The sequence below is a fragment of the Thioclava sp. IC9 genome, from assembly GCF_002213225.1.
Taxonomy (GTDB): domain Bacteria; phylum Pseudomonadota; class Alphaproteobacteria; order Rhodobacterales; family Rhodobacteraceae; genus Thioclava; species Thioclava nitratireducens.
The window spans coordinates 1-55,052 of record NZ_NBNX01000005.1 but is presented as its reverse complement, the minus strand read 5'-3'; the positions used below and the strand labels follow the sequence as shown (position 1 = coordinate 55,052).

Genomic DNA, 55,052 nt, shown 5'->3' with positions numbered 1-55,052 from the left:
ATACTGGGAGCAGCAGGCCGATTTCCTCCGTCGCAACCCGGCGGGCAAGGTGCCGGTGCTGAAGATGGACGGCATGATGATGGCCGAGAGTCAGGCGATCTGCGAATATATCGACGAGACGCATGCTGACGCGCCGCTGATGCCGCGCGATCCCGCCGCACGCTACGAGGTGCGCCGCCTGTGCTCGTGGTTCGACGACAAGTTCAACACCGAAGTCACGCAGCGGATCATGGGCGAGCGGGTCTGGAAGAAGGTCCGCAAGGAAGGATATCCGGATAGCAAGACGGTCAAGGCGGGCCTGTCCGCGATCAAGTATCACCTCGATTACATGGGCTGGCTGCTGGAGCAGCGGCGCTGGCTTGCTGGCGACGTGATGACGCTTGCGGATTTCTCTGCGGCCGCGCATCTGAGCTGCCTCGATTATATCTCCGACGTGGACTGGAACCGACAAGAGGCCGTGAAGGACTGGTATGCGAAGATCAAGTCGCGCCCGGCCTTCCGCTCGCTTCTCGCCGATCAGCTGCCCGGCATGCCGCCCGCACCGCAATATGCGGAGTTGGATTTCTGAGGGCTTCGCGCGCGCCGAGGGGGCTCTGCCCCCGCCGGCCTGCGGCGCGGCCCCCCGGGATATTTGCACCAAGGCGAAGCCATGAATGCGGAGTTGAAAGCGCGGTTGATCGAGACGGCCCTTGCCGAGGGTTTCTCGAAGGCGCGCATCACCACGCCGGACGCGATCCCGCAGGCGGCCGAGCGGCTCGCCGCCTTCGTGGGTGCGGGCATGCATGGCCAGATGGGCTGGATGGAAGAGCGGATGGGCTGGCGCGGCGATCCGGCGGCGCTGTGGTCCGAGGCACGCTCGGTCGTGATGCTGGCCGAGACCTACACGCCCGATTACGACCCGCTGGACCTGCTGGAGGCGCGCGATCGCGGGGTGATCTCTGCCTATGCGCAAGGCAAGGATTACCATGATCTGGTGAAGAAGAGGCTCAAGCGCGTCGGGCGCTGGTTGCTCGATCAGGCACCAGAGGGCGCGGAGATCAAGGTCTTCGTCGACACCGCCCCGGTGATGGAAAAGCCCTTGGGCGAGGCGTCGGGTCTCGGCTGGCAGGGCAAGCACACCAATCTTCTTGCGCGCGATCTGGGCAGCTGGTTCTTCCTCGGCGCGATCTTCACCACGGTGGAGCTGCCGCCCGACGCGCCGGAGATCAGCCATTGCGGGTCCTGCACGGCCTGTCTCGACATCTGCCCGACCGAGGCTTTTCCTGCGCCCTACCAGCTCGACGCACGGCGCTGCATCTCCTATCTGACGATCGAGCATAAGGGCCCGATCGACGAAGAGCTGCGCGCCAAGATGGGCAATCGCATCTATGGCTGCGACGATTGTCTGGCCGTCTGCCCATGGAACAAGTTCGCCGCAGAGGCGCGGGAGGCGCGCTATCACGGCGGCGTCGGCGCGCCGCCCCTGGCAGAACTGGCTGCACTCGACGATGCCGGGTTCCGGGCGCGGTTCTCGGGCTCGCCGATCAAGCGGATCGGGCGCGACCGTTTCCTGCGCAACGTGCTTTACGCGATCGGAAATTCCGGCGATCCGGCGCTGGCCGAGGCCGCGCGCCCGCACCTGAGCGATCCCGATCCGGTGGTGGCCGAGGCCGCGCGATGGGCTCTTGATCGGCTCGAGCGCGTCGCATGACGAAACCGATTGCCCCGATCCCGTCGCGGCCTATCTCATCGCGGTCATGATGCCCGTCACCACCCAGACCCCTCGCCCGCTCCTTGGAATCGCGCTGAAGCTCGGCACGGTTACGGGTTTCGTCATCATGCAGGCACTGATCAAATCGGTCTCCGACCGGGTGCCACCGGGCGAGGCAGTGTTCTTCCGCTCCTTCTTCGGCATTGTGCCGATCCTGCTCTGGCTGCTGTGGCGCGGTGAGTTGCAGGGCGGATTGCGGGTGGAGAAACCGATCAACCATGTCCTGCGCGGGGTGGTGGGAACCACCGCGATGGCGCTGAGTTTCGCAGCGCTCGCCTTCCTGCCGCTGCCCGAGGCGACCGCTCTGGGCTATGCGGCACCGCTGCTGACGGTCGTCTTCGCGGCGCTCTTGCTGGGCGAGACGGTGCGAATCTTCCGCTTCTCGGCGGTCGGGCTGGGGATGGTCGGTGTTCTGATCGTGCTGTGGCCCCGGCTGGGCGGCAGCGGACCCGAAGGCGGGGCGGAGGCGCTTGGCGCGGGGCTGGCGCTTGCGGGGGCCACCTGCGCGGCGCTGGCGCAGATCCAGATCCGCCGCATGGTCGGCTCCGAGCGCACCTCGGCGATCGTGTTCTGGTTCTCCTGCACCGCCTCGGTGCTCTCACTGGCCTCGCTGCCCTTCGGCTGGGTGATGCCGACAGCGTGGGAAGCGACACTCCTGATCCTCGCGGGGCTGATCGGCGGCACCGGGCAGATCATGCTGACCTCGGCCTATCGCTTCGCCGATGCCTCGCTGGTGGCCCCCTTCGATTACGCCTCGATGCTGCTGGCGCTGGTGATCGGCTATACGGTCTTCTCGGAAGTGCCGAGCCATGCCACCTTGGCGGGGGCTGCGCTGATCATCGTCGCTGGCATCGCGATCATTCTGCGCGAGCACTGGCTTGGGCTGGAGCGCAAGCGCGCCCGCAAGGCCGCGACGCCGCAGGGCTGAGCGCCGATCCGCCCGCGACAAAAAATCTCCTGTCATTGAAACACGACTCGGTCGAACCGTGTTATACTTAAAGGATCAGAGGCGATGACGAGAGGAGGAAGACATGTCCCGTCACATCATCGACCGCGCCGAACTCAAGGCCGAAGGGCCGCGCGTGAAGCGGTTTCTCGAACTGCAGCGGCGCGAAGGTATCCACCCGGCAATCAAGGAGCTCAGCAAGCGTGGGCGGCCGGATAACGGCGCGCGCATGAAACAGTTCCTGCGCATCGAACGGAACGAAGTCACCTGACCGTCCTGTCAGCGCTCGAGAGCATCGAAAACGCGAAAGGGCGTGCCGTCAAGCACGCCCTTCTGTTTTCTCAAAGCGTTACGTGGATCAGGTGCGCACGAGCTTTTCGTAGGTTTCTGCGATGTCGCGGGTCAGCGCGCCGACCTCGAAGTTGAACTCGCGGATCTGGCTGACCGGGGTCACCTCGGCGGCGGTTCCGGTGAGCCAGCACTGCTCGAACTCGGCCAGTTCAGTCGGCTCGATCAGGCGCTCGTGCACCTTGATACCCTTCTCTTCCAGCAGCCCGATCACCGTACGCCGCGTGATCCCGTTGAGGAAGACGTCAGCCTTGGGCGTGTGCACCTCGCCGTCCTTCACGAAGAAGATGTTCGCGCCGGTCGCCTCGGCGACGTAGCCACGCCAATCCATGAACAGCGCATCCGAGAAGCCGCGATCTTCGGCGGCGTGCTTCGACATGGTGCAGATCATGTAGAGACCGGCCGCCTTGGCCTCGGCCGGGATCGTGCGCGGGTCGGGGCGACGCCATTTCGCGATGTCGAGCTTGGCGCCCTTCATCTTCGCGTCCCCGTAATAGTTGCCCCATTCCCAGCCGGCGATCGCCAGACGCACGGGGTTCTTGCGCGCCGAGACGCCCATATCCTCGCCCGCGCCACGCCATGCGACCGCGCGCACATAGGCGTCGGTCCAGCCATTGGCCTTCAGCATGTCGTATTTCGCCTTCTCGATCTCTTCGACCGAATAGGGGATTTCCATATCGAGCAGCTGCGCCGACTTCCGCAGGCGGGCGGAATGCTCTTCGCCTTTGAAAATCTTTCCGTTGTAGCAACGTTCGCCTTCAAAGACGGAGGACGCGTAATGCAGCGCGTGGGTCAGGATGTGGACATTGGCGTCGCGCCAATCCACAAGCTGTCCATCCATCCAGATCTTGCCGTCACGATCCTCATACGAGCCCGACATCTTACTCTCCTTGCAGCCACGCCAATTTACGATTATTGCGCAATCTACGTCCGAAGTGGACATTTTCTTGCGCGAAAACTGCTTTGCGGTAACAGTTGAGTCTTGGAAAGTCAACAAGGCTGACATAAAGTCACACAAAAGAGAGGGACGATATGGCAGATAGCGGCAGCCCCGGGGGCGAGACACTTCTTTTCCTGACGGACGAGCAATTGCGCAAGGGCATCGAAGCGATGTTCTTCGCCTATCGCGCCTTTACCGCCGACCCTGACCGACTGCTCGAAGAATACGGCTACGGACGCGCGCATCACCGCGCGCTGCATTTCATCAACCGCCAGCCGGGGCTGACGGTGACGACGCTGCTCGCAGTTCTGGGCGTAACCAAGCAATCACTGAACCGGGTGCTGCGCACGCTGATCGAGGACGGGCTGGTGGAAAGCCGCGTCGGTACCCGCGACAAGCGCGAGCGGCGATTGCATCTGACGGCCGAGGGCGAGACGCTGGAACGCGCACTGTCCGAGGCGCAGCGGGGGCGAATGCGCTCTGCCTATCGCGCCGCGGGGCCGCAGGCGGTGGCGGGTTTCCGGCAGGTGCTCGAGGCGATGATGGGCCCCGATCTGCACAAGCTCTATCAAATGATGAAAGACGACTGATGCCCTACTCGGCCGAACCTCATCTGCTTATCGTCGACGATGACGAACGCATCCGGACGCTGCTGAAAAGCTTTTTGCAGCGACACGGCTTTCTCGTCACTGCGGCGCGCGACGCGGGCCATGCGCGCTCGTTGCTGGCGGGGCTGGAGTTCAATCTGATCGTGATGGATGTGATGATGCCGGGCGAAGACGGGCTCAGCCTGACCCGTGACCTGCGCGGCAGATCGGTAAGCACGCCGATCCTGCTGCTGACCGCACGGGGCGAGACGCGCGAGCGGATCGAGGGGCTCGAAGCCGGCGCCGACGACTATCTCGCAAAGCCGTTCGAGCCGAAGGAACTGCTGCTGCGGATCAACGCGATCCTGCGCCGGGTTCCGCAGGAAACCGAGAGCGGCCCGAAATACCTCTCGCTGGGGCCGCTGAAATACGATCAGGACCGGGGCGAGCTGTGGGATGGCGACACGCCGGTGAAGCTGACCGCGACAGAGGTGCAGTTGATGCGCATCTTCGCGACTCATGCGGGCGACGTGGTCAGCCGCACGGAATTGATCGAGGAACTGGGCCGCGAGCGGGGCAATGGCGAAGAAGGCGGCGGCGACCGGGCGGTCGACGTGCAGATCACACGCCTGCGCCGCAAGATAGAGCGCGACCCGCGCGAACCCCGCTACCTGCAGACGGTGCGCGGTCTGGGCTACATGCTCGCGCCCGACTGAGCGGAGGCGAACACTACATCTTGATTGCGCCTCGCAGTGGCATGGCAGGCGGCGGTTCTGGTCAGTTCACGCTAAAGCATGTGAAACTTTTACATGTTCAAAACGCCACGAATCGCTTTTCCTCAATCGGGAGCGGCATTTGTGCATTGAACTTGCCGGGCGCCCCCTTCCCCGGCACGCACGGCCATTGACCCGGGGTGATCTGTTGCAAGAGCGACATTTAACTGCCCCTCAGCACAAATTCAGTTGATTGTGTTCTGGACTGACAAATTCGTGATTGGTATGAGAGCGGCCATGTTTGGCGGCACCGCGCGACGTGCCCCGGCACGTCACTATCGGCCCCCTCGCGGGCCCGGGAAGGAGAGACAACGTGTCCCACGCAGATAATAACGCAGGCACCCGGAGGGATTTCCTCTACTACGCCACCGCCGGCACCGGCGCGGTGGTGACCGGCGCGGCCGTCTGGCCGCTGGTGAACCAGATGAATGCATCGGCCGACGTCAAGGCGCTCTCGTCGATCTTCGTCGACGTTTCCGGCGTCGAGCTCGGCACGCAGCTCACGGTGAAATGGCGCGGCAAGCCGGTCTTCATCCGCCGCCGCACCGAAGAAGAAATTCAATACGCCCGCGAGGTTCCGCTGTCCGAACTGGTCGACACCTCGGCCGAGAACGCGAACAAGCCGGGCGCCGAGGCGACCGACCAGAACCGCACCCTCGACGAGGCAGGCGAATGGCTGGTGATGATCGGCGTGTGCACCCACCTGGGCTGCGTGCCGATCGGCAACGAGTCGGGCGATTACCACGGCTGGTTCTGCCCCTGCCACGGGTCGCATTACGACTCCGCCGGCCGGATCCGCAAAGGTCCTGCCCCGCGCAACCTGAACATCCCGGTGGCCCAGTTCACCGATGACACCACGATCAAACTGGGCTGAGGAGGCAGTTAGATGTCGGGCATTCCCCACGACCATTACGAGCCCAAGACGGGCTTCGAAAAGTGGACGCACAAGCGTCTTCCCATCATCGGGCTGATCTACGACACGATCATGATCCCCACCCCCAAGAACCTGAACTGGTGGTGGATCTGGGGCATCGTGCTGGCGTTCTGCCTCGTGCTGCAGATCGTCACCGGCATCGTTCTGGTGATGCATTACACCCCGCATGTCGACCTGGCCTTCGCCTCGGTCGAGCACATCATGCGCGACGTGAATGGCGGCTACATGCTGCGCTACATCCACGCGAACGGCGCCTCGCTGTTCTTCCTCGCCGTCTATATCCACATTTTCCGCGGCCTTTATTACGGCTCCTACAAGGCGCCCCGCGAGATCACCTGGATCATCGGCATGATCATCTATCTGTGCATGATGGGCACGGCGTTCATGGGTTACGTTCTCCCCTGGGGCCAGATGTCCTTCTGGGGTGCAACCGTGATCACCGGCCTGTTCGGCGCGATCCCGGGCATCGGCGAGTCGATCCAGGCCTGGCTGCTCGGCGGCCCGGCGGTGGACAACGCGACGCTGAACCGCTTCTTCTCGCTGCACTACCTGCTGCCCTTCGTGATCGCAGCCCTGGTGATCGTGCATATCTGGGCCTTCCACACCACGGGCAACAACAACCCGACGGGCGTTCCGGTCCGCACCGGCTCGAAAGCGGAAGCGGAGAAGGACACCCTGCCCTTCTGGCCCTATTTCGTGATCAAGGACCTGTTCGCGCTCGCCGTGATCCTCCTGGTCTTCTCGGCTGTCGTGGGCTTCATGCCGAACTACCTCGGCCACCCCGACAACTACATCGAGGCGAACCCGCTGGCGACGCCCGCACACATCGTGCCCGAATGGTACTTCCTGCCGTTCTACGCGATCCTGCGCGCCTTCACCTCGGACGTCTGGGCCGTGATGTTCGTCAACTGGATCACCTTCGGTATCGTCGACGCCAAGTTCTTCGGCGTGCTCGCGATGTTCGGCGCGATCCTCGTGATGGCGCTGGCCCCGTGGCTCGACACCTCGAAAGTGCGTTCGGGCTCGTACCGCCCGATGTTCAAATGGTGGTTCTGGCTTCTGGCGATCGACTTCATGGTGCTGATGTGGGTGGGCGCGATGCCGACCGACGGGATTTATCCCTACATCTCGCTGATCGGCGCGACCTACTGGTTCGTCTATTTCCTCGTGATCCTGCCGCTCCTGGGCCTGATTGAGAAGCCGCAAGCGATGCCGGCGACGATCGAGGAAGACTTCAACCACCACTACAATATCAAACCGGCTGAATGAGTAAGGAAGAGGGACACAAAATGAAACATCTTCTGATCTCTGCCCTCTCCGCGCTGGTGATCGGGGCGAGCACCCTGGTCAACCCGGCGGTGGCGGCCGAAGGCGGCCATATCGAGGATATCAGCTTCTCCTTCGAGGGCCCCTTCGGGACCTTCGACCAGCAGCAGCTGCGTCGCGGCTTCCAGGTCTACCGGGAGGTCTGCTCGGCCTGCCACGGGCTGCGCTACGTCGCGTTCCGCACGCTTGCGGATCAGGGCGGCCCGATGATGGACCCGGCTTGGGTGCGTGCCTACGCGGCCGAGTTCACCGTGATGGACAAGGAAACCGGCGAAGAGCGCCCCGGCAAGGAGACGGACCACTTCCCGTTCATCTCCGGCATGGGCATGGGTCCGGACCTGTCGCTGATGGCGAAAGCGCGCGCGGGCTTCCACGGCCCCTACGGCCTCGGCATCAACCAGTTCTTCCGCGGCATCGGTGGCCCCGAATACATCCACGCGGTGCTCACCGGCTTCACCGGCGAGGAAAAGGAAGAAGCGGGCTCGATCTTCTACGAGAACCACGCCTTCCCGGGTGGCTGGATCGCGATGCCCCCTCCGCTCTCGGAAGACCTCATCGAGTATGAGGACGGCACGCCCGCAACCGTCGACCAGATGGCCCGGGACGTCTCCGCATTCCTGATGTGGACGGCCGAACCGAAGCTGGAATCGCGCAAGCGCTGGGGCTTCGTGGCGGTGATGATGCTGATCGTGCTGAGCACGCTGCTTTACCTGACCAACAAGAAGCTCTGGGCGCCCCACAAGGGTAAGCAGTTCGATCTGTAAGCCTGGGCCCGACCTGCTAGACTGATGAACGCCTCCTCGCCCGCGAGGGGGCGTTTTCCATTTCCCGGAGCTGCCCGATGTCTATCCCGCCGCCAGGCTTTGCGCCGCTGCCCGACCCGCCCTATTACGCGGTGATCTTCGCCTCTCTCCGCGGTGCACCCGACGACGGATATGGCGCGATGGCCGCGGAGATGGCCGCGCTTGCCGCCCAGCAGCCCGACTATCTCGGGGTGGAGAGCGCACGCGACGGAACAGGCTTCGGCCTCACCGTCAGCTACTGGGCCGACGAGACCGCTCTGATTGCGTGGAAGGCGGTGGCGAAGCACCAGCTCGCCCAACGCCTCGGCAAGGATCGCTGGTATCTCCACTACGCGCTGCGCGTCGCCAAGGTCGAACGCCAGTATGACGGTCCGGAGGGGCGCTGAACCGCGCCTGCCGCTGACGCCGCGCAATGCGGTTGCGCTCTTGGATGTCGGGGGCAAGCGGGCTATCTGGAAGGGGACACGAGGAGTAACAATGCCCGACATTTCCGACCTGCCGCATATCAGCCCCGCCTCCCGCGCCCCGCGTCTGTGCGTGCTGATCGACGCCGATAACGTGCCCGCCGGATATGCCGAAGCGATCTTCGAAGAGATCGCCTCGCTCGGCGAAGCCTCGGTGCGCCGGATCTACGGCGACTGGTCGGCGCAGCGCCTAGCGGGCTGGGCCAAGCGCGTCGCCGAACTCGGCCTCGTCGCGGATCAGCAATTTGCCAATACTAAGGGGAAGAACGCCTCCGATATCGGCCTCGTCATCGCGGCGATGGATTTCCTGCATTCCGACCTGTTCGATGGTTTCGTGCTGGTCTCCTCGGACAGCGACTTCACCCGCCTCGCCGCTCGCATCCGCGAACAGGGGCTCGATGTCTACGGCATCGGCGAGCAGAAGACCCCCGAAGCCTTCCGCAAGGCCTGTAAACGCTTCATCTATGTCGAGAACCTCGGCAATGGCGAGAGCACCGCGGAGACCTCGACCAAGCCCGCCTCGGACAAGACCAGTGCCGCCGCCCCGAAATCCTCGAGTGGCAAGCAGGAGCCGAAGGCCGCGATCCCGATCATCGTCAACGCGATGAAGGCGATCGGTCTGGAAGAGGAATGGTATTCGCTGGGCCAGCTCGGTCAGTTCATCACGCAGGCAAACCCGGATTTCGACACCCGCACCTATGGCAGCGCGAAACTTTCCGACCTGCTGATCAAGACGGGCCGTTTCCAGCTGCAGCGCGGCGAAGGCAATCAGTGGATGGTGCGCGATCTGGCCTGATCGGGCCAGATCGGTCCGCGCTCAGGTGGGGACGCCGTAGCGCGCAAGGAACATCGCGACCGCGCCGCGGATCACGCGCTCTTTCTCTTCACGGCTGAAGCTGTCGCAAATCCCGAACAGCAGCTTCGGATGCAGTTCCGACTTGCACAGCTCGATGAACAGATAAGCGGCGAGGTCGATATCGTCGATCACCAGCTCGCCCCGCTCCACCGCGCAGCGCAGGTAATCCATCAGCAATTCGTGCACCAGCGCCGGCCCCGCCGCGTAGAAGGCGCGGCCAAGCTCGGGGAACCGCTCAGATTCGGAAACGCAGAGCCGGTAGAGCCCTTCGTTCATCTTGCAGCTCATCGACTCGACGATCTGCGACGCGGCAAGCGAAAGCACCACTTCGGGGGCTGCGCCGAAATCGATCGTGGCGACGGCGCTGTCCGTCTGCTCTTTCAGTTGCGAGCGCACGACTTCGACGAACATCAGCCGTTTGTCCGGGAAATAGCTGTAGAGCGTGGCTTTCGACACACCCGCTTCCTTGGCGATATCGTCGACCGAGGCCCCATCGAACCCGTCGCGCAGAAAGATCGTGCGCGCGCCTTCGAGCACCTGGTCGAATTTGCGTCCGCGATTGATCTGATCTGCCTGCGACATCTGTCCTCCGGTTCCGGGAAACGACCCCCCGGGGTCCGCAGAATAAACCGCGCGGTTTATATCCCGCAAGGTCGCACAACGTCACGTCATGGCGGCACGCGTGCGGCAATCCGCTAAAGCTCCCGCCCTGTTTCGGCTTGGCACCAAATATCCCGGGGGGCTCCGCAGGAGCGGGGGCAGAGCCCCCTCTTTCCTCGGTCATCTCGCCTTCCATCGAGGGGGGCGGCGCCCCTCAGCCGATCGTGCCGCGAATACCGCCGGTCTGCGCCCGGTCCATCAGGAACTGGTCAAGGATCACGCAAGCCATCATCGCCTCGGCCACCGGTACCGCGCGGATGCCGACGCAGGGATCGTGGCGGCCCTTGGTGATCACCTCCACCTCTTCGCCCGCGACATTGACCGAGCGGCGCGGCGTCAGGATCGACGAGGTAGGCTTGACCGCGAAGCGCACCGTGATCGGCTGGCCGGTGGTGATCCCGCCCAAGATACCGCCCGCGCGGTTCGACAGATATTCGACGCCCTCGGGGCCCATCACCATCTCGTCGGCATTCTCCACGCCGGTCAGCGCCGCCGCGGCCATGCCCTCGCCGATCTCGACGCCCTTGACCGCGTTGATCGACATCATCGCGGCGGCCAGCTCGGTATCCATCTTGGCGTAGATCGGCGCGCCCAGCCCCGCCGGGCAGCCCTCGGCCACCACCTCGATCGCAGCGCCCACCGAATTCTGGCCCTTGCGGATCGCCGCGAGGTAATCGGCCCATTCATCCACTGCTTCGGCGTCGGGCAGGAAGAACGGGTTCTGCAGGATCGCGTTGCGGTCGAACTTCGCGCGATCGAGATGTTTCGCGCCCATCTGCACCATGTAGCCGTAGATCTGCAGATCGGGGACCAACTGGCGAAGCGCGGCCTGCGCCACACCGCCAGCCGCCACCCGCGCCGCCGTCTCGCGCGCGCTCGAGCGCCCGCCGCCGCGATAGTCGCGGATACCGTATTTCTGGTGATAGGTGATATCGGCATGGCCGGGGCGGAACTGCCGCGCGATCTCGCCATAATCCTTCGAGCGCTGATCGGTATTCTCGATCATCAGCTGGATCGTCGTGCCGGTCGTCTTGCCCTCGAACACGCCCGAGAGGATACGCACCGCGTCAGGCTCCTTGCGCTGGGTCGTCTCCTTCGACTGGCCCGGACGGCGACGGTCGAGGAATTGCTGGATGAACGCCTCGTCGATCTCGATGCCGGGCGGGCAGCCATCCACCGTCGCGCCAAGCGCAGGCCCGTGGCTTTCGCCCCAGGTGGTGACGCGGAACTGATGACCGAAAGTGTTGAACGACATGGGACGCGCGCCTCGCAGGTTTCCTTCGGCGCTGGCTTAGCAAGTCGGGGGCTGCGAGGCAACGTGCATGGCAGCGGGGCGACACTCTCTCAAAGCGCGTAGCGCCCCTACTCCACCGCGCGGATCAGCTTGCGCTCGAGCACGCGCAGCACCTGGCGCAGATCATGGCCGCGCCGCAGCACCTGCCCCTGCTGACCGATCACCGCATATTGCCCCTGTTTCGCACGCAGCGCGGGCCGTTTCTCGATCCGGTAGATCGGCACTTCGGCGGCGCGGCGAAAGATCGAGAAAACCGCGACATCGCGCAAGAAGCTCATCCCGTAATCGCGCCACTCCCCGGCCGCGACGGCGCGCCCGTAAAGTGACAGGATCACGCCAAGCTCGGAGCGGTCGAAAGCGATCTGCTCCGGTGCGCCGGAAGGGTTCGGATAGGGGGAAGGCGTTTGAACCGTCATTTACAAAGGGTACATCGCACGCGGCGCAAATCAAGCCCACCCGCGCTAAGGTTGAACGCGCCTTCGCCGCGCCGGATTATGACCTAGAAAAAGCCTGATTTCCTGCGCCTTCCTGCCGGGTTTCATCGACATCCTGTAGTCAGCGGAAAACGCTAAAGCCCGACGGTGCGGTTAACAGCCCCCACCCAGTACGTATCGTCGGGCGCTTTTCCCTCCTGCAGAAAAAGCCCCGCGTCCTGGTCAGACACGGGGCTCTTTCATGTGCAGAGCATCAGCGGCCCCCCTGCCTAGTAGCAGCGCACCGCCGCGATCGTGCCGTTCTCGTCGATCTCGAAATTCACCCGGCCGGGGGCGTAATCCATCGTCACCGCGTCGCCCGGATGAATGATGCGATGCGGCCGCGCGATATCGAGCGCCGCCAGCACGGTTTCAGGCCCCCCTTGGAGCGCCGCGAGCCCGGGCGGCGGACAGGTTCCCGCGCCGGGCGGGCCCGACCGAGGCGGCGAAACGCGGGGTTGGCAGGCCGCCAACCCGAACGCTGCGACCCCTAACGTGACAATGAGCCCGATCCGCGCCCTGCCGCGCTCCATCAGGCTCACCCGCAATCGATGTTGTAAACGTTCCCGCGCGAGTCGAGACGAAACACGACGCGCTGCGGGTTGTAGACCTGATCCTCGACGCCGCGCCATTCGACGATGCGATAGGGTTTGGTAATCCCGAGCGTCCGGATCTGCGCCGCCGGCTGACCCAGAACCGAGGTATATTTCACCGCCCCGCAAGTGTCGGGCTCACGCTCCTGCAAACCGCCCTTCGTGACGCTCACCGGGGGGGTGACATAGGGCGCGGGCGCATAGGGCTGGGGCGCGGGGTATGCCCCATCGGTGGGTGTCTCGCTCATCGGACCGGCGGGGTCGCAGGCCGCAAGCGCCAGCATCGACCCCATGACGAAAAATCGTTTCAACATGTCGCACCCTTCATTGCATTGGCCGCGCCGATAACGCAGGCTCTCTCCGAATTTATACAAGGAGTATGCGCTTATGAGAACCCGTGCCGCAGTCGCGCTCGAAGCGGGAAAACCGCTCGAAATCATGGAAGTGGAACTGGACGGCCCGAAAGCGGGCGAAGTGCTCGTCGAAATCAAGGCAACCGGTATCTGCCACACGGACGAATTCACCCGCTCTGGCGCCGATCCCGAAGGCATCTTCCCGACCATCCTCGGCCATGAGGGTGCGGGCGTCGTGCTCGAAGTCGGCGAAGGTGTCACCACGCTGAAGCCGGGCGACCACGTGATCCCGCTCTACACGCCGGAATGTCGCGAATGCCCGTCCTGCCTGTCGGGCAAGACGAACCTCTGCACCGCGATCCGCAACACGCAAGGTCAGGGCCTGATGCCGGACGGTACGACGCGCTTCAAGATGCTCGATGGCACGCCGATCTATCACTACATGGGCTGCTCGACCTTCGCGAACCACACCGTGATGCCCGAGATCGCGCTCGCCAAGGTCCGTGACGACGCGCCGTTCGACAAGATTTGCTATATCGGCTGCGGCGTCACCACCGGCATCGGCGCGGTGATCAACACTGCAGGCGTCGAGATCGGCTCGACCGCCGCCGTCTTCGGCCTCGGCGGGATCGGTCTGAACGTGATCCAGGGCCTGCGCATGGCGGGCGCCGATATGATCATCGGCGTCGATCTGAACGACGCGAAAGAGGAAATGGCGCGCAAGTTCGGCATGACCCATTTCGTGAATCCCTCGAAGCTCGACCACTCGGTCACGCAGGAAATCATCAACCTGACCAAGACCGAGCGCGACCAGATCGGCGGCGTGGATTACTCCTTCGACGCAACCGGCAACGTGAACGTCATGCGCGACGCGCTCGAGTGCTCGCATCGCGGCTGGGGCGTTTCGGTCATCATCGGCGTCGCACCCGCGGGCGCGGAAATCTCCACCCGCCCGTTCCAGCTCGTCACGGGCCGGACATGGAAAGGCACCGCTTTCGGCGGCGCCAAGGGCCGCACCGATGTGCCGAAATTCGTCGAATGGTACATGAACGACAAGATCGAGATCGACTCGATGATCACCCACACGATGCCGCTCGAAGACATCAACAAGGCCTTCGATCTGATGCATGCGGGCGAGTCGATCCGCTCGGTCGTGATCTACTGACCCCAAGGCCGGGGGCGCTGCCCCCGCCCCCCCCCGGGATATTTGAACAAGCCCGAAGCGCAGACCGTTTCGGGCTTGTTCAAATATCCCCGGGTGAATTCGCGCCAGCGAAGAGGGGCAGAGCCCCTACTCTCCTAGATAGTCCCGTAGCACGGGCGGCGGATCGTCGAGAAGCGGCCCGGTCGCTTGCGGCGCATGGGCGCGGCCCTCGGCCACCAGAACCGTCTGCGGGCAGAGCGCACGCGCATCCTCGGGATCGTGGCTGACCATCAGGACCGTCGTGCCCTGTTCGCGGGCGATCCCGGTCACCAGAGCCAGCATCTCGGATTTCAGCGCCGGGCCAAGGGCTGCGAAAGGCTCATCCAGCAGCAGGATCGGGCGACCGCGGAGCAACGTCCGCGCCAGGCCCGCGCGGCTTTGTTGCCCACCCGACAGCGCGCCGGGTTTGCGTTTCTCCATCCCTTCGAGCCCGACGCGGGCCAGCGCCGACTCGATCCGGGCGCGATCGGTGGCGTCGATCTTGCCTTTCGGGTTCAAGCCGAGCGCGAGGTTGGTCTCCAGCCGCAGATGCGGGAAGAGGTTCTGATCCTGAAACAGGATCGAGAGCGGACGCTCGCCGGGCGGCGCCGCGGTGATGTCCTCGCCGCACCAGAGCACCCGCCCCCGGGTCGGCCCAAGAAACCCCGCAAGTACCGAGAGCAGCGTCGACTTGCCCGCCCCCGAGGGCCCGATCAGCGCGACCCGCGCGCCGGCCAGGATCGTGAAATCGGCTTCGAGGCGGAAATCGCCCTGTTCGATCAGAAGCTTATCGAGGGTCAGCATAATGCCCCGCGCGGTCGAGCGCCCAGAAGAGCGCGAAAGTGAGGATCAGCAGCAGGCTCGCAGCGCCCGCCGCCTGATCCATGCGATAAGAGCCCATGAGCTGGAAAAGCGCCAGCGGAAGGGTGCGGGTCTGGCCATCCGAGAACAGCGTGATGACGCCCAGATCGCCCATCGAGAAGGCCGCGGCCAGCCCCGCCGAGAACCCCAGCGGCCGGGCAAGGCGCGGAACCGTCAGCAGACGAAGCCGGGCAATGCCGCGCAGCCCGAGCGAGGCGGCGAGCCGGTCGTAATCGGCCTGCAGCGTGCGGATCTCGGGCATCAGGATGCGGGTCGCAAAAGGCACCGATAGCGCGGCGTTGGTCAGCAGCACCATTGGCAGCGCGAGGCTCGTCGGGTTCACGAAGGGCCGCGCGATCAGGAAGGCGCCGGTGCCCATCACGAGGCTCGACGCTGTCATCGGCAGCATCGCCGCGATCTCCGCCCAGCGCTGCCGGGTCGCCACCAGTGCGAGCGGCAGGGCGATGGCGAGCGTCACAACCGTGGAGAGCAGCGCGATCACCAAAGAGGTCAGCGTCGCGGGCCAGACCATCTCGGGCAGGTTGGCCACCGCCGGGATGCCCCGGGCGAAAACGGTGCCGATGGGAAGCAGCAGGAAGGCGCTTGCGAGCCCGATCGCGAGCGCGTCGAAGAGCGCACGCCCTATCCCGCCGGACAGCTGCGGGATCGGCGCGGCGCGGCGGTCATGCCCCGCGCCGAAACTCGACGGCAGGGTGGCGCGCGCCGCGATCAGCAGCGCCGCGACCGAGATCGCGACCTGCACCAGCGCAAGGCTCGCCGCGCGGCCCATGTCGAAATCGAAGCGGAAGGCCTGATAGATCGCCAGCTCCACCGTGGTCGCGCGCGGCCCGCCGCCAAGGGTCAGGGCCACCGCGAAGGACGTCAGGCAGACGAGGAAGATCGCGAGGAACGCCCCGGGCAACACGCTGCGCAGCATCGGACGTTCAAGGTGACGCGTGACCTCCGCAGGGCCGAAGCCGAGGGTCGCGGCAAGGCGAAACCGCTCGGCCGGGATCGCCTCCCAGCCGTGCAGGATCATCCGGGTCGCAAGCGGCAGGTTGAAGAAAACATGGGCCACGATGACGCCCTGCGCGCCGTAGATCGAAATCGGATCGATGCCGAGCGGGGCGAGGGCCGCATTGACCAGCCCGCGCCGCCCGAAGACCGCGATCAGCCCGAAGACCGCGACGATCACCGGCAGGATGAAGGGAGCCCCCAGGAGCGAAATCAGCAGTCCGCGCCCGGCGAAGCGGCGGCGATGCAGCGCACGGGCGACCGGCACCGCCAGCGCGCAGGAGATCAGCGCCGAGGCCGCCGCCTGCCAGAGCGTGAAGCGGATCGCGGCGAGATCGGTTTCGCGCAAGCCGGTCAGCCCGCCTGCCCGGAGCGCGACTGCCGCCAAAGTGCCAAGGACAAGCGCGGCCAAAGCCGCACCCGCCAGCACCGCCCAGATGGGCGTGCCTCTTATCTGGAGAAGGCGCGTTGCCATTCGTCCAGCGCCGGACCGCGCAATTTCTCGGCCTCGGCCTCACCCAGGTAGAGCGTCTTGTCGGGCATCGGGAGTTTCTGGAACACCTCAGGCAGCTGATCGTGGGGCAGTTTCGCCGGGAAGGACCAGTTCGCCGTCGCGATCATGCCTTGGAAATCGGGGCTCAGCACGTAATCCATGAATTTCTGCGCCAGCTCGGGATGTTTCGAGGTCTTGAGCTGCGCGACCAGTTCGGGGGTGAAGTAATGCCCCTCGGGGAAGATCGCCGCAGCCTTGCTGTCGTCCTCCTCGGCCATGATGTGATAGGCGGGCGAGGTGACGTAGCTGAGCACCATATCCGCCTCGCCGTCGGTGAACATCCCGTAGGCCTCCGACCAGCCCGGCGTCACGGTCAGTACCTTGGGCGCGATCTTCGTCCACGCCTCTTCGGCCTTGTCGCCATAGATGTCCTTCACCCACAAGAGCAGCGACAGACCCGCGACCGAACTGCGCGGATCTTCGATGACGATCTTGTAGGCGTCGTCGGGCGCATCCAGCAAATCCTGGAAGCTCGTGGGCGGGTTCTTCAGCTTGGTCTTGTCATAGACGAAGGCCAGTTCAGACCAGTCGAAAGGCAGGAAGATCGGATCGTCCCATTTGACCGGCATGGTCAGGTCGGACGTGTCCTCGTTATGCGGGGCGAACAGGCCCGTGGCGCGCGCCTTCGCGGTCACGTCGGTGTTCAGACCGATCGCGACATCGGCGGAGGTCTTGTCGCCTTCGAGCAGGATGCGCGGCAGCACATCGCCCGCCACGAATTTCAGATCGCAATCGCAGGTCGCCTCGAACCCCTTCTCGATCGCGGGACCGGGGCCCCATTCGCTCGTGAAATAATCAGGCGCATAGACGGTGAGCACGGGCTTGTCCTCGGCCGCCGCCATCGTGGCGATCAGACTCAGGGCTCCCGCAAGCATCAGGTGGGTTTTCATGCCTCACTCCTTGGGCTTGCCGGGCGGAGTGGGGCCGGACTATCCGGCTACCTTCCCTCCGCCGGTCTTAACCGGTTCAGGTTCAACGGGTTCGCGTGGATCGCATCTCAGCCGGATCATCCGGCACCCCGAGGTAGGGCGCAACCTATGCGCGCGGGGCTTCGGACGCAAGGGCAAGCAGTCGTAGCCCCCCGACGCCTAGCACGAACGCTCTGGCGAGTTCCCGCCAGTGACGACCCGCGCCGGATTTCAATGGCTTGCAACTGCGCGCAGGCCGACGCAGGCTCGATCCGGAACGGATGTGGGAGGAACCGATGCGCATCACCCTGACGGCGGCCCTTATGGCCGCGACCGCCCTGCCCGCCTTGGCCGACACGATCGAGGCACCGGGCAAGATCACGGCCGTGACGCTCTTTCCGCAGGGCGCGCAGGTGGTGCGGCAGGTGGAGGTGAAGGCGCCCGAGGGCAGCCATGACCTGCTGGTTCCGGGGTTTCCCGAAGGCACCGACATCTCGACGCTGCGGGTGTCGGGTGACGGTGTGCAGATCGGCGCGGTGAGCCTGATCTCAGGGCGCGCGCCGGCGACCAGCGGAACCGAAAGCGCGGCGGTGAAGGCTGCGCGTGACCGGCTGGCCTCTGCAAAGGAAGCCCTTGCGGAAAAGGAAGACGCGGTGGCCGTGATCCGCGCCAAGGCGCAGGCCGCGCGCGACCAGATCACATATCTCAAGAACACCGACTCGCAGGTCACCGCGCCCGAACAGCTGCGCGCGCTGGCGCAGATGGTGGAGGATCAGATTCTCTCGGCCACCGAACGCGCAATCGCCGCCGAAGCGGAAGCGCGCCGCGCGGAAGCCGCGCTCGACCCCGCGAAAGAGGCGGTGAAGCAGGCGCGAGCGGCGCTCGATGCGCTGCTGAACCCGGCGAAAGATCGAGAGATGCTCAGCGCGAAGGTGCAGGGCTCGGGCACGCTGACGATCACCTCTTACGTTAACAATGCCGGGTGGCAGCCCTCCTATGATCTGCGGCTCGACCGAGACAAGGGCGCGGTGGATATGGAGCGCTTCGTCTCGGTCCATCAGGCCACCGGCGAGGACTGGCGTAACGTCGACCTGACGCTCTCGACCGCTCGCCCCGGCGGGCGCGCAGAGCCGGGCGAAGTCTATCCGCGCCTCGCGCACATCGGCGACCCGGATGCGCCGCCCGCACCGGTGCCGATGAAGCGCTCCCTCGCGGCATCGGGTGGCGCCGCCGCGCCGATGGCGGAAGCAGCGATCAGCGACCGCGCCGATCTTCAGATGCAGGGCGAAACGGTGACCTACCATTACCCGAGCGCGGTCGATCTGCGCGACGGGGTCGACGATCTCCGCCTGAGCCTCGATTCCAAGACCCTCCCGATGGAGGTCTTCGCCGAAGCCGCCCCGCTGACCGATCCGCAGGCCTATCGCGTGGCCGAGGGCAAGAACGAGACCGGCGAGATCCTGTTGCCCGGCCCCGCGAACCTCTATGCCGATGGCGCGCTGGTCGGCCAGTCGCATCTGCCGATGGTGGCCGCAGGGGATGACCTGACGCTGGGCTTCGGGCCGATCGAGGGCATTCGCGTGGACCGCCGGATGCCCGACACGATGGAGGGCGACAGCGGCTTCATCTCGAAATCCAATGAGCGCCGCGAAGTCGTCGAGATCGAGGTGAAGAACCTGACGGACAAAGGCTGGCCGATGCGGGTGATCGACCGGGTACCCTATTCCGAACAGGAAGACCTGAAAATCACCACCAAGGCGACCCCGCCCGCGAGCGAGACCGATTACGACCATCGCCGCGGCGTGCTCGCATGGCGCTTCGATCTGGGCGCGGACGAGACCAAGACGATCCGCACCGAGACCACGCTGAGTTGGCCCACCGACAAGGTGCTGCGCTAGGTCAGCGTAACGCAAAGGCCTCCGCGCGCGATCAGGCTGCGTTTCGCGGGTTCGCCGCAGCCCGCAGTTTCGCGAGCAACGCTGGCGACAGGCGCAGGAACCCGCGCGCGGGCGGTTCGGCCTTCGCCGCCTCGGGGGGATGTGTCTCTGCACTGCCGGTCTTTTCGGTCGCCTTGGACGCCTTCTCCTCCGGCACGGCTTGCGCCCCCGCCGCCTGCGCCGCGGCATACTCGGCGGCGGCGGCCTGTGCCGTCACCGTTTCCGCCGCGCCCTGCCCAGACCTCGCGCCGACGATCTTGGTGCGGCCGCCATCGTCCCCCGGAAACGGCGCGGCGAAGCGCAGCACCAACTCCGTCAGGCTCGGGCCGATCTCGTCGAGCAGCAACAGGAAGCGGTTCGTCGGCCAGGCATGCAGACCCAGCGCGCCCCCGCCCGCAAGCCGCAGCACGAAGCCCGCATCCCGCAGCCGATGTTGCAGATCGAACCAATCGCGCGCCTGATCCAGCGCCGCTTGCACCGCCGCCATTTCCGGCAGCGGCTCTTTCGTGGTGGAGGGGGCGGAGGTTGGCTCCTCCGCCAGCCCCTCCTGCAGGACGCGCCGGATCAGCTCTGCCGGAGGCAGGCCGAACGCGCGCGCCTCCGCCGCAATGCGATCGATCATATCGAGCGGCAGCCGCAGGGAGACGAGACGATGCTGGCAATGCGGTCGGGATGCAGGTGACATGTCGGGTCAAAGCTCGTTGGCGTGGGCGGGGTACCCGCAGCCTCGCGCATCAAGCTTAACAGCCCGTGAATGCCAATTGGTTTTCCCCAAGGCGGAGCAATCGGCCTCGCGAAGGGGGTCAACGAATTTGCAAAGCCTCAGAGCTTCTCGAACCGATCCGAGCCGGAGACGTATTGCTCGAGCGTACCCTCGCCGATGTCGTGGCGCAGCCCGTGCAGCGTCATCCGATCGGCGTCGAGCGCCTCGCGCACGAAGGGGAAAGTCATCAGGTTCTCGAGGCTGACTTTCACGGCCTCACGCTCGAGCGCCAGCACCTGCTGATCCTCGGGCAGGTCGGTGACGCGCTCGTAGCCCGGACGCAAAAGGTTCAGCCAGGTGCCGACGAAAGAGCTTTTCTCCTCCAGTTCCGGCGCATGCCCCGAACACATCGCGTGGCAGCCCGCGATGCCGCCGCAATTGCTGTGGCCCAACACGATCAGATGCGCGACCTTCAGGCTGGTCACGGCATATTCGACCGCCGCCGACGTGCCATGGTGATCGCCATCGGGCGTGAATTCCGGCACGAGGTTCGCGATATTGCGGTGGATGAAGAACTCACCCTGATCGGCACCGAACATCGAGGTGACATGCACGCGACTGTCGCAGCAGGCGATGATCATCGAGCGCGGACGCTGCCCTTCGGAGGCGAGACGGCGATACCAGGCGCGGTTCTCGTCATACGCAGTCGCGTGCCATCCCTGGTAACGGTTCACAAGGTAGCTCGGCAGCGGCTTCACATGCTCTCTCATCGGTCCCCCGGTGTTTTTGGGTCTGGTGTCTCGCGTCTTATCGCAGCGTCAAATACCGCGATGCAGGCCGGGTTACGAGAGGTTTCTCCGCGTCGCTCAATGAAATCTTGAGACCTGTCGGCCATATTGCCGCCCGGGTGATGGCGAAATCAAAGGGGAGTGTCGTGGTGACACAGGTGTCTCGTTTGCGTTGCAAGGAACGGATGTCGCTGGATACGACGCGGCTATCGGTGCTCTACGTGGAGCTGGGACAGGTCGATACGGAGCGGGTCATCTGCGCCACGGTCGAGGATTTCGCCGTGCAACTCGCCGCCTTGGAAGAAGCCGCGAAATGGCGCCAACGCGCCAAGATGCGGTGCGCAATCGTCAAGGTGATCGACCTCTCGGAACATGTGGGTCTGGTGTCGATGGTGCGCACCGCGCGCGACCTGTCCGAGTGTATCGCGACCGGCGATGCGGTGGCGCAGGCGGCGGTAATGGCGCGGCTGGGCCGGATCGCGGAACGATCTCTTACCGAGGTCTGGGACATCGGCGGCCTGTCCTCCTGAAGTGCGCGCAATCGGGCCTTGCGGGCAGGCGCCGCGGCGCTAGGCTCTGGGGCGAAGAAACCACCAGAGCCAAGGAGCCGCCCCCATGAGCGCAGACGCACCCGCAGATTTTTCCTTTCTCGCCCCGCGCCCGGCAATGCGCTTCGCCGAAGCCGACGCGCCTGCCCGCGCCCTGATCGCCGTCGCGCCCGAGGATATGGAGCAGGCTCTGGCCGATCTGCCGCCCGCGCAGCGCGCCTTCGTCGAGGCAACGGGGTTCAAGGCGAAGGCCGGCCAGGTCGCACTTCTGCCGGGGGCGGACGGCGCGGAGGCGGCGCTGCTGGGCCTCGGGACCGCGGCGGCACGGGCAAGAGAGCGGTTCTCGCTGGCGCGCGCGGCGTCGACCCTTCCCGAAGGCGCGTGGCGGATCGAGGGCGATTTGCCGGAATCTTTGAAGGCAGAGACGGCGCTCGGCTGGCTGCTCGCAGGTTATCGGTTCGACCGCTACGCCGAAGCCGCAGCGCCGAAAGCGCGGCTGGTTTGCCCGGACGGGGTGGATGCTGCGCAGATCGAGGCCGTCGCCGAGGGCGAGGCTTTTACTCGTGACCTGATCAACACCCCCGCCTCCGACATGGGACCGGAGGAACTGGAGGGCGCGGCGCGCCTGCTGGCCGACCGCCACGGCGCTGAGGTCAAGGTCGTGAAGGGCGACGACCTTCTGACGCAGAACTTCCCTATGATCCACGCCGTCGGTCGCGCCTCGCCGCGCACGCCGCGGCTGATCGAGCTGAGTTGGGGCAGCGCAGGTCCGACGTTGACGCTGGTCGGCAAAGGCGTCTGTTTCGACACCGGGGGGCTGAACCTGAAGCCCGGCGCCTCGATGGGGCTGATGAAGAAGGATATGGGCGGCTCGGCCACCGTACTGGGGCTCGCGCATATGATCATGGCGACCGGCGCGAAGATGCGCCTGCGGGTGCTGGTCCCGGCGGTCGAGAACTCGGTCGGCGGCGACAGTTTCCGCCCCGGCGACATCCTGACCAGCCGCAAGGGGCTGACCGTCGAGATCAACAATACCGATGCCGAGGGACGGCTGGTGCTGGCCGATGCGCTGGCCTATGCCGATGAAACCCCACCCGACCTGATGGTCTGCATGGCAACGTTGACGGGGGCTGCGCGGGTCGCACTTGGGCCGGACATTCACCCGTTCTACACCGATGATGAGGGCGTCGCGCAGGCTTTGGCGAAGGCCTCGGGGGCGGTGGCCGATCCGCTCTGGCGGATGCCGTTCTGGGCGCCCTACGAGGCGAAGATCGAACCCGGCATCGCCGATCTGGATAACGCGCCCTCGGGCGGCATGGCGGGCTCGATCACCGCGGCACTCTTCCTGCGCCGCTTCGTGACCGAGACCGAGCGCTTCGCCCATTTCGACATCTACGGCTGGCAGCCCGCAGCCGCCCCCGCCCGGCCGAAAGGCGGCGTCGGTCAAGGCGCGCGGGCGATCTTCGCGGCTCTGCCCGAGGTGCTGAAATGACCGACCGTCGCCGCCTGCCCTTTTCAGGTGCTTTCGCGCTGGAGGCGCTGCGAGGACAGGTCGAGGCCGAGGGTTTCACCCACGGGATGCCCGCGCGGATCATCGTACCCGTGACCGATCTCTGCCCCGAGCCCGGCAGCCTGCGCGACCGACAGCTTCTTTTCGGAGCCGAGGTGACGGTGATCGATCAGCGCGACGGGTTCGCCTTCGTGCAGGCGGCGTGGGACGGCTATTGCGGTTGGATCGCCTCTGACGCCTTCGCCACGCCCGAGCCCGCCACGCATGTCGTCACCGCGCCCGCCACGCATGTCTATCGCGAGGCGGCGATCAAGCGCGGCGAAGTGATGCAGCTCTCGATGGGCGCGCGGCTGGCGGTGACGGTGGAAACCGGCATGTTCGCGGTGACCGCCGAGGGCTTCGTTCCGCTGCAGCATCTGCGCGCGCTCGATCGGCCCGGGGACGATCCCGTCGCAGTGGCCGAGCGACTGCTGGGCACGCCCTATCTCTGGGGCGGCAACAGCCGTGCGGGGATCGACTGTTCGGGGCTGGTGCAGATCGGCTTCGCGCTGTGCGGGCAATCCGTGCCGGGCGACAGCGATCTTCAATGGGCGGAGATGGGCGAGACCGTGCCCGAAGGTGCGCCCCTGCGACGTGGTGACCTGCTGTTCTGGAAAGGCCATGTCGCGCTCGCCTGCGATGGCGAGACGATGATCCATGCCAACGGCCAAACGATGAGCGTGGCCTATGAGAGCATCGAGGCCGCCAAGGCACGTATCGCGGCAGCGGGCGAAGGGCCGTATCTCGGGGTTAAGCGGGTCGCGCGGTAAGGCTTTGTAGCGCGGGGCGACCAGCCCGGGCCGCGCCCGACCCTCCCCCGGGAGGGCGCATTGGCGATGGCCTCGCGGGCACAAGCGACGTTCGGGCTTGCGAGATAAAGCGCTCAGCCACAGGCGGAGCAAAGCGCCCGCCCGATGCTCGGGCGCGTCCCTCATCGCTTTGCCCCAAACGAAAAACGCCCGATCCTCCGACCGGGCGTTTCCCAATTCAAATAAGGCCGAACGCTCAGCCCTTCTTGAGCACGCGCTTGCCCAGCGTCTCGGCGATCTGCACCGCGTTAAGCGCCGCGCCCTTGCGCAGGTTGTCCGACACGCACCAGATGTTCAGGCCGTTCTCGATGGTCGAGTCCTGACGGATGCGCGAGATGAAGGTGGCGAAATCGCCGACGCATTCGACGGGGGTGATGTAGCCGCCATCTTCGCGCTTGTCGACGACCATGATGCCGGGCGCCTCACGCAGGATGTCACGTGCTTCGTCCTCGTCGAGGAACTCCTCGAACTCGATGTTGATCGCCTCCGAGTGGCCTACGAAGACCGGCACGCGCACGCAGGTCGCGGTCAGCTTGATCGCAGGATCGACGATCTTCTTCGTCTCGGCGACCATCTTCCACTCTTCCTTGGTGGACCCGTCATCGAGGAACACGTCGATATGCGGGATCACGTTGAACGCGATCTGCTTGGGGTAGACCTTCGGCTCCACTTCCTGACCCGGCACATACATGCCTTTGGTCTGGTCCCAAAGCTCGTCGATCGCCTCTTTGCCCGAGCCCGACACCGACTGATAGGTCGAGACCACGACGCGCTTGATCTTGGCGCGGTCATGCAGCGGCTTGAGCGCCACGACCATCTGCGCGGTCGAGCAGTTCGGGTTCGCGATGATGTTTTTCTTCGCGTAACCGTCGACGGCTTCCGGGTTCACCTCCGGCACGACCAGCGGCACGTCCGGGTCGTAGCGGTAGAGCGACGAGTTATCGATCACGATGCAGCCCTGCTTGGCGGCGATCGGCGCGTATTTCTTCGTGGCGTCCGAGCCGATCGCGAAGAGCGCGATGTCATAACCCGTGAAGTCGAACCCTTCGATGTCTTTGGTCTTCAGGGTCTGATCGCCAAAGCTGACCTCTGTGCCGAGGCTCCGGCGCGACGCGAGCGGCACCAGTTCATCGACCGGGAACTGACGCTCGGCCAGGATGTTCAGCATTTCGCGGCCCACGTTACCCGTGGCGCCCGCAACGACGACTTTATAGCCCATGAGGACCTCCTTGCTCCAATAGAACGCGGCTTACTACCGCTTTACGTCAGGAAATGAAAGGGGCTCGACGCGCAGTCAGTTCCGAATGATGCGCGGATCGGAGGCAAGAAGCCCGCCGACCATCTCCGCTTCCGCGACGAAATCATGGGGCACCTTGTCGGCCGAGCGCCGCCCCGACAGAGATAGCGAGGCGAAGAAATCGAACCCGTATAGATCGAGCCGCGCCAGATCAGAGCGCGCGAGCATGTCGATCAGCATCGCTCCGGTCGTGGGCTGCGCGCCGAGCTTGGCCTTCAGCCCCTCGAAATCGTTGAGAGGATGCAGGTAGAAACCGGGGCTGGTCGCCGTTTTCCAGTCCAGCCGCTTGCGCTTGTGGCTCATCCAAAGGATGCGTGACGGCGCGATGCGGGCGCGCTCGGCTTCGGGCAGCGAGGTCGCGAGCGCCAGCCAGTCGGTGCGCTTGCCGTGGCTCTGCGCCGACGGCATCGGGGCGCGGTTGATCCGGATCACCACGTCATGCGCGTCGATCTCCGCCCCCGCCTGTCCCTCGGCCAGCGCGCGGGCATTGCCGACAAGCGCGACGGTTTTGCCGGCAAGGTCGTCCAGCAACGCCTTTTGCGAGACGGAGAGCGCGGCCAGCGGGGCCTCGCGCCGCAACGTTCGACTGATCAGAAATCCGAGCCGGGTCATGCGATGGGTTTAGCTCAAGCCATCGCCGCTGTCGCGGGCGAAAACGTAGAACGCCAGCCCGATCACCAGCGGTGCAAGGAAGAACGCGAACAGCAGCCCATAGGCCACGGCGGGAGTGTGCCCCACCGATACCGCATCGAAAACGGGCCGCGAGGCGAATTGCATCCCAGCCACGCCCATGATCGAGAACATGTTGTGCAGCGTCACCCCCCGCCCCGTCAGATGCGGCGGATAGAAGGTGCGGCCATGCGCCATGATCACCGGGAAGGACGCGCCGAAGAAGCCGATCGCGGCCAGCAGAACCGTCGCCAGCCACAGCGACTGTCCCGGCAACACGAAGAGCATCGCCAAGGCCACGGCCAGCACCGCATTACCGTAAAGCGCGACGCGCTTGTGGCTGCCGAAAATCTTGTCCGCCGGACCATAGGCGAAATTGCCCGCGATCATCGCGAGGCCCATCACCAGCGTCACCCGGCCGATCAGATTCGCATCCGCACCGAAGACATCGGCCAGATAGGAGCCCGCCCAGACGCCACGAATCCCGGCAGCGGCGGTGTAATTCGCGACCGTCAGCGGCAGCAGCACCCAGAAGCCCGGCAGACGCAGCACATCGAGCGCGGTACCCCGGCGGCCTGCAGGCTGCTCCACCCGCTCGGGATCGCGCGCGAGCCACAGGATCAGCGCCGCCACCAGCAGCGTCAGCGCCGAGAGCGCCCAAAGCGTCGGACGCCAGCCGAAGGCCTCGATGGAGGCCGCCAGCGGGGCCGCGCCCGCGAGATTGCCAAGGCTGCCAGCCCCGATCATCGAGGCCGCGAGCGTGCCGAACAGCGCCGGCTTGAAACTGCGTGCGAAGATGAAATAGCTGCCCACCAGCACAGGCGCACAGCCCGCCCCGATCAGGATCATCGCGATGTGAATGCCCATCGGTCCCTGCGCCATCGCGAAGACGGCGGCGCCCCCACCCCCGCCAAGCGCCATCAGCACGCCCACGGTGCGGCGCGGCCCGATCCGGTCCAGCGCCTCGCCGATCGGGATCTGGATCAGCGCAAACGCCCCGTACCAAAGCCCCAGCGACACGGCGAGATCGCCCGGCGTCACGCCGATCTCCTTGCCCAGAACGGGCGTCAGAACGGCCAAGCAGGTGCGGTAGAACTGGCTCAGAAGATAGGCGCCCACAAGCGAGGCGATCGAGATATACATGCGGGGGCTCCTTCGCGCGCACGCTCGCCCAAGGCGCGGGCAATGGCAAGAGCGCACCCGGCCCATTCGTCCTCTTGTCTTGGCCCGGGCACAGGCTCAGGATAAACGCCGCACGACGTGACGAGCCCGAGAGATGCCAGAATGGAACTGACCCGCCTGATGATGCGCCTCTATTTCGACAAGGCGATGCTGGGCCCCGGCAAGGTCCGGCTGCTCGAAGAGATCGCCGAACACGGCTCGATCTCGGCGGCGGGCCGCGCGATGAAGATGAGCTACAAACGCGCTTGGTCGCTCGTCGAAGAGATGAACGCCGGATTCAAGGAACCGCTGGTGGATCGCTCGCGCGGCGGCGCGAAGGGCGGTGGCGCCTCGCTCACCCCCGAGGGCGAAGCGGTCCTCGCAGCCTACCGCCGGTTGGAACAGAAAGCCCGCGACGCTGGCGCCGAGGAGATCGCGCTGATCGGCGCAATGGTCGCTGATTGAGGCCGCGGCGGGCCTTGCGCCGGATCAATGCGGATGGGTCTTCAGTCCGCGCATCCTGCTGAGAGCTGCCGGAAACGGCCCAGTCACGGACCAGAACCATGAGCGATTTTTCGACGAAGACCGCCGCGCGCGTTACCGCCCTTGGTCTCGCAGCCGCGCTCGCGGCCTGTATGCCGGGCGGTGTCTCGGACGCCCAGACGCTTGCCGCCAAGGTGGAGACCCGGCGCGCCTATGACCTCGCGACGGTGGACGGCAAGGCACCCACCCGCGCGATCCGCTTTTATATCGGGGAGAATTCGCGCTTCGCCGTCTGCGGGCATTGCCTTTGCGTGACCGGGGTGATGTTCGCCCCCTACCCCGCATTGGGCATCCGACCGACCTCGGCCTCGCCCACGTTCGCCTGCGAGCAGGAGACGCCGGAGTTCAAGGCCGATGCGGGCCTCGCGCAGCTGTTTTTCGACATGAAGCAGGCGCAGGTTGATGGTTCGACCGTTACTTTCACCGGCAGCGGCGACCATGTGATGGTGTTCAGGCGCGGTGGCGAGGACCTCACTCCACCCTGACGATCCCGGACAGCAAAAAGCGCGGGAGTTTCCCCCCGCGCCCGTCATTTTTCAACGATGGCAGATGCCTCAGGCGTCGACCGTCTCGACCTGCTTGGCCTCGGACTTGGTCGGGCCCGCAATCTCGATCCGGCGCGGTTTCAGCGCCTCGGGCACTTCACGGACGAGATCGAGGTGGAGCATCCCATCCTCATGGGTGGCTCCGGTGACCTTGACATGATCGGCCAGCGCGAAGCGGCGCTCGAAGGCACGGGTCGCGATGCCACGATGCAGATAGGTGCGACCGGAATCGTCCTCGGCCTTGCGACCGGTCACGATCAGCGCGCCCTCTCTGAGTTCGACACTCAGCTCATCCGAACCGAAGCCCGCGACGGCGATCGAGATGCGATAGGCATTCTCGTCGGTCTTCTCGATATTGTAGGGCGGATAGGTCGGCTGCGCGAGATCGCTGGTCAGCGCACGGTCCATCAGATCAGCCACGCGGTCGAAGCCCACGGTGGCGCGGTAAAGGGGCGAAAGATCAAAGCTTCGCATATCATCATCCTCTCTTGAGCGATGGTTATGAAACCCGCCCCTTGCGGGGCCGGGCAGTTAGGCGCCGGAACCCTCATCAGGCATTCCGGCACTCATAAATTTGGGAAATCTCTCGCGACGTTTCAAGAGGGGCGCCGCTTCGGGCCAAGCCCTTAGGGACGCAGGAATTTCGCGCCGGTTGTGCGCCCGCCAGACAGTATACGCGGCTGGCCCTGCCCGGGCTCCGTGCGACGGATCTGCGGCGCGGCGGAGACGCTGGGGGAGGCGGCGCGGATCACGCCGCGCCCGCTGCGCAGCGCGGATTTCAACTGCGCGACGATCGCGGGCAATTCCATCCCATAGGCGCGCGAGACGCCATTCCTGCGCGAGCCCGAGGAAACCAGCGACACGATCTGCGCCCGTCCGCCAGCAGCAAGCCCCGAGCGGTCGAAGACGGGCGCACCCGAGGAGCCGTGATCGACATCGCAATCGAAGCCGATCAGCCCCTTGGCCCGCCCGAACACGCGGCAGGCCTTTTGCCACGACAGCGCATCGGCCCGGCCCTGCGCATAAGAAACCACCGACACTTCCGCCCCTGCGGCGGGCACGTCGCCGACGCGAAAAGGCGCGGCGATCGACGTCGGGATCGGCGCGGAGAGCTGTAAAACCGCGACGTCGTGGCGCACGGTGTCGATCGAGAGCGGCACGAACGGGTTATAGTCCGGATCGGCGACCATCGCGACGACCGGGCGCGCGGCCACCTCCGCCCCGTCGGTTTGCGCGGCTGCAAAACCCAACGTCGCGGGATCGCGCGGCCCCTGCGCGCGTCGGTCGTAGATGCAATGGCCAGCGGTCAGCACCAGATCGGGTGCGATCAGCACGCCGGTGCAATAGCCCTCGGCCCCGATGGTGACCTTACCCACCGCCTCCCAGCCGAAGAGATCCGCGCGTTGCGACAGGCGATCGAGCGCGGAGTTGCGCGCCTCCTGCGCCTCGCCCATGCCGCCAAGCAGTGCCAGAGCGATCACGCCGAAGATGACCCGCTTCACGCCCATCGCGCTCAGTTCGCCTTGATGAACTTGGCCCCGCCCGCGCGAATTTCGCGGGTAGTGGCGACGTTGTCGCGGCTCTCGATGGCCTGCCGCAGATCGGCGACCCCATTGGCCAGCGCCCCGATCGAGACCGGGCGCGTGCCCATCTCGGCCTTGGCGGAGACCACCGAGACGATCTCGGGGCGGCCGTTGGCGAAGCTGAAGACCGGCGAGCCCGAGGCCCCGAAATCGGCCGAGCAACTCATCACGACCGTCGCGCCTGCGCGCTCCAGCACCGAGCAGTTTCGTTGCAGCGACGGTGCCTCCGAGCGGCCCTGCGCATAGGAGAGCACGCCGACTTTCTCGCCACGATAGGGCGCGCTGCGCGACACTTCGAAGGGCTGAAGCTGTGGCAGGCGGATCGGTTGGGCGAGCTTGATCAGCGCCAGATCGAATTCCGAACGCTTCACGCCGACCGGCCCGCCATAGTGATAGGAGGGATGCAGCACCGCGCGCGACACTTTGCGATAGGCTTCGGCGCGGCCGTTGCGCCAACCCGCGAGGAACTCGATCTCCCGCGCGTCTATCAGCGCACCGCTGCGCTTGTCATAGAGGCAATGCCCCGCCGTCAGCACCAGATCAGGCGCGATCAGCGTGCCGGTGCAAAAGCTGCCATGACCCAGATCGAGCCGCCCGACCGCCTGCCAGCCGCGCGTATCGTCGCCGGTTTCCAGCGCGCGCAAGGGCGTCGCATGGGTGATCGTCTCGGCCCGCGCAAGCACAGGAACGGCGGTCAGACAGGCAAGAGCGAGAGCAAGAAGGCGCATCGGGGCTCCGAAGATTGCGGGGCGTTTCGTCCTGCTTAGCGCCCCGATGCGGCCAGATTGTGGCGCGGATCACGCTTGCGCAAGCGCGGGTGGCTTCGGCCCGCCCGTGGCCCAATCCAAAAGTTCGACAGTGTGGACAACGGGCACCTCCGTGCCGCCGCCGATCTGCACCATGCAACCGATATTGCCCGCCGCGATCACCTCCGGCTGCTTCGCCTCGAGCGTCGCCACCTTGCGCTTCTTAAGCTCGTCGGAAATCTCCGGCTGCAGCAGGTTGTAGGTGCCCGCCGAGCCGCAGCACAGATGGCTATCGGCAGGCTCGACCACCTCGAAGCCAGCGCGTTTCAGAAGATCCTTCGGCGCGGATTTGATCTGCTGACCGTGCTGGAGCGAACAGGCCGCGTGATAGGCGACTCGCATCCCGCCCTTGCCCTCGGGCAGACCGATCTTCACGAGGAATTCCGAGATGTCGCAGGCGAGCCCAGCCACCTTCGCCGCATCCTCGGCGATCGGATCGTTGCGGAAGATATGCCCGTAATCCTTCACCGTAGTGCCGCAGCCCGACGTATTGATGATCACCGCATCCAGATCGCCCTCGCTCAGATAGGCACGGATATTGTGCGCGGCCTGCGCATGGCTCTCTTTCTCGCGGCCCATGTGATGCGACAGCGCCCCACAGCAGCCAAGGTTCTTCGGTATCACCACCTCGCAGCCCAACCGCCGCAGCAGCCGGATCGTCGCATCGTTGATATCGGTGTTGAGCGCCCGCTGCGCGCAGCCGATCTGCAGCGCCACGCGGTATTTCTTCTCGCCCATCGGGGCGAAGACCTGCGCGTCGTCATTGCGGCTGACCGGCGGGATGGTTTTCGGCGCCATGCCCACCATCGCGCGCAGGCGCTTGTCGGGCAGCAGCCCCGCGAAGGGCTTCGCCAACTTCGCGCCGCCCATCGCAAGACGGAAGCGGCCCGGATAGGGCACGATCTTCGCCAGCGTCCAGCGCAGCAGCCGGTCCATCATCGGGCGCTTGTAGGTCTTCTCCACATGGGCACGCGCATGGTCGATCAGATGCATGTAATGCACGCCCGAGGGGCAAGTCGTCATGCAGGCCAGGCAGCTCAGGCAACGATCGAGATGCTTGACCGTCTTCTCATCCGCGGGCCGGTCATTCTCCAGCATGTCCTTGATCAGGTAGATGCGCCCGCGCGGACTGTCCAACTCGTCGCCCAACACCTGATAGGAGGGGCAGGTCGCAGTGCAGAACCCGCAATGGACGCAGGCGCGCAGGATCTCGTTGGAGCGCGCGACGCCGGGATCTTTCAGCTGTTCGGGCGAAAAATTCGTCTGCATCAGCCCATCCTTCCGGGGTTCAGAATACCTTTGGGGTCGAATTGCGCCCGCAGCGCGGTGGTGAGCGTGGCGATCGGCGCGGGTTCGGGCTCGAAGGTCACGCCCGCCACGCCGCGCATGCAGGTCGCATGGCCGGTATAGGGCGAGGCCAGCGCACGGCCATCGCTGCCTTCGGGCAGAAGCGCCCAGATCAGCCCGCCGCCCCAGTCGAGCAGCACCTCGCCGCCGAGCTTTGCCACGATGTCAGACGCCTCCGAAGGCTTCACCGAGAGCCGCCACAGATCGCCGTCCTTGCCGATAAACGGCTCCAGATCGCGCAGGCTTTGCCAGATCGCGGCCGAGCCCTCTTCCTCGACCCGAACCGGGCCGAACGGCTCCATCAGTCTGCGCAACTGTTCCGCCCGGTAGGCGACGGATTCGGCGAGACCTTCGACCCGGACCACCGCGCCGGTGCCGGGCAACCAGCCCGCACCGGACACGTCGAAGGGCGAACCAAGCGCCGCCGCCAGCGCAACTTGCGCGGCCCCTGCCGGAAGATCGATCACCACCGTCGCCTGAGACGGCGCGGCGGGCAACAGCTTGAAAGCCACCTCGCTCATCACGCCGAGCGTGCCCCAGCTTCCCGCCATCAGCTTCACCAGATCGTAGCCGGTGACGTTCTTCATCACCCGGCCACCGTTTTTCACGATCTGCCCGCGCCCGTCGACGAAACGCGTGCCGATCAGACTGTCGCGACAGGCCCCGGCCTGCACCCGGCGCGGCCCCGAGACGTTCGCCGCCACGACACCGCCTACGGTGCTCTGACCGCGCACGCCCAGGACCGGGCCCCAATTCGCTGGTTCGAAGGGCAGACGTTGACCCTCGGCGGCAATCGCGGCCTCCACCTCGGCGAGGGGCGTTCCGGCGCCGACGACCAGCGTCAGCGCGCCCGGCTCATAGAGCGTGATGCCCGAAATCCCGACTTCCAGCGGCTCGCCCAGACAACGTCCAACCGGCCGCGTGCCGCCTCCACGCACCGCCAGCGCGCCACCCGCATCCCGCACGGCCTCGGCCAGCTGCGCCTCGCTTTCAACTCTCATGAAATCTGCCTTCCTCTTGGCAAAAATATCCCGGGGGCTCGCGTCAGCGAGCGGGGCAGCGCCCCTCTCCCTTTTCAGCTCGCACGGCGGCTCGCGCTCGCGCCGAGCGGGAACACCTTCGCCGGGTTCAAAAGCCATTTCGGGTCGAACACGTCCTTCACCCGCATCTGCGCTTCCAGGTCGGCGGGTTCGAACTGCACATCCATCAGGTCGCGCTTCTCGATGCCCACGCCATGCTCGCCGGTCAGGCAGCCGCCCGCCTCGACGCAGAGCTTCAGGATCTCCGCGCCCAGCTTTTCGCATTGCTCCTGCTGGCCCGGCTCGTTGGCGTTATACAGGATCAGCGGGTGCATATTGCCGTCGCCCGCGTGGAAGACGTTTGCGACGTCGAGCCCGAAATCCTTCGACAACTCGCCGATCCGGCGCAGCACGAAGGGCAGTTCCGAGACCGGGATCGTCCCGTCGAGGCACATATAATCGTTGATCTGCCCCATCGCGCCGAAGGCCGACTTCCGGCCCAGCCAGATCCGCGCGGCCTCGTCGGCCGATTGCGCCTCGCGGAACTCGACCGGCTCGTGACGGGTCGCGATCTGGCGGATCATGCCGATCTGCTCGTCGATCTCGGCTTCCGAGCCCTCGCATTCGACGATCAGCAGCGCCTCGCAATCGGGATAGCCCGCATGGCAGAAGGCCTCGGTCGCGCGGATGCAGGGGCGGTCCATGAACTCGATCGCGACGGGCAGGATGCCCGCCTTGATGATATCGGCGACGCAGGCGCCCGCGACCTCGTTCGAGTTAAATCCGATCAGCACGGGGCGTGCGCCTTCGGGTTTCGGCAGGATCTTGAGCGTGGCTTCGGTCACGACGCCCAATTGCCCCTCCGAGCCGCAGATCAGCCCCAGCAGATCGAGCCCGCCCGCATCCAGATACGGTCCGCCGATCTCGACCACCTCGCCCTCCATCGTGACCAGCGTCACGCCGAGGAGGTTATTCGTCGTCACCCCGTATTTCAGGCAATGCGCGCCGCCGGAATTCATCGCGATATTGCCCGAGATCGCGCAGGCGAGCTGCGAGGACGGATCGGGCGCGTAGAACCAGCCATCGCTTTCCACCGCCCCGGTCACCGAGAGGTTCGTCCGTCCCGCCTCGACCCGGATGAAGCGGTTGGTGTAATCGGTCTCCAGCACGGCATTCATCCGCGCGAGGCCCAGCACCACCGAATCCGCCTGCGGCATCGACCCGCCCGCAAGCGAGGTGCCCGCGCCGCGCGGCACCACCGGCACGCCCAGTTCGTGACAGGCCTTCAGCGCCGCCGCGACCTCCGCCGTCGAGCGCGGCAGCACCACGCCCAGCGGCTGGCAGCGATAGGCCGAAAGCGCATCGCATTCATAGGCGCGCGTCTCGCTGGGGTCGTCGATCACCGCATCCGCGGGCAGAACCTCGCGCAGGCGGGCGATGATCTGCGGCTTGCGCGCCAGCAGATCCTCCTTCGGCTTGGGCATTTCCATGGCAAACTCCTCCCGGCTGGTCAGAAAATATAACCAATAAGCCCCGGTGACAAGGGAAGCCGCATCGCGCTAACTGTCGATATGACGACGATGTTTCATATCGGCCCGCTCGGGCCTCTCGATCTCGCGGCGCTTGCGCTTCTCGTCACCTGCTGGCTCGTGATCGGCTGGACGACCGAACATCCGAGCACCGCCCGCCCTTCGATGGGCAAGCTGATGGAAAATTACCGTCGCGAATGGATGCGCCAGCTGGTGACGCGCCAGCCGCGGATCTTCGATTCGGCCATGGTGGACGGGCTGCGGCAATCGACGACCTTCTTCGCCTCTTCTTCGCTGATCGCCATCGGCGCCGGGCTGGCGCTGATCGCGAACCCGCAGCCCCTGACGAATCTCGCCGATGATTTCGACATCGCGCGCGGCCCGGACCTGCTGTGGGAGGCGCGCATCCTGACGGCAGTGCTCTTCGGTGCGAATGCGTTTCTGAAATTCGTCTGGTCGCATCGGCTGTTTTCCTATGCCGCGATCGCAATGGCGGCGGTGCCCAACGAGCCCGAGGACCCGCTGGCCTATCCGCGCGCCGAACAGGCGGCGCAGGTGAACATCAACGCGGCGAAGAGCTTCAATCGCGGGCTGCGTTCCGTCTATTTCGCGCTGGCGACGCTGGCATGGCTGCTCGGGCCTTATGCGCTCATTGCGGCGACGCTGTTCACCACGGCGATGCTCTGGCGGCGTGAATTCGCCTCGGACTCGCGCCAGGCGCTGCTGGAGAACATCCCCGACTAGGCGCGGCGCGCTCGCCTCTGGCAGCCTCCGCATGATTTGGCTAAACCCGACGCCATGAGCAGTTTCCTTTCCGTCGAGCAATCCCTGACAGGCCGCCGCTGGATCGGCCCCACACCCGAGGCCGACCGGCTGGCCGAGGCGATGGCGCAGCAGACGCGCTTGCCCCTGCCCCTCGCCCGCATCCTCGTCGCGCGCGGTGTGACGCCGGAGGAGAGCGAGGGCTTCCTCGAACCCACGATCCGCGAGCTTCTCCCCGACCCCCGATCCTTGCGCGACATGGAGCAGGCGGCGGCGCGGTTCCTGAAAGCGGTGAAGTCGGGTGAGAAGATCGCCGTTTTCGCGGATTACGACGTCGATGGCGGCGCCTCGGCGGCGCTGCTGATCAACTGGCTGCGCGCGATGGGGCGCGAGGCGACGCTCTATATTCCCGACCGGATCGACGAGGGCTACGGGCCGAACGTGCCCGCGATGGAAAGCCTCGGGGCCGAGCATCCGCTGATCGTTTGCGTCGATTGCGGCACGCTGAGCCACGAGCCCGTGGCCGCCGCGAAGCCCGCCGATGTCGTCATCCTCGATCACCACCTTGGCGGCGAGACCCTGCCCTCCGCGCTGGCCGTGGTGAACCCGAACCGACAGGACGAGACCGGCGAGCTGGGTCATCTCTGCGCGGCTTCAGTCGTCTTCCTGATGTTGGTGGAGGCGAACCGGCAGCTGCGCGACGAAGGTGTGCAGGGCCCGCCCTTGATGACGCTTCTCGATCTGGTGGCACTTGCGACGGTGGCCGATGTCGCGCCGCTTACGGGCTGCAACCGGGCGCTGGTGCGGCAGGGGCTCAAGATCATGGCGCGGCGCGAGCGGCCCGGCCTCGTGGCGCTGTCGGACGTGGCGCGGCTCGACCGTGCGCCCGCCGCCTATCACTTGGGCTTCGTGCTGGGACCGAGGATCAATGCAGGCGGGCGGATCGGCGCGGCCGATCTGGGCGCGCGTCTGCTGTCGACAACCGACCCGCACGAGGCGCAATCCATCGCGGAACGGCTCGATCAGCTCAACACCGAGCGCCGAGAGGTCGAGAACGCCGTGCGGGAGGCGGCGCTGACGCAGGCCGAGGAACGCGGGCTCAACGCACCGCTGGTCTGGGCGGCGGGCGCTGGCTGGCACCCGGGCGTCGTCGGCATCGTGGCCGCGCGGCTGAAAGAGGCGACGAACCGCCCCTCGGTCGTGATCGGGGTGGAGAACGGGATCGGCAAGGGCTCGGCCCGTTCGGTCGCGGGCGTAGATATAGGAGCCGCGATCCAGCGCGTCGCCGCCGAGGGGCTGCTGCTGAAAGGCGGCGGGCACAAGATGGCGGCGGGCCTCACGGTGGAGGAAAACAAGCTGGAGCCTGCGATGGCGCGCCTGTCGGAGCTTCTGGCCAAACAGGGTGCGGGAGAGATCGGCCCGCGCGACCTGCGGCTCGACGGGATGCTGATGCCGGGCGCGGCGACCGCGCAACTGATTGAAGACCTCGACCGCGCCGGCCCCTTCGGCCAAGGCGCTCCTGCCCCGCGTTTCGCCTTTGCGGATATGGAAGTCGTGGGCGCGCGCCGGATCGGCGAGAGCCATCTGCGCTTCATGTTCGGCGACGGTATGGGCGCGCGGATCGAGACAGTCTGCTTCGGCGCGTTCGACTGCCCGCTCGGCCCCGCGCTGAGCCAGCCGGGCGCGAAGCGTTTCCACCTCGCCGGACGGTTGGAGATCAACACATGGGGCGGGCGCAACAAGGTGCAGCTGCGGCTCGAGGACGCGTCCGAAGCGTAAGCGACGCCCCACGATTGCACACAGAAAAGGGCTGTAATTCCAAGGCTTCGAGGCTGCCGTAACGGAGGGACAAAAACTTTCCAAAAATCCGCAAATACCCTCTTGCGAGTCACGGTTCTCTGGCCTAAACACCGCTCCACCTTAGGCAGGTATGCCCGGAAGGTTCAGAGTGGTCCGTTCGTCTATCGGTTAGGACGCCAGGTTTTCAACCTGGAAAGAGGGGTTCGATTCCCCTACGGACTGCCACTACTCCCCCGTTTTCAAAGCGATTTCACCACGCGCGCCGCTTGGTCGCGTGTGTTTTCATTCGTGGCACAGCGCGGCTCTGCGCGCGCCGATCCCTCATCAAAAAAGCGGCCCGTTCCGGGGCCGCTTTCTCGTTTCCCTGTCAGGGGCCTGAGGCCTCACGCGCCGTAGGGCACCCAGATGTTCTTCACCTGCGTCGCGCGGTCGAGGAACAGACGCCCCTGCCCCGCACGGGCTCCCCAGTCGCGTGCGTCGTCGGCTTCGACCCAGGTCTGTTTGAGGTTCCCGGCGCTTTGCGCCTCGACCATCCGGCAGCCCTCGGCATTGCCGAAATACCACATCGCATCGACGCCATCATGCGCCGCCAGCGTCTTCGCCAGCTCGTCGCGCGGGCCGGTGACGATGTTGACCACGCCGTCCGGCACGTCGGAGGTGTCGAGCACCTGATAGAGGTCGGTCGCGGCCAGCGGATGTGTCTGGCTCGGGACCAGCACCACGCGGTTGCCCATCGCAATCGCAGGCAGCACCAGCGAAATCGCCCCCAGAAGCGGCTGCGCGGTCGGGGCCACAAGTCCCATCACCCCGATCGGCTCATTCATCGCGAGGGTCACGAATTCGGACTTCGTCGCGTGCACCGCGCCGTCGAACTTGTCGGCTTGGGCGGCATACCAGAAGCAACGCTCCACCGCCGTCTCGACTTCGGCCTCGGCGGCTTTGCGCGAGGCGCCGAAGCTTTCCAGACGGGCGGCGAATTCCGCGCCGCGCGCCGAGAGGTTCTCGCCGATATAATAGAGCACCTGCGCCCGGTTATGGCCCGTCGCCTTGCCCCAGCCCTTCGCCTTATGCGCCGCCTCGACCGCGTTGCGGATGTCCTTGCGGTTGCCGAGCCCTGCGAGCCCCACGACCGCCTTGCCGCCCTTCACCTGATAGCTGTAGCCGCTATCAGGCCGCGCCTGCTTGCCGCCGACATAGAGCTTCGCGGTGCGGTCGATCTCGCCACCCTTGATCGTGTCGGCAGGACCGGTCTCCAGCTCGGAGGGCGTCGTGCCCTTGCCCTTGCCGGTGGCCGCCGCCGGGTTGCGCAGATAGGCACGCATGCCCTCGCGACCGCCCTCGCGACCGAAGCCGCTCTCGCGATAGCCGCCGAAGCCCGCGCCCGCGTCGAAAATGTTGGTCGAGTTGATCCAGACGATCCCGGCCTTCACCTGCCCCGCGATGTCGAGGCACAGGTTCACGTTCTCCGACCAGATGCTGGCCGCGAGCCCATAGCGCGTATTGTTGGCGAGCGCCACGGCGTCAGACGGCGTGCGGAAGGTGGTGAGCGTGACCACGGGGCCGAAGATTTCCTCGGTGGCGAGAACGCTCGCAGGCTCCACATCCGTCACCAGCGTCGGCGGGAAGAAGCAGCCCTGCGGGGCGGAGCCTTGGGTCAGCGTCGCCCCCTCGCTTGCGCCCTTCTCGACCAGATCGCGGATGCGCGCGAGCTGCGAGGGATGCACGATCGCGCCGATATCGGTGCTCTTGTCCATCGGATCGCCGGTGCGCAGCGTCTTCATCCGGGCGCGCAGCAGCGTCTCGAACCGTTCGGCCACCGCCTCGGCCACGAGGATGCGCGAGCCAGCGCAGCAGACCTGACCCTGGTTGAACCAGATCGCATCCACCACGCCCTCGACGGCGGCGTCCAGATCGGCATCTTCGAAGACGATGAAAGGGGATTTGCCGCCCAGCTCCAGCGTCAGCGCCTTGCCCGAACCAGCCGTGCGCTCGCGCAGGATGCGGCCCACATCGGTCGAACCGGTGAAGGCCAGCTTGTCGATGCCCTCATGGCCGACGATCGCAGCCCCAGTTTCGCCGTCGCCGGTGACAATATTGATCACCCCCTTCGGGATGCCGCATTCCTGCGCGATCTCGGCGAAGGCCAGCGCGGTCAGCGGCGTGTATTCGGCGGGCTTCAGCACGACCGTATTGCCAGCCGCCAGTGCCGGTGCGACCTTCCACGCCAGCATCAGAAGCGGGAAGTTCCACGGGATGATCTGGCCGCAGACGCCCTGCGCCGTATGGCCCGGCAGCTCGTCCTCGAGGATCTCCGCCCAGCCCGCATGGTGATAGAAATGGCGCGCGACCAGCGGGATGTCGATGTCGCGGCTCTCGCGGATCGGCTTGCCGCTGTCGAGTGTCTCGAGCACGGCGAGCAGGCGCGAATGCTGCTGGATGTGACGGGCGAGCGCGTAGAGGTGCTTCGCGCGCTGATGGCCCGACAGCTTCGCCCAACCGCTTTGCGCCCTGCGCGCGGCTGAGACGGCGGCATCCACGTCCGACGCCGAACCTTGGGTGACGCGCGCCAGCACCGTGTCGCTTGCCGGATCGCGGACTTCGAACAGATCGCCCGGCTTGGTCATCGCGCCGTCGATGAAATGGCCGAAGCCGCCCTCATGCTTGGCGAGCCACTTGCGCGCCTGGCTGTCGTCTTCGGGGGCCACGCCGTACTCCATGGTTTCGAGGATGCTCTGAATGCTCATTTTTGTCTCTCCTCAGGCCAGCGCGTGACGGCTGCTATCGGCGTAACGGCCAGTGACGTAATGCTCCAGCTGACGCTCGATATCACCCAGCATCGAGCTTGCGCCGAAGCGGAACAGGTCGGGGTTGAGCCAGTCGCGGCCCAGCTCTTCTTTCATCAGGATCTGCCAGGCCAGCGCCTCTTTCGCCTGCTTCATCCCGCCTGCGGGTTTGAAGCCGATGCGGTGGCCGGTCGCCATCCCGTAATCGCGCAGCGCACGCAGCATGGTCAGGCTGACAGGCAGCGTCGCGTTGACGCTTTCCTTGCCGGTGGAGGTCTTGATGAAATCGGCGCCTGCCTGCATCGCCACCATCGAGGCGGAATAGACGTTGTTGAGCGTCTCCAGCTCGCCGGTGGCCAGGATCGCCTTCATATGGGCGTCACCGCAGGCCTCGCGCATCGCCGCAATCTCGTCATGCAGGCCCTGCCAGTTCCGGGTCAGCGCCAGTTCGCGGTTGATCACGATGTCAATCTCGGCCGCGCCCTGCGCCACCGCCCAGCGGATTTCCTCGAGCCGCAGATGCAGCGGCATCAGACCCGTCGGGAAGCCCGTCGCGACCGAGGCCACGGGAATCCCCGTGCCCTCCAGTGCCTTGACCGCATGCGGCACCATCGTCGGGTAGACGCAGACCGCGCCCACAGTCAGCTCGCCCGGGCTGAGTCCGAGACCCGCTTCGATATGCGAGGCCAAGGGCTTGCGCGCCTTCGCACAGAGCCGCTTCACCCGGCCTTCGGTATCGTCGCCCGCAAGCGTCGTCAGGTCGATGCAACGCACCGCGTTGACCAGCCATGCCGCCTGATGCGCCTTCTTCACGCTGCGCCGGGCAGTGAGCGTCGCACAGCGGCGTTCGGCGGCGGCGCGGTTCACCCGGTGCCCCTCGAACATCCCCACATCGAGCGCCATGCCGGGGTTGCGCACATGCTCCCCCGCCGCGTTGGCGGTGGGCACCAAAGCCCCTTCCGCCTGCGTCTCGGTTTTCATTTCGGTCTTCATTGCGTGTCTCCTAAATCGGGACTCGTCACAGCCTCGCCATCACGTCCGGGGACATCTCCGGGGCGCGCGATCGGGACAAGATCAGCATACTTCAGCCGAGCCCATGCTCGGAAAGAAAGTCGTCGAATTCGGCGGGCGTCGCGTAGCTGGTTTGCGTACCGCGACGGGTGATCGAGAGGGCTGCATATCGCGCGGCCCGGGTCAGCGCCGCGGTGGGCTCCATCCCTTGTCCGAGGAAATGCGCGAAACTGCCGATGAAGGCGTCGCCTGCGCCGGTCGTGTCCACGGGGGTCACGGAGACGGGCGTGATCTCTTCGACGATGTCCGCCGTGATCCGACGCGCACCGCGACCACCGAGCGTCACGACGACGTTGTGGATGCCGCGCTCGATCAGGCTGCGCGCGGCGGCGATCACTTCATCCTCGGTGCCTGTCGGCAGCCCCGAGAGCATTGCCAGCTCGCTCTCGTTCGGACAGAACCAATCGAGCCCGTCGAGCCGCTCGATATCCAGGTCGGGATGCGCGGGCGCCGGATTGAGGATCGTCGTCACGCCTTCGCGCGCCCCGAAGGCCACGGTGTGATAGACCGTCTCCAGATCGACCTCGAGCTGCATCAGGATCGCGGAGGCGGCGCGCAGCGTCTCGGATGCCGCATCGACATCAGCCGGGGCGAGCGCCGCGTTGGCACCTTTCACGATGAGGATCGCGTTCTCGCCATCGCGCTCGACGAAGATCGGCGCCACTCCCGAGGCCGACCCTTCCACCGTCCGCACATGGGTCGTGTCGATCCCGTTCGCTTCCAAATTGGCACGGACCTGCGGGCCGAAGCCGTCATCGCCAACGCAAGTGACCATCGCCACCTCCGAGCCCAGCCGCGCGGCGGCCACCGCCTGGTTCGCGCCCTTGCCCCCGAAGCCCATCACGAAATCGGGGGCCTCCAAGGTTTCGCCGCGACCCGGCATCCGGTCGATATAGGTCACCAAATCCATCATGTTCGAGCCGACGACGGCAATCTTCTCAGGCATTCTCTTTCTCCGTCAGTTCGAAAATTCTCGCGGCTCCGCCCGATAATGTTACGATCGCAACATAACTCGGACCTTCTCGCGCGACGCAGCGAGTGTCAACTACAACGTGAAGCTCATCCCGGCGAGAAGCCCGGCCTCGGTCACGACGCCCGAAATCTCGTCGAGCGTCGCAAAAACGACCGGCTTGCGCTGGCCGATCTTGCTGGCGTCCACCACCACAAAACACTGTTTCGAAAGCTCGATCGCCGCGCGTTTCAACGGGACTTCGTACTCGTGCGAACAGCTGAGCGCACCGTCAGAACCGACGCCACCAGCCGAGAGAAACGCCACGTCGATTCCGAGCGGCGCCAATCTCTCCTGCGGATTTCCGGCATGACAGGAGCGTGTGCTCGACTTGATCTCCCCGCCGAGAAACTCGACCGGGACGCTGCTGCGCCCCTGAAGGATCTCCGCCGTGGTCAGACAATGGGTGATGATTCGCCGCGCTTTGCCCTGCGCCAGGAGCCGCGCGAGATGGGGCAACGTGGTGCCGGTATCGAGGAACACGACCGCGTCTTCGGGCACCAGGTCGAGCGCATGGCCCGCCGCCGCGCGCTTGGCGTCGATGGCGCGGTTCATCTGCGCGTCGAAGTCGTAATGCTCGGTCGTGCGGGTGGTGACGATATAGCCACCCCGGCAGGCAAACCCCGCCTCGGGCTGGGCCGCGTCGCGTCGCAGCGTCATCTCTGTCACGCCCATCTGCTCGGACAAATCCCGCAAACGCAGGGCGGGCGAGACATCTAGCAAGGCGGTTATCTGGTCGATCCGCTCTTGCTGGCGGCTGGGTCTGGTCACGATTTGGCTTTCAAGATCAGGATTTCGAAACGCGTTCCATAATCTGCAGAGTGTCCGTATCCGACCCCACGAAAGCAAGACCTGCGTTCCAGACCGCGCTGCGCCGCTGCGTCACGCCTCGTCAGCCAGTCGCGTCACCCGACCGCATTGGCCATGCTCTCGCGCACCGATCGGGCGGTTGATTGCAGCGTCAGGAAGGCGTCGAACCGCGCCGCGTGCAGACGTTCTATCACACCGCCTGCGGGCGCGAACCGGGTCGCAACCTGCGACATCGCCCCCATCGCGGCTTGTAGGTCATCGAACCCGTTCGCCGCGACCGCGCCAAGCATCGCGGCGCCCAGCAGCACCGGTTCTTCGCAGCGCGTGACCACGACATCGCGCCCCGTTGCATCGGCGATGATCTGACGGGTGACGGGATGCGCACCCGCGCCGCCCGAGATCGAAATCTCCGAGATCGGCGCGCCGTGTTCGGCCTGCACCTCGATGATCTGGCGCAGGCCATAGGCCAGCCCGCAGACCCCCGCGACATAGAGCGCCACGAGCGAGTCCAGCCCGGTCTCCATCCCCTGCCCCACGATAACCGCCCGTGCGTCCGGATCGGCGAAGGGCGCACGGTTGCCAAGGAATTCCGGCACCACATGCAGCGCCTCGGCAAGCGTCGTAACCTCCGAGGGTGAACCCACCTTCTCGAGCGCGAGATCAGCGAGGAATTCGGGCACGGATTTGCCCGCGGCCTGCGCCCGGTCTCGTGCCTCCTGGGCGGCCGGATGCAGTTGCACCAGTTGCGCAATCGCAGCGCCCGCGCCGGATTGGCCGCCCTCATTGAGCCACATCCCCGGGATCATTGCCGAGAAATACGGCCCCCAGACGCCGGGCACGAAGGCAGGCTCGCGCGTCGAGGTCATGGTGCAGGAGGACGTGCCGAACACATAGCCCAGACATTGCGCCGGATCGCCCGACCCGCCCTGCGCCGCGACTGTGCCAATCCCACCGGCATGGGCGTCGATCAACCCGGCGGCGACCGGCGTTCCGGGCGTCAGGCCCATCTGCGCGGCGGCCTCTTCGGTCAGCCCCGCCCCAAGCGGCGTGCCCGGGTCGACAATCCGCGCGCCGATCCGTTCGAAGCCGCCCTCGGCCAGATCGCCAAGGCCGATCGCATGGAAATACTCCGGGTCCCAGCGGTTCTCATGGGCGAGATAAGTCCATTTGCAGGTGACCGTGCAGGCGGAGCGCTCCAGCGCGCCGCTCGCCTTCCATGTCAGGAAATCCGCGAGATCGAAGAAATGAAGCGCCTGCGCATAGATCTCGGGGCGCTCCTCGCGCAGCCACATCAGTTTCGGCGTCTGCATCTCCGGCGAAATGCGGCCGCCCACATAGCGCAGCACCGCGTGATCGCCCGCATTGATCCGCGCCGCCTGATCGCGGGCTCGGTGATCCATCCAGACGATGACATCGCGCTCGGGCGCATCAGGATCGCCCACGGGCAACCCGCCCTCCGGGCCGATCACGGCGAGCGAACAGGTCGCGTCGAATCCGATCCCCGCGACATCGCGCGGGTCCGCCCCCGACGCGGCGAGGGCTCCCGTCACGGCATCGCAGACCGCCTGCCAGATCTGGGCGCTCGATTGTTCGACATGGCCATGATCGTCCTGCCACATCTCCAACGGATGCTTGCCGACACCGAGAAGCGTGCCCTCCCGGTCGAAAATCCCGGCACGCGCCGAACCGGTTCCAACATCGACACCGACGAAAAGCTTGCTCACGTTGATCCTCCCCAGACGCGCATTTTGCCCAATCCTTAACGGTATCGGGCGGGGACTGCCAACCCGAGCCGGGGCAGACGATTCTCGCAGCACAGAGCTGTCACGCCGCCGAAACCGCGATATCGAGGCCGAAAGGCGTTCCGCTGCGAATAAAAACGCGGTCGCGCAGTTCAGCGTCGCGATGGACCGCGCGTCCACCCCGCCACGAGGAAAGGGACGCATATCTCACGATCGATCACGTATTTGGAACATTGTCCCCACGCGCAATAGAACCAGCGAACCGTCAAAGCTTGCCATCACAAAAATCCTGAACAATTTGGGACAAAATCCCTAACCAGCGAGGTTACCCATGACCCGTCTCGCACGAATTTCCGCAGCCGTCGCCACCGGCGCTGCCCTGTTCGCCGCCAGCGCCGCGATGGCCAGCGATCTCGGCCCGCTCGTCACCCCGAGCGAGCTGAACGCCGAGATCGACACGCTCGATCCGGTGCTGCTCGACATCCGCACCGGCAGCTATGAGAAAGGCCATATCGACGGCGCCGTCTATGCGCCCTATTCGCTCTTCCGTGGCCCGGACAACAACCCCGGCCAGGTGCCGCCGATCGCGAAGCTGCAGGCGTCCTTCGAGCAGATCGGCCTCGAGCCCGACCGTCCGATCGTGATTATCGCACAGGGCGACACGGACACCGATTTCGGCGCCGCCGCGCGCGTCTACTGGACGCTGAAAAGCACCGGCTTCACCGAGCTGTCGATCCTAAATGGCGGCACGACCGCCTGGGCCAATGCCGGGCTGCCGATGTCGGACGTTACCGAGAACCTGATGCCGACCGATCTCGATCTGACGTGGAATGACCGCTGGACGGCGGAAACCCCGGCCGTGAGCGATGTCGTCAATGGCAAGGGCAAGGCGGTGCTCGTCGATGCGCGCCCGCCGGCCTTCTTCGAAGGCAAGAAAGCGCACTCCGCCGCCGCGCGTCCCGGCACCCTGCCCGGCGCCGAAAACCTGCCCTATACCAAGTTCTTCCGCTCCGGCGCGACGGTGATCGACGCGAAAGCCGATGCGGCCGCACTGAAGGAGAAGCTGGGCATCAAGGACGGCGAAGAGGTCGTGTCCTTCTGCAATACCGGGCACTGGGCGGCGACCGACTGGTTCGCCATGTCCGAGCTGGCGGGCATCGACAACGTCAAGCTCTATCCCGGTTCGATGGTGGAATATTCCCAGACCGACGGTAAGATGGCGAACACGCCCGGCCTGTTGCAGAACCTGCTGAACCAACTCACCGGAGGCTAAGAGTGTCCACGGCCATTCTTGAGAAACAGGCAGCGTCGGGCGGGATCGCCCGGCGCAGTGCTTTGATCCTCACCGCTCTCGTGGCCATCGGCGCGCTCGCGCTGTTCGGCGGCGCGCGCTACGGCTTCATGCTGGCGATCGGCCTCGGCTTCGGCATCGCGCTGGAAGGGCTGCGCTTCGGCTTCGCGGGCCCTTGGCGGGCGATGATCGTGCGCCGCGAACCGGCGGGCATCCTCGCGCAGCTTCTGGCGATCGGTCTCGTCTCCATCGTCGCGATCCCCGCGATCACCAGCCATCCGGGCGAGCTGACCGGCGCGCAGGCCCCGATCGGCTTCGCGATGGTCGGCGGCGCGTTTGTCTTCGGCGCCGCGATGCAGGTTGTGATGGGTTGCGGCTCGGGCACGTTGGTCAATGCGGGCTCTGGCAACCCGATCGGGCTGCTCGCGCTCCCGTTCTTCGCGATCGGCAGCTTCTTCGGCGCTTACGGCCTGATCTGGTGGACCAATCTCGGAGCGCTGCCGATCCTGACCCTGCGCGGCACGAGCGGGCTCGCGGTGACGCTGATCCTGCTGGCTCTGGTGGCCGCCACGGTCTTCTTCCTCGGCAAGCGCGGCTCGCGGAGCCTGCCGCGGCGCTATGTCATCGCAGCGCTCGTCCTCGCAGCGCTCGCCATCGCGAACCTGCTGGTCGCCGGGCAGCCTTGGGGCGTCGTCTACGGGCTGGGTCTCTGGGTCGCGAAAGGCGTGAACGGGATGGGCTTCGATCTGACGCAATCCGCCTTCTATGCAGCCCCCGGCTCGATCACCCGCGTGAATGAGAGCCTGCTGACGGATTACACCTCGCTCACCGATATCGGCCTGATCGCCGGCGCATTCGGTGTGGCGGCATGGCGTCAGGGCGGCTTGTCGCAGAAACTGCCGAGCTATCCGGCGCGCGCCTGGGTCGCGACCATCGTGGCGGGTTTCCTGCTTGGCTATTCCTCGCGTCTGGCCTTCGGGTGCAACGTCGGCGCCTTCTTCTCGGGCATCTCGACAGGCAGCCTGCATGGCTGGGTCTGGTTCGCGGCCGCCTTCGCGGGCGCCTATCTCGGCATCTGGCTGCGGCCTCGCCTTGGACTGGAGGCGCGCGCATGACTCGGAAAGCGACAGCCTTCACCGCGATGGCGGCACTGCTCCTACTGATCTGCGCGGATCTATTGGGCGCACCGCTCAACCCCTACCAAGCCCCTCCGGCCTTCGCCTTCGGATCCGGTCAGGTCGCAAGCGGCGGGTTCTGCGGAGCGCTGCCGAACTGATCTCCCAAATCCTTGCGATCTGGAACACCGGCCCGCTTCCCTCGGGCCGGTGTTTTCCTGCCCGACCTTGGAACCCCGTGCGCGGCCAGCTAGAGATCACCTGACGCGCCATCCGCGCGAAGGGAGCCCATCATGACCAGACATCCGATGTTCGGCATCTTGCTCGCGCTGTTCGGCGCGCTGGCGATTTCGCCCGACACGCTGCTGATGCGCTGGTCGGAGATGAGCGGCGCGCAGATGGTGATGTGGCGCGGCCTGCTGATGGGCGGCGCGATGTGGCTAATCTCGATCGTCGTGCGCAGGCGTCACCTGAAACACGACCTGAAGGCGCTTGCCAGCGGCGCAGGGCTGGCGCTGGTCGCGTGCCATTTCTCGAACATGACGCTGTTCGCGGTGGGGATCGCCGCCGCGCCTGTGTCTATCGTGCTGTTCAGCGTCTCGACGGTGCCGGTATTCGCGGCGCTTCTGTCGCGGCTGATCCTGCGCGAGACGACGCATTGGTCGACATGGCTCGCCATCGCGGCCGTGCTCAGCGGGATCGGGCTTGCGGTCTTCGGCCCCGCCCCGCCGAGCGTTGGCGGCAATCCGATCCTGGGCGCGCTTGCCGGTCTCGGCGTGGCGTTGAGCCTGTCGACGACCTTCGTCACGATCCGGCGCAATCCGCATCTGCCGATCCTGCTCGCCGTTGGCTCCGGGGCCGGGCTGGCCGGGCTCGCGGCGCTGATCTGGACGGGGGGCGCTGCCGTGACCGGCGGTCAGGTCTGGGCGATCGCGCTGGCAGGCGGCGTCGTGCTGCCGGTCTCCTTCATGTCGCTCTCGTTCGCCTCGCGCTACACCTCGGCCTCGAATGTGAGCCTGCTGATGCTTCTCGAGACGATCCTCGGACCGATCTGGGTCTGGTGGGGCACTGGCGAGGCCCCGAGCCGCGCGATGCTGATCGGCGGGGCGATCGTGATCGGGAGCCTTGCGCTCTATCTCTGGCACGCGGGCCATCGTCGGCAAAGCGTCCTCCGGCGCAGCCAGTCAGCCGCGCCGGAGCATCTCTGAACCGCTTACTTCCGGGCTGCCGGCTTGGCAGCCGGTTTCGCGGGCTTCGCGGATTTGGCGGCTTTTTCCGCATCCGACGGCATCTCGATATTGATCTCGAGGCTCGAGATATCGTCGTTGCGCTCCATCCGGATATCGACGCCGTCCTCCTCGATCTCCATGTACTTGCGGATCACGGCGAGGATGTCGCGTTGCAGATCGGGCAGATAGTCGGCCTGCGCCGACCCGCTGCCGCGTTCATGCGCGAGAAGAATCTGCAAACGGTCCTTGGCCGTCTGCGCCGATTTCGCGCGGCGGGGTTTGAGCGAGAAACCGAACAGGCTCATGCGGACCGCCCGAAGAGCCGTCCGATGAAGCCCGGACGCTTCTCGCCCGGAATGCGCATCGGAATGTCCTCGCCGAGAAGCCGGCCGACAGCGTCGTCATAGGCGGCAGAGGCGCTCGACGGCTCGTCGAGCACGACCGGCATGCCGGTGTTCGACGCGCGCAGGACGGCGGTGCTTTCGGGCACGATGCCCAGCAGCGGGACTGCCAGAAGCTCCAGCACGTCTTCGACCGTCATCATCTCGCCCTTGTCAATGCGCGACTGATCGTGACGGGTCAGCAGCACCTGCGCCTTGACCGGCTCGCCGTCGGTTTCGGCACGACGGGTCTTCGACGACAGAAGGCCAAGCACCCGGTCACTGTCGCGCACCGAGGAAACTTCGGGGTTGGTCACGACGACCGCCTCATCGGCGAAGAACATCGCCAGCTGCGCACCACGCTCGATCCCGGCGGGGCTGTCGCAGATGATGTAGTCGAATTCCTGACGAAGCTCGTCGAGCACCTTCTCGACGCCCTCTTGCGTCAGCGCATCCTTGTCGCGGGTCTGCGAGGTCGGCAGGATCGAGAGCGTCTCGACCCGCTTGTCCTTGATCAGCGCCTGCTTCAGACGGGCATCGCCCTGAATGACGTTGATGAAGTCGAACACGACACGGCGCTCGCAGCCCATGATCATGTCGAGGTTGCGCAGGCCCACGTCGAAATCGATCACGACGGTCTTGTGGCCGCGCTTGGCGAGACCGGCAGAGATTGCGGCGGCCGAGGTAGTCTTGCCCACGCCCCCCTTGCCCGAGGTGATCACGATCACCTTGCCGAGCGGCTTATCATCCTTGAGTTGCGTCATTCGAACGCCTCCACACAAAGTTTGTCATCGTCGAGGTAAACCTGCACGGACTTGTGACGAAGCTCCGCGGGAATGGTTTCGCTCGTTTTGTAAAGGCCCGCGATCGCGAGCAGTTCGGCGTCGAGCTGGCGGCAGAAGATGCGCGCGCTCTCGTCGCCATGTGCGCCTGCCATCGCCCGTCCCCGCAGCGCGCCGTAGACATGGATATTGCCCGCCGCGACCAGTTCCGCGCCCGAGGCGACGGAGCCGACCACCGTCAGATCGCCATGTTCGGCCACGATCATCTGGCCAGACCGCACCGGCGAGCGCACGATCTTGTTACGCGCGACCGGCGGCGCCGTCCGCTTCGCCGCGGGCTGCGGCTTTTGCGGCTTCGGCTCGGGCATCGCGGTCTCGCGGCCCACCTTGATCGGGATAATTCCGTAACCTTTCACGGCGCTTAGCTGCGCGTCGGTGGCGTTTTGCGCCCCGAAGATCTGCAGATCGCGCGCGAAGAGGTTGTCGATCATGTCGCGCACGTCGGCCGGTTTCGAAAACTCCGGCACCTGCGCGAAATCGAGCACCATCGGCGCACCGGCCAACAGATGCGGCGTTTTCGCAAGCTGTGCGTCGAGCGCGGCATAGAACGCACCATCGGGCGCGTCGGTCTCGAGCCGAAGCGCGATAGCGGTCAGGAAAAGACCGCGGAACTGAAAAGGCTGAACCGAGACCGGCGCAGGCTTCTGCCCGGTCTGAGATAGGGAATCGGACACGAGGGTAACTCGCTTCTGCTCAGGTGTGGGGATGCAGGGTGCACCCGCCTTGTTTTTCTTTGTTGTGTCGGATCGCGCACTGCAATTGCCAGCACAAAATCGCGATGGCCTCTCTACTCGGCTAAATCCTGCCGTCAACCGGAAGTGGACGAAGTTTTCGTGTAAAGACGTAGGCTCTGACCGAGATCCTCGGTTGACCCAACGTCGAAAGGCCGGAGCGCACCCCCGATCAGTTCCAGTCAAAGCCTCCGCGCCCGTCCAAAGCTGATCTGCCCCTGACTCGGCGGGAGGGTCTCCCGCGCGGGCTTGACCTTGCCTATATTCGACTGAAATGAACGGGGCGCGGCGCATGCCGCCCATTCGCCTGCCCCAGCTTGGCCCGAGAGAGGACCCACCTGATGAAATTCCGCTTCCCGATTGTCATCATCGACGAGGATTTTCGCTCCGAAAACACCTCCGGCCTTGGCATCCGGGCACTCGCACAGGCCATCGAGGCCGAAGGTTTCGAAGTGCTGGGCGTCACCAGCTATGGCGACCTGTCGCAATTCGCCCAACAGCAGAGCCGCGCCTCGGCCTTCGTGCTGGCGATCGACGACGAGGAATTCTCCGCCGGTCCCGAACTCGACCCGGCGGTCGAGAAGCTGCGCGCCTTCATCGAGGAAGTGCGTTGGAAAAACGCCGATGTGCCGATCTTCCTGCATGGCGAGACGAAGACCTCGCGCCATCTGCCCAACGACATCCTGCGCGAACTGCACGGCTTCATCCACATGTTCGAGGACACGCCGGATTTCGTGGCCAAACACATCATCCGTGAGGCGAAAAGCTATCTCGAAAGCATCCAGCCGCCTTTCTTCAAGCAGCTTCTCGACTATGCCGAGGACGGCTCCTACTCGTGGCACTGCCCGGGGCACTCGGGGGGCGTGGCCTTCCTGAAATCGCCGATCGGGCAGATGTATCACCAGTTCTACGGTGAAAACATGCTGCGCGCCGATGTCTGCAACGCCGTAGAGGAGCTGGGCCAGCTGCTGGATCATAACGGCGCGATCGGCGCGTCCGAGCGCAACGCCGCGCGGATCTTCAACTCCGATCACTGCTTCTTTGTGACCAACGGCACCTCGACCTCGAACAAGATGGTCTGGCACCACACGGTGGCCCCGGGCGACGTGGTCGTGGTCGACCGCAACTGTCACAAGTCGATCCTGCATGCGATCATCATGACCGGTGCGATCCCGGTCTTCCTGAAACCCACGCGGAACCACTGGGGCATCATCGGCCCGATCCAGCGCTCGGAATTCGAGCCCGAGGCGATCAAGGCGAAGATGCGCGCGAACCCGCTTCTGGCCGATTACGACATCGACGCTGTGCAGCCGCGGATCATGACCCTGACGCAGTCGACCTATGACGGCGTGCTTTACAACACCGAGGTGATCAAGGGGCTCCTCGACGGCTGGGTCGACAACCTGCATTTCGACGAGGCGTGGATCCCCCATGCCGCCTTCCACCCGTTCTACGGCCAGTATCACGCGATGGGCCGCAAGCGTGAGCGCACGGCCAAGTCGATCACCTATGCGACGCAATCGGTGCACAAGCTGCTCGCCGGGATTTCCCAGGCGAGCCACGTGCTGGTGCAGGACAGTCAGGAGGAAAAACTCGACCGGCACCTCTTCAACGAGAGCTACCTGATGCACACCTCGACCAGCCCGCAATATTCGATCATCGCAAGCTGCGACGTGGCGGCGGCGATGATGGAGCCTCCGGGCGGCACCGCGCTGGTGGAGGAAAGCATCGTCGAAGCGCTCGATTTCCGCCGCGCCATGGTGAAGGTCGAAGAGGAATACGGCCCCGAGGACTGGTGGTTTCAGGTATGGGGCCCGACCGATTTCCGCGCGGATGGCGACGGGATGGCCGAGACCCGCGACTGGGTTCTCAAGAAGACCGATGCCGAGGGCGTCGAGACTACCGGGTCGGATAGCTGGCACGGCTTTGGCGACATGGCGCCGGGCTTCAACATGCTCGACCCGATCAAGGCCACGATCATCACCCCCGGCCTCGACATCGAAGGGCATTTCGACGACAGCGGCATCCCGGCCTCGATCGTGTCGAAATACCTCGCCGAGCATGGCGTCGTGGTCGAGAAGACCGGGCTTTACAGCTTCTTCATCCTGTTCACGATCGGCATCACCAAGGGCCGCTGGAACACGCTCCTAGCGGCTCTCCAGCAGTTCAAGGACGATTACGACAAGAACCAGCCGCTGTGGCGCGTGATGCCGGAGTTTTCCGCGAAATTCCCGCGCTACGAGCGCATGGGGCTGAAAGATCTCAGCCAGCACGTCCATTCGCTTTACGCGAAATACGACGTCGCGCGGCTCTCGACCGAGATCTACCTGACCGATCATCACCCCGAGATGACGCCGTCGGAGGCCTTCTCGCATATCGCGCGGCGCAAGACCGAACGTGTCTCGATCGACGAGCTGGAAGGCCGGATCACGACGAGCCTCGTGACCCCCTACCCGCCGGGCATCCCGCTGCTGATCCCGGGCGAGGTCTTCAATTCGAAGATCGTCGAATACCTTCGCTTCAATCGTGAATTCGCGCATGAATGCCCTGGCTTCGAGACCGACATCCACGGCCTCGTGACGGAGACCGGCGAGGACGGCAAGACGCATTACTTCGCGGATTGCGTGGCGCGCTGAGGCGGCACGCCTAAGGTCGAACGAACAAAGGGCGCGGCTCGGTTTATCCCGACCGCGCCCTAACTCATTTCACAGACGGATCGGTTTCGAGAGGAAAGCAGCATGAGCGACATCCCGAAGAACACGATGATGGCCGTGGTCACGACCGGCACGGGTGGCTACGAGCGGCTCGAATACCGCGAGGTTGCGATGCCGGAGCCGGGGTCCGGCGAGGTGCTGCTGCAGGTGCTGGCGGCGGGCATCAACAACACCGACATCAACACCCGACTGGGCTGGTATTCTTCTGAGGTCAAATCCGGCACGCGGGACTCGCGCGAGGATGCGGAACATACAGATGGCGGCTGGAGCGGGGCCACGCCCTTCCCGCTTATCCAAGGCACCGATTGTTGTGGGCGGGTCATCGCGGTGGGAGAGGGTGGCGATGAAGCCCTGATCGGCACTCGCGTACTGGTGCGGTCCTGCATGCGCCAAAACGGTTTCTCCTCGATGGACACCGTCTGGCTCGGCTCCAATTTCGACGGGGCCTTCGCGCAATACGTCAAAGTGCCCGCAGGCGAGGTCTTCGCCATCGACAGCGACTGGAGCGACGCCGAACTCGCCACCCTGCCCTGCGCCTACGGCACCGCCGAGAACATGATCCACCGCGCGGTCGTCACCGCGGGCGAGCGCGTGCTAGTGCCAGGCGCCTCGGGCGGCGTGGGCTCCGCGCTCATCCAGCTTCTCAAACGGCGTGGCGCGGAGGTGATCGCTGTTACCAGCGCCGCCAAGCGCGAGATGGTGCTGGAGATCGGAGCGGATCAGGTGCTCTGTCGCGAAGACGATCCCGTAGCGGCAATCGGCGAGAACAGCGTGGATGTCGTGATCGACAACGTCGCCGGGCCGGGCTTCGGGAGGATGCTGAAACTGCTCCGGCGCGGCGGGCGCTATGCCTCCTCCGGCGCGATTGCCGGACCAATCGTGGAGCTGGACATGCGCGACATGTATCTCAAGGACATCACCCTGATCGGCTGTACCGCATGGGACGAACCCGTCTTCGGCAACCTGATCTCCTATGTCGAGAAGGCCGAAATCCGCCCCTTGCTGGCGGCCACCTACCCGCTCGATCAGATCGCCGAGGCGCAGAAGGTGTTTCAGCAAAAGCGACACGCCGGGAAGATCGTACTGATCCCGGGGCCGTAAAGCGTCGAAACGGCAGACCCGGGTCGGACTCGGCCGTGCGGATATTACCCGGTATCGGTCGTCACTTGCCGGGATCGGGGGAATCGGTGAACACCCGCACCAGCATCGTGCCGACGATCCACACTCCGAAAGGTCAAGACGATGGTGGCGCCGGTGCTCAGGTAACCGCCGACAAAGCCGGCCAGCGCGATCACGACGCCGATGGCGCCGACGAGCCCGACCAACTCATGTCTTTTCTGGCGAAAGCCCATCGGTCTGCCCCCGTCCTCATGCTCTGCCGGGCCGTCCGGTCCGGCCCCTACGCGTTCTTCTGATCGTCCTCATCGGCCTCCTTGACCCGCTCGATCTCCACCTTGACCCGGGTGACGAGCCCCGCGATCACGCCGAGGACGGCCAGCCAAGGCGCGGCGAGCACCACGACCCCGCTGACGGCGAGGCTGAGATTGAGGGGTGCCTCCACGAAGGGATCCCCGTCGGCGGAGCTGATACGCAGCTGGCGCACGCTCCCCTCTTTCGCCAATTCCTTGACGCGATCGACGAGTTGGCTTCCCGCGACCTCGATTTCTTCCCAGGCGGTACGGTCGGACTTCTTGTCGTCTTCCATCGAACTGTTCCTCTTCAAGGGGTAACATAGAGGCGATTGTAGCAGCGCACTTGCCACAGGTTGATGCGACAGCGCGATCACAGGTGACCGCTTCCCGCTGCGCAGATGGAGAGAAACAAGATTTTGCGACTTCCGCCTTGATCTTCGTCAGGCAAGGCCGGAAAGGGCCACTCGCAGATCGGGAGATCGCAGTCACTCTCCCTCCGGAACGGCCCCGCTGCCCGGTCAGATTGCGGGTTTGCATGCAAGTGGCGGAGGAGGTGTCCGGTCAACCGGAAATTTACCCTCCATAGACGCCAATAAAAACAGGATCTTACAATATTATCGCCGCACCGCGTGCAGCAAAAAGTGCAGCAAGTGTCTCCACAGATGGACGCATCATAGACAGTGTTTTGGCTGCGGGTGAGCTGCCCATCCGATACTGGCTCTCGGCATGTTTCGCGTGCTGCCCGGTCAGCGGCCTCTACCTATCAAGCGTCGCGACCAGAATGCCATTGATGAAGTTCACTATGTCGAAAGCGTCCTTCGGATTCACCGAATGATCCGCACCCCAGAGCTCTACCGCCCTTAGGCAGAGTTTCCCGGCTTTGCTCAGGGTGACGGGCTGGTGACGCCC

The 55,052-nt window shown here is 65.4% G+C and carries 56 protein-coding genes, 1 tRNA gene and 1 riboswitch (1 of these 58 running past the window's edge); of the genes, 28 read left to right on the top strand and 29 right to left on the bottom strand.

Annotation, left to right across the window (positions count from 1 at the left end):
- The 4 genes from B6V76_RS13880 to B6V76_RS13865 form a co-directional block, all read left to right on the top strand.
- On the top strand, positions 1-568 hold the 3' portion of the coding sequence (locus B6V76_RS13880) for a glutathione S-transferase family protein (protein ID WP_075775693.1). Its footprint begins 98 nt before the window's first position; only the last 568 of its 666 coding nucleotides appear in the window; its start codon lies beyond the left edge, outside the window; it ends in the stop codon at positions 566-568.
- An 81-nt stretch (positions 569-649) separates the two neighbouring features.
- On the top strand, positions 650-1,690 hold the full coding sequence (gene queG, locus B6V76_RS13875; protein WP_088720152.1) for a tRNA epoxyqueuosine(34) reductase QueG: 1,041 nt from the start codon (positions 650-652) through the stop codon (positions 1,688-1,690).
- Positions 1,691-1,736: 46 nt separating this feature from the next.
- Complete coding sequence (locus B6V76_RS13870; RefSeq protein ID WP_088722643.1) at positions 1,737-2,678, top strand: DMT family transporter; 942 nt, start codon at positions 1,737-1,739, stop codon at positions 2,676-2,678.
- 103 nt (positions 2,679-2,781) lie between these two features.
- Positions 2,782-2,967: a hypothetical protein gene (locus B6V76_RS13865; RefSeq protein WP_075775695.1), complete on the top strand. Its 186-nt coding sequence runs from the start codon at positions 2,782-2,784 to the stop codon at positions 2,965-2,967.
- 87 nt (positions 2,968-3,054) lie between these two features.
- Here B6V76_RS13865 and B6V76_RS13860 read toward each other — a convergent pair whose 3' ends face one another.
- Positions 3,055-3,924 carry a branched-chain amino acid aminotransferase gene (locus B6V76_RS13860; RefSeq protein WP_075775696.1) on the bottom strand — a complete coding sequence of 290 codons (870 nt, stop codon included), beginning with the start codon at positions 3,922-3,924 and terminating at the stop codon, positions 3,055-3,057.
- A 152-nt stretch (positions 3,925-4,076) separates the two neighbouring features.
- On the opposite strand from B6V76_RS13860, the gene B6V76_RS13855 reads away from it, so the two are divergent.
- The 7 genes from B6V76_RS13855 to B6V76_RS13825 all read left to right on the top strand — a co-directional run bounded on the left by B6V76_RS13855 (position 4,077) and on the right by B6V76_RS13825 (position 9,667).
- Positions 4,077-4,574, top strand: coding sequence for a MarR family transcriptional regulator (locus B6V76_RS13855; RefSeq protein WP_075775697.1), 498 nt, complete (start codon positions 4,077-4,079; stop codon positions 4,572-4,574).
- Positions 4,574-5,287, top strand: a complete 714-nt coding sequence (locus tag B6V76_RS13850; protein WP_088720151.1) for a response regulator transcription factor — start codon at positions 4,574-4,576, stop codon at positions 5,285-5,287. Before B6V76_RS13855 ends, B6V76_RS13850 begins: the two co-directional genes overlap by 1 nt.
- Before the next feature lie 370 nt (positions 5,288-5,657).
- The gene (gene petA / locus B6V76_RS13845; RefSeq protein WP_075775699.1) at positions 5,658-6,218 is read left to right on the top strand and encodes a ubiquinol-cytochrome c reductase iron-sulfur subunit; all 561 of its coding nucleotides are present in this window, start codon (positions 5,658-5,660) and stop codon (positions 6,216-6,218) included.
- Positions 6,219-6,230: 12 nt separating this feature from the next.
- Complete coding sequence (gene petB, locus B6V76_RS13840; protein ID WP_075775700.1) at positions 6,231-7,547, top strand: cytochrome b; 1,317 nt, start codon at positions 6,231-6,233, stop codon at positions 7,545-7,547.
- Positions 7,548-7,567: 20 nt separating this feature from the next.
- Complete coding sequence (locus B6V76_RS13835; protein ID WP_075775701.1) at positions 7,568-8,368, top strand: cytochrome c1; 801 nt, start codon at positions 7,568-7,570, stop codon at positions 8,366-8,368.
- A 77-nt stretch (positions 8,369-8,445) separates the two neighbouring features.
- Positions 8,446-8,793 carry an antibiotic biosynthesis monooxygenase gene (locus B6V76_RS13830; RefSeq protein ID WP_088727725.1) on the top strand — a complete coding sequence of 116 codons (348 nt, stop codon included), beginning with the start codon at positions 8,446-8,448 and terminating at the stop codon, positions 8,791-8,793.
- Positions 8,794-8,884: 91 nt separating this feature from the next.
- Positions 8,885-9,667, top strand: a complete 783-nt coding sequence (locus B6V76_RS13825; RefSeq protein WP_088727724.1) for an NYN domain-containing protein — start codon at positions 8,885-8,887, stop codon at positions 9,665-9,667.
- A 21-nt stretch (positions 9,668-9,688) separates the two neighbouring features.
- Here B6V76_RS13825 and B6V76_RS13820 read toward each other — a convergent pair whose 3' ends face one another.
- The 5 genes from B6V76_RS13820 to B6V76_RS13800 form a co-directional block, all read right to left on the bottom strand.
- The gene (locus B6V76_RS13820) at positions 9,689-10,309 is read right to left on the bottom strand and encodes a TetR/AcrR family transcriptional regulator (protein WP_075775704.1); all 621 of its coding nucleotides are present in this window, start codon (positions 10,307-10,309) and stop codon (positions 9,689-9,691) included.
- 232 nt (positions 10,310-10,541) lie between these two features.
- Positions 10,542-11,642 carry a chorismate synthase gene (gene aroC, locus B6V76_RS13815; RefSeq protein WP_088727723.1) on the bottom strand — a complete coding sequence of 367 codons (1,101 nt, stop codon included), beginning with the start codon at positions 11,640-11,642 and terminating at the stop codon, positions 10,542-10,544.
- A gap of 107 nt (positions 11,643-11,749) precedes the next feature.
- Positions 11,750-12,097, bottom strand: a complete 348-nt coding sequence (locus tag B6V76_RS13810; RefSeq protein WP_075775706.1) for a DUF2794 domain-containing protein — start codon at positions 12,095-12,097, stop codon at positions 11,750-11,752.
- 287 nt (positions 12,098-12,384) lie between these two features.
- Positions 12,385-12,687, bottom strand: coding sequence for an I78 family peptidase inhibitor (locus B6V76_RS20265; protein ID WP_088727722.1), 303 nt, complete (start codon positions 12,685-12,687; stop codon positions 12,385-12,387).
- Between the two features lie 5 nt (positions 12,688-12,692).
- The gene (locus B6V76_RS13800; protein ID WP_088720148.1) at positions 12,693-13,061 is read right to left on the bottom strand and encodes an I78 family peptidase inhibitor; all 369 of its coding nucleotides are present in this window, start codon (positions 13,059-13,061) and stop codon (positions 12,693-12,695) included.
- Positions 13,062-13,134: 73 nt separating this feature from the next.
- Between B6V76_RS13800 and B6V76_RS13795 the strand changes: the two genes are divergently transcribed.
- The gene (locus B6V76_RS13795) at positions 13,135-14,265 is read left to right on the top strand and encodes an S-(hydroxymethyl)glutathione dehydrogenase/class III alcohol dehydrogenase (RefSeq protein ID WP_088724845.1); all 1,131 of its coding nucleotides are present in this window, start codon (positions 13,135-13,137) and stop codon (positions 14,263-14,265) included.
- Positions 14,266-14,391: 126 nt separating this feature from the next.
- Here B6V76_RS13795 and B6V76_RS13790 read toward each other — a convergent pair whose 3' ends face one another.
- Genes B6V76_RS13790 through thiB form a run of 3 tightly spaced genes read right to left on the bottom strand, consistent with a single transcriptional unit; the run spans position 14,392 to position 17,601 of the window.
- Positions 14,392-15,087, bottom strand: coding sequence for an ATP-binding cassette domain-containing protein (locus B6V76_RS13790; protein WP_088727721.1), 696 nt, complete (start codon positions 15,085-15,087; stop codon positions 14,392-14,394).
- Positions 15,071-16,633 carry a thiamine/thiamine pyrophosphate ABC transporter permease ThiP gene (locus B6V76_RS13785; protein ID WP_088722538.1) on the bottom strand — a complete coding sequence of 521 codons (1,563 nt, stop codon included), beginning with the start codon at positions 16,631-16,633 and terminating at the stop codon, positions 15,071-15,073. The genes B6V76_RS13790 and B6V76_RS13785 overlap by 17 nt, the downstream gene beginning before the upstream one ends.
- Positions 16,609-17,601, bottom strand: coding sequence for a thiamine ABC transporter substrate binding subunit (thiB, locus tag B6V76_RS13780; protein ID WP_088727720.1), 993 nt, complete (start codon positions 17,599-17,601; stop codon positions 16,609-16,611). The genes B6V76_RS13785 and thiB overlap by 25 nt, the downstream gene beginning before the upstream one ends.
- Before the next feature lie 36 nt (positions 17,602-17,637).
- Positions 17,638-17,742, bottom strand: a riboswitch (TPP riboswitch).
- 173 nt (positions 17,743-17,915) lie between these two features.
- On the opposite strand from thiB, the gene B6V76_RS13775 reads away from it, so the two are divergent.
- Complete coding sequence (locus B6V76_RS13775) at positions 17,916-19,517, top strand: DUF4139 domain-containing protein (RefSeq protein ID WP_166504600.1); 1,602 nt, start codon at positions 17,916-17,918, stop codon at positions 19,515-19,517.
- 31 nt (positions 19,518-19,548) lie between these two features.
- Here the strand turns inward: B6V76_RS13775 and B6V76_RS13770 are convergent, their stop codons facing one another.
- Both B6V76_RS13770 and B6V76_RS13765 read right to left on the bottom strand, forming a co-directional pair.
- Positions 19,549-20,241, bottom strand: a complete 693-nt coding sequence (locus B6V76_RS13770) for a hypothetical protein (RefSeq protein WP_088727718.1) — start codon at positions 20,239-20,241, stop codon at positions 19,549-19,551.
- Positions 20,242-20,378: 137 nt separating this feature from the next.
- The gene (locus B6V76_RS13765) at positions 20,379-21,029 is read right to left on the bottom strand and encodes a carbonic anhydrase (RefSeq protein WP_075775714.1); all 651 of its coding nucleotides are present in this window, start codon (positions 21,027-21,029) and stop codon (positions 20,379-20,381) included.
- Positions 21,030-21,196: 167 nt separating this feature from the next.
- On the opposite strand from B6V76_RS13765, the gene B6V76_RS13760 reads away from it, so the two are divergent.
- The 3 genes from B6V76_RS13760 to B6V76_RS13750 all read left to right on the top strand — a co-directional run bounded on the left by B6V76_RS13760 (position 21,197) and on the right by B6V76_RS13750 (position 23,914).
- Entirely contained in the window at positions 21,197-21,577 is a 381-nt protein-coding gene (locus B6V76_RS13760) for a hypothetical protein (protein ID WP_141104925.1), read from the top strand.
- Between the two features lie 85 nt (positions 21,578-21,662).
- Positions 21,663-23,087, top strand: coding sequence for a leucyl aminopeptidase family protein (locus B6V76_RS13755; protein WP_240497869.1), 1,425 nt, complete (start codon positions 21,663-21,665; stop codon positions 23,085-23,087).
- Positions 23,084-23,914: a C40 family peptidase gene (locus B6V76_RS13750; protein ID WP_088727716.1), complete on the top strand. Its 831-nt coding sequence runs from the start codon at positions 23,084-23,086 to the stop codon at positions 23,912-23,914. Before B6V76_RS13755 ends, B6V76_RS13750 begins: the two co-directional genes overlap by 4 nt.
- A gap of 235 nt (positions 23,915-24,149) precedes the next feature.
- Here the strand turns inward: B6V76_RS13750 and B6V76_RS13745 are convergent, their stop codons facing one another.
- The 3 genes from B6V76_RS13745 to B6V76_RS13735 form a co-directional block, all read right to left on the bottom strand.
- The gene (locus tag B6V76_RS13745; RefSeq protein ID WP_075775716.1) at positions 24,150-25,172 is read right to left on the bottom strand and encodes an aspartate-semialdehyde dehydrogenase; all 1,023 of its coding nucleotides are present in this window, start codon (positions 25,170-25,172) and stop codon (positions 24,150-24,152) included.
- Between the two features lie 75 nt (positions 25,173-25,247).
- A complete protein-coding gene (locus tag B6V76_RS13740) occupies positions 25,248-25,862 on the bottom strand; it encodes a glycosyltransferase family 29 protein (RefSeq protein WP_088727715.1) in 615 nt (204 codons plus the stop codon).
- 9 nt (positions 25,863-25,871) lie between these two features.
- Positions 25,872-27,062, bottom strand: coding sequence for an MFS transporter (locus B6V76_RS13735; RefSeq protein ID WP_075775718.1), 1,191 nt, complete (start codon positions 27,060-27,062; stop codon positions 25,872-25,874).
- A gap of 141 nt (positions 27,063-27,203) precedes the next feature.
- On the opposite strand from B6V76_RS13735, the gene B6V76_RS13730 reads away from it, so the two are divergent.
- Both B6V76_RS13730 and B6V76_RS13725 read left to right on the top strand, forming a co-directional pair.
- Complete coding sequence (locus B6V76_RS13730) at positions 27,204-27,545, top strand: LysR family transcriptional regulator (protein ID WP_233243161.1); 342 nt, start codon at positions 27,204-27,206, stop codon at positions 27,543-27,545.
- 98 nt (positions 27,546-27,643) lie between these two features.
- Complete coding sequence (locus tag B6V76_RS13725; RefSeq protein ID WP_088724837.1) at positions 27,644-28,108, top strand: hypothetical protein; 465 nt, start codon at positions 27,644-27,646, stop codon at positions 28,106-28,108.
- A 69-nt stretch (positions 28,109-28,177) separates the two neighbouring features.
- On the opposite strand, the gene B6V76_RS13720 is transcribed toward B6V76_RS13725, so the two are convergent.
- The 6 genes from B6V76_RS13720 to B6V76_RS13695 all read right to left on the bottom strand — a co-directional run bounded on the left by B6V76_RS13720 (position 28,178) and on the right by B6V76_RS13695 (position 34,413).
- Positions 28,178-28,642 (bottom strand): Hsp20 family protein, encoded by a 465-nt coding sequence (locus tag B6V76_RS13720; protein ID WP_075775721.1) that lies wholly within the window; start codon positions 28,640-28,642, stop codon positions 28,178-28,180.
- A gap of 152 nt (positions 28,643-28,794) precedes the next feature.
- Positions 28,795-29,676, bottom strand: coding sequence for a serine protease (locus B6V76_RS13715; protein WP_240497868.1), 882 nt, complete (start codon positions 29,674-29,676; stop codon positions 28,795-28,797).
- A gap of 5 nt (positions 29,677-29,681) precedes the next feature.
- On the bottom strand, positions 29,682-30,479 hold the full coding sequence (locus B6V76_RS13710; RefSeq protein WP_088727714.1) for a S1 family peptidase: 798 nt from the start codon (positions 30,477-30,479) through the stop codon (positions 29,682-29,684).
- Positions 30,480-30,548: 69 nt separating this feature from the next.
- A complete protein-coding gene (gene glcF, locus B6V76_RS13705) occupies positions 30,549-31,826 on the bottom strand; it encodes a glycolate oxidase subunit GlcF (protein WP_088720135.1) in 1,278 nt (425 codons plus the stop codon).
- Complete coding sequence (locus B6V76_RS13700) at positions 31,826-32,905, bottom strand: FAD-binding protein (protein WP_088727713.1); 1,080 nt, start codon at positions 32,903-32,905, stop codon at positions 31,826-31,828. Before B6V76_RS13700 ends, glcF begins: the two co-directional genes overlap by 1 nt.
- Positions 32,906-32,979: 74 nt before the next feature.
- Positions 32,980-34,413, bottom strand: a complete 1,434-nt coding sequence (locus tag B6V76_RS13695; protein WP_075775726.1) for an FAD-linked oxidase C-terminal domain-containing protein — start codon at positions 34,411-34,413, stop codon at positions 32,980-32,982.
- 81 nt (positions 34,414-34,494) lie between these two features.
- On the opposite strand from B6V76_RS13695, the gene B6V76_RS13690 reads away from it, so the two are divergent.
- The 3 genes from B6V76_RS13690 to B6V76_RS13680 all read left to right on the top strand — a co-directional run bounded on the left by B6V76_RS13690 (position 34,495) and on the right by B6V76_RS13680 (position 37,239).
- Positions 34,495-35,196: a DUF599 domain-containing protein gene (locus tag B6V76_RS13690; RefSeq protein WP_088720133.1), complete on the top strand. Its 702-nt coding sequence runs from the start codon at positions 34,495-34,497 to the stop codon at positions 35,194-35,196.
- 54 nt (positions 35,197-35,250) lie between these two features.
- Positions 35,251-36,993, top strand: coding sequence for a single-stranded-DNA-specific exonuclease RecJ (gene recJ / locus B6V76_RS13685; protein WP_088727712.1), 1,743 nt, complete (start codon positions 35,251-35,253; stop codon positions 36,991-36,993).
- A gap of 171 nt (positions 36,994-37,164) precedes the next feature.
- A tRNA-Glu gene (locus tag B6V76_RS13680) sits at positions 37,165-37,239 on the top strand.
- Positions 37,240-37,397: 158 nt separating this feature from the next.
- On the opposite strand, the gene B6V76_RS13675 is transcribed toward B6V76_RS13680, so the two are convergent.
- The 5 genes from B6V76_RS13675 to B6V76_RS13655 all read right to left on the bottom strand — a co-directional run bounded on the left by B6V76_RS13675 (position 37,398) and on the right by B6V76_RS13655 (position 44,411).
- Positions 37,398-39,758: an aldehyde dehydrogenase family protein gene (locus tag B6V76_RS13675; RefSeq protein ID WP_206184219.1), complete on the bottom strand. Its 2,361-nt coding sequence runs from the start codon at positions 39,756-39,758 to the stop codon at positions 37,398-37,400.
- Between the two features lie 12 nt (positions 39,759-39,770).
- Positions 39,771-40,700 (bottom strand): deoxyribose-phosphate aldolase, encoded by a 930-nt coding sequence (gene deoC / locus B6V76_RS13670; protein WP_075776990.1) that lies wholly within the window; start codon positions 40,698-40,700, stop codon positions 39,771-39,773.
- Positions 40,701-40,881: 181 nt separating this feature from the next.
- Entirely contained in the window at positions 40,882-41,814 is a 933-nt protein-coding gene (gene rbsK / locus B6V76_RS13665; RefSeq protein WP_088727711.1) for a ribokinase, read from the bottom strand.
- A gap of 99 nt (positions 41,815-41,913) precedes the next feature.
- Positions 41,914-42,648 (bottom strand): DeoR/GlpR family DNA-binding transcription regulator, encoded by a 735-nt coding sequence (locus B6V76_RS13660; protein WP_166504599.1) that lies wholly within the window; start codon positions 42,646-42,648, stop codon positions 41,914-41,916.
- Positions 42,649-42,782: 134 nt separating this feature from the next.
- On the bottom strand, positions 42,783-44,411 hold the full coding sequence (locus B6V76_RS13655; protein ID WP_088727709.1) for an FGGY-family carbohydrate kinase: 1,629 nt from the start codon (positions 44,409-44,411) through the stop codon (positions 42,783-42,785).
- A gap of 349 nt (positions 44,412-44,760) precedes the next feature.
- On the opposite strand from B6V76_RS13655, the gene B6V76_RS13650 reads away from it, so the two are divergent.
- The 4 genes from B6V76_RS13650 (at position 44,761) to B6V76_RS13640 (ending at position 48,043) form a co-directional block, all read left to right on the top strand.
- Positions 44,761-45,702 carry a rhodanese-like domain-containing protein gene (locus B6V76_RS13650; protein WP_088720128.1) on the top strand — a complete coding sequence of 314 codons (942 nt, stop codon included), beginning with the start codon at positions 44,761-44,763 and terminating at the stop codon, positions 45,700-45,702.
- A gap of 2 nt (positions 45,703-45,704) precedes the next feature.
- Positions 45,705-46,835 carry a YeeE/YedE family protein gene (locus B6V76_RS13645; RefSeq protein ID WP_240497867.1) on the top strand — a complete coding sequence of 377 codons (1,131 nt, stop codon included), beginning with the start codon at positions 45,705-45,707 and terminating at the stop codon, positions 46,833-46,835.
- Positions 46,832-46,996: a hypothetical protein gene (locus B6V76_RS19975; protein WP_157771600.1), complete on the top strand. Its 165-nt coding sequence runs from the start codon at positions 46,832-46,834 to the stop codon at positions 46,994-46,996. Before B6V76_RS13645 ends, B6V76_RS19975 begins: the two co-directional genes overlap by 4 nt.
- A gap of 132 nt (positions 46,997-47,128) precedes the next feature.
- Positions 47,129-48,043, top strand: a complete 915-nt coding sequence (locus B6V76_RS13640; RefSeq protein WP_088722522.1) for a DMT family transporter — start codon at positions 47,129-47,131, stop codon at positions 48,041-48,043.
- Between the two features lie 5 nt (positions 48,044-48,048).
- Here the strand turns inward: B6V76_RS13640 and minE are convergent, their stop codons facing one another.
- The 3 genes from minE to minC are packed head-to-tail and all read right to left on the bottom strand — an operon-like array spanning position 48,049 to position 49,960.
- Positions 48,049-48,369, bottom strand: a complete 321-nt coding sequence (minE, locus tag B6V76_RS13635) for a cell division topological specificity factor MinE (protein WP_075776902.1) — start codon at positions 48,367-48,369, stop codon at positions 48,049-48,051.
- The gene (gene minD, locus B6V76_RS13630; RefSeq protein ID WP_075776903.1) at positions 48,366-49,208 is read right to left on the bottom strand and encodes a septum site-determining protein MinD; all 843 of its coding nucleotides are present in this window, start codon (positions 49,206-49,208) and stop codon (positions 48,366-48,368) included. Before minD ends, minE begins: the two co-directional genes overlap by 4 nt.
- The gene (minC, locus tag B6V76_RS13625; protein ID WP_075776904.1) at positions 49,205-49,960 is read right to left on the bottom strand and encodes a septum site-determining protein MinC; all 756 of its coding nucleotides are present in this window, start codon (positions 49,958-49,960) and stop codon (positions 49,205-49,207) included. The genes minD and minC overlap by 4 nt, the downstream gene beginning before the upstream one ends.
- Positions 49,961-50,358: 398 nt before the next feature.
- On the opposite strand from minC, the gene B6V76_RS13620 reads away from it, so the two are divergent.
- From B6V76_RS13620 to B6V76_RS19735, 3 genes are all read left to right on the top strand, one after another.
- A complete protein-coding gene (locus tag B6V76_RS13620; RefSeq protein WP_075776905.1) occupies positions 50,359-52,653 on the top strand; it encodes an arginine/lysine/ornithine decarboxylase in 2,295 nt (764 codons plus the stop codon).
- A 102-nt stretch (positions 52,654-52,755) separates the two neighbouring features.
- Positions 52,756-53,832, top strand: a complete 1,077-nt coding sequence (locus B6V76_RS13615; RefSeq protein WP_240497866.1) for an alcohol dehydrogenase family protein — start codon at positions 52,756-52,758, stop codon at positions 53,830-53,832.
- 86 nt (positions 53,833-53,918) lie between these two features.
- The gene (locus tag B6V76_RS19735) at positions 53,919-54,146 is read left to right on the top strand and encodes a hypothetical protein (protein WP_141104923.1); all 228 of its coding nucleotides are present in this window, start codon (positions 53,919-53,921) and stop codon (positions 54,144-54,146) included.
- Here the strand turns inward: B6V76_RS19735 and B6V76_RS13605 are convergent.
- Positions 54,131-54,436: a DUF4342 domain-containing protein gene (locus B6V76_RS13605; RefSeq protein ID WP_088727707.1), complete on the bottom strand. Its 306-nt coding sequence runs from the start codon at positions 54,434-54,436 to the stop codon at positions 54,131-54,133. The two genes, B6V76_RS19735 and B6V76_RS13605, sit on opposite strands and share 16 nt — an antisense overlap.
- Positions 54,437-55,052: the final 616 nt, after the last annotated feature.

Excerpts from the sequence above, each read along its gene's own strand:
- queG (WP_088720152.1), top strand. The coding sequence starts at position 650 with ATGAATGCGGAGTTGAAAGCGCGGTTGATCGAGACGGCCCTTGCCGAG.
- B6V76_RS13870 (WP_088722643.1), top strand. The coding sequence starts at position 1,737 with ATGATGCCCGTCACCACCCAGACCCCTCGCCCGCTCCTTGGAATCGCG.
- B6V76_RS13865 (WP_075775695.1), top strand. The coding sequence starts at position 2,782 with ATGTCCCGTCACATCATCGACCGCGCCGAACTCAAGGCCGAAGGGCCG.
- B6V76_RS13860 (WP_075775696.1), bottom strand. The coding sequence starts at position 3,924 with ATGTCGGGCTCGTATGAGGATCGTGACGGCAAGATCTGGATGGATGGA.
- B6V76_RS13855 (WP_075775697.1), top strand. The coding sequence starts at position 4,077 with ATGGCAGATAGCGGCAGCCCCGGGGGCGAGACACTTCTTTTCCTGACG.
- B6V76_RS13850 (WP_088720151.1), top strand. The coding sequence starts at position 4,574 with ATGCCCTACTCGGCCGAACCTCATCTGCTTATCGTCGACGATGACGAA.
- petB (WP_075775700.1), top strand. The coding sequence starts at position 6,231 with ATGTCGGGCATTCCCCACGACCATTACGAGCCCAAGACGGGCTTCGAA.
- B6V76_RS13835 (WP_075775701.1), top strand. The coding sequence starts at position 7,568 with ATGAAACATCTTCTGATCTCTGCCCTCTCCGCGCTGGTGATCGGGGCG.
- B6V76_RS13830 (WP_088727725.1), top strand. The coding sequence starts at position 8,446 with ATGTCTATCCCGCCGCCAGGCTTTGCGCCGCTGCCCGACCCGCCCTAT.
- B6V76_RS13825 (WP_088727724.1), top strand. The coding sequence starts at position 8,885 with ATGCCCGACATTTCCGACCTGCCGCATATCAGCCCCGCCTCCCGCGCC.
- B6V76_RS13820 (WP_075775704.1), bottom strand. The coding sequence starts at position 10,309 with ATGTCGCAGGCAGATCAGATCAATCGCGGACGCAAATTCGACCAGGTG.
- aroC (WP_088727723.1), bottom strand. The coding sequence starts at position 11,642 with ATGTCGTTCAACACTTTCGGTCATCAGTTCCGCGTCACCACCTGGGGC.
- B6V76_RS13810 (WP_075775706.1), bottom strand. The coding sequence starts at position 12,097 with ATGACGGTTCAAACGCCTTCCCCCTATCCGAACCCTTCCGGCGCACCG.
- B6V76_RS20265 (WP_088727722.1), bottom strand. The coding sequence starts at position 12,687 with ATGGAGCGCGGCAGGGCGCGGATCGGGCTCATTGTCACGTTAGGGGTC.
- B6V76_RS13800 (WP_088720148.1), bottom strand. The coding sequence starts at position 13,061 with ATGTTGAAACGATTTTTCGTCATGGGGTCGATGCTGGCGCTTGCGGCC.
- B6V76_RS13795 (WP_088724845.1), top strand. The coding sequence starts at position 13,135 with ATGAGAACCCGTGCCGCAGTCGCGCTCGAAGCGGGAAAACCGCTCGAA.
- B6V76_RS13790 (WP_088727721.1), bottom strand. The coding sequence starts at position 15,087 with ATGCTGACCCTCGATAAGCTTCTGATCGAACAGGGCGATTTCCGCCTC.
- B6V76_RS13785 (WP_088722538.1), bottom strand. The coding sequence starts at position 16,633 with ATGGCAACGCGCCTTCTCCAGATAAGAGGCACGCCCATCTGGGCGGTG.
- thiB (WP_088727720.1), bottom strand. The coding sequence starts at position 17,601 with ATGAAAACCCACCTGATGCTTGCGGGAGCCCTGAGTCTGATCGCCACG.
- B6V76_RS13775 (WP_166504600.1), top strand. The coding sequence starts at position 17,916 with ATGCGCATCACCCTGACGGCGGCCCTTATGGCCGCGACCGCCCTGCCC.
- B6V76_RS13770 (WP_088727718.1), bottom strand. The coding sequence starts at position 20,241 with ATGTCACCTGCATCCCGACCGCATTGCCAGCATCGTCTCGTCTCCCTG.
- B6V76_RS13765 (WP_075775714.1), bottom strand. The coding sequence starts at position 21,029 with ATGAGAGAGCATGTGAAGCCGCTGCCGAGCTACCTTGTGAACCGTTAC.
- B6V76_RS13755 (WP_240497869.1), top strand. The coding sequence starts at position 21,663 with ATGAGCGCAGACGCACCCGCAGATTTTTCCTTTCTCGCCCCGCGCCCG.
- B6V76_RS13750 (WP_088727716.1), top strand. The coding sequence starts at position 23,084 with ATGACCGACCGTCGCCGCCTGCCCTTTTCAGGTGCTTTCGCGCTGGAG.
- B6V76_RS13745 (WP_075775716.1), bottom strand. The coding sequence starts at position 25,172 with ATGGGCTATAAAGTCGTCGTTGCGGGCGCCACGGGTAACGTGGGCCGC.
- B6V76_RS13740 (WP_088727715.1), bottom strand. The coding sequence starts at position 25,862 with ATGACCCGGCTCGGATTTCTGATCAGTCGAACGTTGCGGCGCGAGGCC.
- B6V76_RS13735 (WP_075775718.1), bottom strand. The coding sequence starts at position 27,062 with ATGTATATCTCGATCGCCTCGCTTGTGGGCGCCTATCTTCTGAGCCAG.
- B6V76_RS13730 (WP_233243161.1), top strand. The coding sequence starts at position 27,204 with ATGGAACTGACCCGCCTGATGATGCGCCTCTATTTCGACAAGGCGATG.
- B6V76_RS13725 (WP_088724837.1), top strand. The coding sequence starts at position 27,644 with ATGAGCGATTTTTCGACGAAGACCGCCGCGCGCGTTACCGCCCTTGGT.
- B6V76_RS13720 (WP_075775721.1), bottom strand. The coding sequence starts at position 28,642 with ATGCGAAGCTTTGATCTTTCGCCCCTTTACCGCGCCACCGTGGGCTTC.
- B6V76_RS13715 (WP_240497868.1), bottom strand. The coding sequence starts at position 29,676 with ATGGGCGTGAAGCGGGTCATCTTCGGCGTGATCGCTCTGGCACTGCTT.
- B6V76_RS13710 (WP_088727714.1), bottom strand. The coding sequence starts at position 30,479 with ATGCGCCTTCTTGCTCTCGCTCTTGCCTGTCTGACCGCCGTTCCTGTG.
- glcF (WP_088720135.1), bottom strand. The coding sequence starts at position 31,826 with ATGCAGACGAATTTTTCGCCCGAACAGCTGAAAGATCCCGGCGTCGCG.
- B6V76_RS13700 (WP_088727713.1), bottom strand. The coding sequence starts at position 32,905 with ATGAGAGTTGAAAGCGAGGCGCAGCTGGCCGAGGCCGTGCGGGATGCG.
- B6V76_RS13695 (WP_075775726.1), bottom strand. The coding sequence starts at position 34,413 with ATGGAAATGCCCAAGCCGAAGGAGGATCTGCTGGCGCGCAAGCCGCAG.
- B6V76_RS13690 (WP_088720133.1), top strand. The coding sequence starts at position 34,495 with ATGACGACGATGTTTCATATCGGCCCGCTCGGGCCTCTCGATCTCGCG.
- recJ (WP_088727712.1), top strand. The coding sequence starts at position 35,251 with ATGAGCAGTTTCCTTTCCGTCGAGCAATCCCTGACAGGCCGCCGCTGG.
- B6V76_RS13675 (WP_206184219.1), bottom strand. The coding sequence starts at position 39,758 with ATGAGCATTCAGAGCATCCTCGAAACCATGGAGTACGGCGTGGCCCCC.
- deoC (WP_075776990.1), bottom strand. The coding sequence starts at position 40,700 with ATGGCGCTCGATGTGGGGATGTTCGAGGGGCACCGGGTGAACCGCGCC.
- rbsK (WP_088727711.1), bottom strand. The coding sequence starts at position 41,814 with ATGCCTGAGAAGATTGCCGTCGTCGGCTCGAACATGATGGATTTGGTG.
- B6V76_RS13650 (WP_088720128.1), top strand. The coding sequence starts at position 44,761 with ATGACCCGTCTCGCACGAATTTCCGCAGCCGTCGCCACCGGCGCTGCC.
- B6V76_RS19975 (WP_157771600.1), top strand. The coding sequence starts at position 46,832 with ATGACTCGGAAAGCGACAGCCTTCACCGCGATGGCGGCACTGCTCCTA.
- B6V76_RS13640 (WP_088722522.1), top strand. The coding sequence starts at position 47,129 with ATGACCAGACATCCGATGTTCGGCATCTTGCTCGCGCTGTTCGGCGCG.
- minE (WP_075776902.1), bottom strand. The coding sequence starts at position 48,369 with ATGAGCCTGTTCGGTTTCTCGCTCAAACCCCGCCGCGCGAAATCGGCG.
- minD (WP_075776903.1), bottom strand. The coding sequence starts at position 49,208 with ATGACGCAACTCAAGGATGATAAGCCGCTCGGCAAGGTGATCGTGATC.
- B6V76_RS13620 (WP_075776905.1), top strand. The coding sequence starts at position 50,359 with ATGAAATTCCGCTTCCCGATTGTCATCATCGACGAGGATTTTCGCTCC.
- B6V76_RS13615 (WP_240497866.1), top strand. The coding sequence starts at position 52,756 with ATGAGCGACATCCCGAAGAACACGATGATGGCCGTGGTCACGACCGGC.
- B6V76_RS13605 (WP_088727707.1), bottom strand. The coding sequence starts at position 54,436 with ATGGAAGACGACAAGAAGTCCGACCGTACCGCCTGGGAAGAAATCGAG.